This is a genomic window from Serratia quinivorans (genome assembly GCF_946227985.1).
Classification (GTDB): Bacteria; Pseudomonadota; Gammaproteobacteria; order Enterobacterales; family Enterobacteriaceae; genus Serratia; species Serratia quinivorans_A.
The window spans coordinates 1-56,986 of record NZ_CAMKGL010000015.1 but is presented as its reverse complement, the minus strand read 5'-3'; the positions used below and the strand labels follow the sequence as shown (position 1 = coordinate 56,986).

The following is a 56,986-nucleotide window of genomic DNA, read 5'->3' as shown; positions in this document are numbered from 1 at the left end:
GACGACCACCAGGCCATAGCCCTGTAACCAGTCGGCCAGCAATACGCGGCCATCGGCGATGGCTTTGACTTCGCTGCCTTCTCTGGCTTCGATTACCATGCCTTTCCAGCGTAACTCGCCTTGCAACTGTTCGCCAAAGCCGTGCAGTGTGCGGCCGCGCACTGGCCATATTGCCTGGCCGTTTGGCCGACCGAGACCGCCGGTACGGGCCATCAGCGAACGATCGGCTTCGCTTGGCTTATAGCTGGTGCCGGTTTTCTTCGCCTGCTGTTCTTTGACGCGAACCTGCTCGCGCACCTTGGCGGCTTCACGCGCTTCACGTTCCGCACGGGCGCGGGCTTCACGTTCGGCCCGGGCAATTTTGTCGCGCATGCGGGTTTCGTTCTGACGCAGTTCTACCAGACGCTGTTGGTCTTTTTCCAGCGAGGCCTCCAGTGCGGTCAATGTTTTCTTGCGCGCTCCGCGGGCCTGCTCCAGCTTCTGTTGCTGCGTTTGTTGCTCGCCCAGCAGCGATTTCTGTTGGCCTTGTTTGGCGACCAGCGTGGTTTTTTGCTTGGCCAGTTCGGCGCGGGTTTGTTTCAGCTCTTCAATCGTTTGCTGGCGCGCTTCGTTCAGATAACCGAAGTAAGCCAAAATACGCTCGCTGCGCTGGCTCTCTTCACCGCTGAGCACCAACTGGACGGCGCTGTGCTGGCCTTGCCTAAAGGCGGCATCGAGCTGTTTGGCCAGGATTTTCTGCTGGGTAGACTGCTGCTTTTGCAGCGTGGCGATTGAGGCGTTCAGGCCGGAGATATCTTTCCCCAACTGGCTCAATGTGCTCTGGGTATCACGCAGCAGGCGGCTGGCCTGGGCGATGGTTTTTTCTTGCTGCTTAAGCTGATCCTGCAGTGAGCTGCGCTGTTGCTGCTGCTGTTTAACCGCCTTTTCTTTCTCGGCGATGCTTTGCTGGATGTCTTTGAGCTGGGATTTGTTGTCCTCCGCGGCCTGGCTGGCTAACGGCAACAACAAGACGCCAGCGTAAAATACGCTGGCGCACATGGTGGTCAACTTCCTTGGCGCGGTGCGTTCAGGCAGCGGTTGGCTGCCTGCGTTTGCGCTTCGGGTTACCCTTGATAGTGCAAAAAACGCCTTTTCCCTCATGGAGAAGGATTATTCCACGATGAACAGCGGCTTACCAGTCATCTCTTGCGGGATTTCCATTCCCATCAGCGTCAGCATGGTTGGCGCGATGTCCGAAAGCTTGCCACCATTGACTGCGTTGGCAGGCTTGCCGACGTAAATCAGCGGTACCGGCAGGCTGGTGTGAGCGGTATGCGCCTGGCCGGTAGCCGGATCGCGCATTTGTTCGGCGTTGCCGTGATCGGCGGTGATCAGCAACTGCCCGTCAACGGCCTTAACCGCCTCGACCACCTGAGCGATGCAGTTATCCAGCGTTTCAACGGCTTTCACTGCCGCGTCGTAGACACCGGTATGGCCCACCATGTCACCATTCGGATAGTTGCAGATAATGGCGTCGTATTTACCGCTGCCAATGGCGGCCAGGAGTTTGCCGGTCAACTCGGCTGCGCTCATTTCCGGCTGCAGATCGTAGGTAGCGACCTTCGGTGAGTTGATCAGCACGCGATCTTCTCCGGTGAACGGCTCTTCAACGCCGCCGTTATAGAAGAAGGTGACGTGAGCGTATTTTTCGGTTTCCGAAATGCGTAGCTGGGTCTTGTCGTGTTTCATCAGCCACTCACCGAAGGTATTGCTCAGCGATGCGGGCGGATAGGCGCAAGGGGTTTTGATATCGGCGGCATACTCGGTCAACATCACGAAATCGCCAAAATTGATGACTTGGGCGCGAGGGAAGCCGTCGAAATCGGCATTAACAAAGGCGCGGACGATCTGGCGTGCGCGATCGGCACGGAAGTTCATGAAGATCAGTGCGTCGCCATCATGTAATTCGGCAGAGGCTTCACCGGCGGCTTGCAGCACGGTCGGCTTGACGAATTCGTCGTTTTCACCGCGCTCGTAAGCGGCCTGCAGGGCACCCACGGCGTTATCGGTGAGGTAATCGCCCTTGGCCTGGGTCAGCAGGTCGTAGGCCAGTTGAACGCGGTCCCAACGGTTGTCGCGGTCCATGGCGTAATAACGGCCAATCAGCGACGCGATGCGCCCGGTGCCCAGTTTGGCAAAGGCATCGCTAAAGCGTTGCAGAGAGGCTTCTGCGCTGCGCGGCGGGGTATCGCGACCGTCCAGGAAGGCGTGCAGGTAAACGGCTTTGGCGCCCCGTTGCGAAGCCAGTTCAATCATCGCCAGAATATGGTCTTCGTGGCTGTGGACGCCGCCCGGTGACAGCAGGCCCATGATATGTACCGCTTTGCCTGCCTGCACGGCCTTATCGACCGCTGCCGTCAGCGTTGGGTTGGCGAAGAAATCGCCTTCTTTGATCTCTTTATCCAGTCGGGTCAGGTCCTGATAAACGATACGCCCGGCACCCAGGTTGACGTGGCCGACTTCCGAGTTACCCATCTGGCCGTCAGGCAGACCGACATCCAGCCCGGAGGCGGCGATCAGCGTGTGGGGTTGCTGTTGCCACAGACGGTCCATTACCGGCGTTTTGGCGTTCAGAATGGCGTTGTCCTGTTGCTCCTCGCGGTGGCCGTAACCGTCCAGGATCACCAGTACCATCGGCTTTTTGTTACTCGACATTGCGTTAACCTCGTTATGAACTTTTAAGTTGTGAATAGCCATCAACTCATGGTCGGGCGGATGGCTATTCACTCTCAAAACCGCCTGATTTTACAACGCGACCGCTTAAAAAGAGCCCAGAGAGATCAAAGTTGCGGTGAACAGGGGCGGCTTTTATGCTGTGGCACAGTGAATTTCTCAGCGTAGCCCGCAGTTTCTGCAATAGCGCTTGCTTATTGGCTGTATTTGCTGCACTCGGCAGGTATACTCTGGAACCTTGAGTTATTTTTTCCCTTAACTAACGGGAGTTGTTACACCCCATGCTGCAAGAAATTATGCAATTCGTTAGCAAGCATCCCATACTGAGCCTGGCCTGGATCGCCCTGCTGGTTGCGGTGATCGTCATGACGTTCAAGAGCAGTTTCTCCAAGGTGAAAGAGATCACCCGTGGTGAAGCCACCCGCCTGATTAATAAAGAAGATGCCGTTGTGGTTGATACCCGCAGCCGTGATGATTTCCGCCGAGGCCACCTGGCCAACGCCATCAACCTGACCGCCAGCGAAATCAAAAGCGGCAGTCTGGGCGAGCTGGAAAAACACAAGGCTCAGCCGATCATCGTGGTTTGTGCCAACGGCACCACCTCCCGCGAGCCGGCAGAGAACCTCAGCAAGGCCGGTTTTGAAAACGTAGTTACGCTAAAAGACGGTATTGCCGGCTGGAGCGGGGAAAACCTGCCGTTAGTGCGCGGTAAGTAATTCTTTAACGTATTTGAGGTGGTAATCCATGGCTAACATTGATATCTACACCAAAGCGACCTGTCCGTTCTGTCATCGCGCCAAAGCGCTGCTGAACAGCAAGGGAGCCGCGTTTAACGAAATCGCCATTGATGGTGATAATGAAAAACGCGAAGCGATGATTGCGCGCAGTGGGCGCACCACCGTGCCTCAGATTTTCATCGACGGCCAACATATCGGTGGCTGTGATGATTTATATGAACTCGATGCTCGTGGTGGTCTGGATCCGCTGCTTTAAGCGGATGACTGCCGGTTACTGAGTATCAATAAGGACGTTTAACCAAGGGTATTACACACATGTCAGAACAAAACAGCACAGAGATGGCTTTCCAGATCCAGCGTATTTACACCAAGGATATCTCCTTCGAAGCGCCAAAGGCTCCGCAGGTTTTCCAGCAGGAATGGCAGCCAGAAGTTAAACTGGATCTAGATACCGCTTCCAGCCAGTTGGCTGATGAAGTGTATGAAGTTGTACTGCGCGTAACCGTGACGGCCTCTCTGGGCGAAGAAACTGCGTTCCTGTGTGAAGTGCAGCAGGCGGGTATCTTCTCCGTAGCGGGCATCGACGGTACGCAGCTGGCGCATTGCCTGGGTGCATACTGCCCGAACATTCTGTTCCCGTATGCGCGCGAGTGCATCACCAGCCTGGTTTCTCGCGGTACATTCCCGCAGCTGAACCTGGCACCGGTTAACTTTGACGCGCTGTTCATGAACTACCTGCAGCAGCAGTCAGAAGGCGAAGGTGCCGCACCACATCAGGATGCCTGATGAACACCGTCAATGCTTCAATGACTGTAATCGGTGCCGGCTCGTACGGCACCGCATTAGCTATTACGCTGGCGCGTAACGGCCACTCCGTGGTGCTGTGGGGCCACAATCCCGAGCAAATCCAAAAGATGCAGCGCGATCGCTGCAACCAGGCGTTTCTTCCCGATGTAGCTTTCCCCGATACCCTGTTGCTCGAAGCCGATCTGGCGCGCGCGCTGGCTGCCAGCCGCGATGTGCTGGTGGTGGTGCCAAGCCATGTGTTCGGTGACGTGCTGCGCCAGTTGAAACCGCATCTGCGTCCGGATGCCCGCATTGTGTGGGCCACCAAAGGGCTGGAAGCGGAAACCGGCAGGCTGTTGCAGGACGTGGCGCGCGAAGCGCTGGGCGAGGCTATTCCGCTGGCGGTGGTATCAGGGCCGACGTTTGCCAAAGAGCTGGCCGCCGGGCTGCCGACCGCGATTGCGTTGGCTTCTACCGATGCGCAGTTTGCCGAAGATCTGCAGCAGTTGCTGCACTGCGGCAAAAGTTTCCGCGTGTACAGCAACCCCGATTTCATTGGCGTTCAGCTGGGCGGGGCGGTGAAGAACGTGATTGCCATCGGTGCCGGGATGTCTGACGGTATCGGTTTTGGTGCCAATGCGCGTACGGCACTGATTACCCGAGGCCTGACGGAAATGACCCGTCTCGGTTCTGCGCTGGGTGCTGATCCATCGACCTTTATGGGCATGGCCGGGTTGGGCGATCTGGTGTTAACCTGCACCGATAATCAATCGCGCAACCGCCGTTTCGGTATTATGCTGGGACAGGGCAAAGGCGTACAAGAAGCGCAGGATAGCATCGGTCAGGTGGTCGAAGGTTATCGCAATACCAAAGAGGTATTGGCGCTGGCGCAACGCTATGGCGTGGAAATGCCGATTACCGAACAGATTTATCAGGTGCTGTATTGCCATAAAAATGCCCGGGAAGCTGCGCTGAGCCTGCTGGGGCGTACCAGAAAAGACGAAAAGCACAGCGCATAACCTAGATACCCTGCAGCTTGAAAGATGACGGGTATAAAAACGATATGCGGGGCGGCATGCTGACCCGGCAATTGAATTGGGCTGCCTGACTGCGATGCGGTGAGGCAGCCTGTTTTGCAAGGTGGAGAGGAACCTGATGTCGTCAGAAGAGTTAGAGCAGGTCTGGAATAGCATCAAATCAGAGGCGAGAGAGCTGGCTGAGTGTGAACCGATGCTGGCTAGCTTTTATCATGCGACGTTGCTCAAGCACGACAACCTGGGTGGTGCGCTCAGCTATATTCTGGCAAACAAGTTGGCTAACCCGATTATGCCCGCTATCGCGGTGCGTGAAGTGGTGGAAGACGCTTACCTGGCCGATCAGCAAATGATCGCTTCGGCGGCTCGCGACATCCTGGCGGTGCGCCTGCGCGACCCTGCAGTAGACAAGTACTCGACGCCGCTGTTGTACCTGAAAGGTTTCCATGCGCTGCAGGCATACCGTATCGGCCACTGGCTGTGGTTGCAGGGGCGGCAGGCGCTGGCGATCTATCTGCAAAACCAGATTTCAGTCGCTTTTGGTGTGGATATCCATCCGGCTGCGACTATTGGCTGCGGCATCATGCTCGACCACGCCACCGGCATTGTCATCGGTGAAACCGCGGTAGTAGAAAATAATGTCTCTATTCTGCAATCGGTCACCCTTGGTGGTACCGGAAAGACCAGCGGCGATCGTCATCCGAAGATCCGCGAAGGCGTAATGATTGGTGCCGGGGCTAAAATTCTCGGCAATATCGAAGTGGGTAAAGGCGCGAAAATCGGTGCCGGTTCGGTGGTTCTGCAATCGGTGCCACCCCATACTACGGCTGCCGGTGTGCCGGCGCGCATTGTCGGTCGACCGGAAAGCGATACGCCCTCGATGGATATGGATCAGTATTTCAACGGTACCAACCACGGCTTTGAGTACGGCGACGGCATTTAAGCCGGGGTTTATCATCAAATTCAGGGGAGCTTCGGCTCCCCTGATGCTTTCTGATGCGGCGTTAACCCTGTTTCGGGAAGTTGGTGATGTCGGTGACGACGTCGTCGATCGCCGCTTTCACATCCTCTGCGGTTACCGGCGTGCTGTCGTTGCTAACGGTTTTGCCATAGGTTTTACGCACGACTTCCATCACTGTTTTACCGGTGTCCTGATCGATCAACTCACCTTCAATATAAAGCGTGGTGTTTTGAGTTCTGTGGCCACTGGCAGCCATGGTGCCGGCAACCACCGCGGCTACGGGAACGACCTCATAGAATTTCATGTCTTCATCTTCAGCGGAGACGGCGGTAATGGCGAGTTTGGCCACCAGAACACGCGAACCGGCCGGACTTTTCAGGATGTTAAAACGATCCTGAAGCGCAGCTTTTATCCGCTGGGCGGAATAGGCTTTGATTTTATTCAGCGTATCCTGGCTCACACGTGTGGTCGGTTTTTCCGCTGGAAAGTAGACGACCGGCTGGAAATACAGGCCGCGGTAGTTGGATTCTTTGTAGCTTGGGTCGATCCAACGCAGCGTTTTATGGCCGCTTGGCGACGTCGTTTCTTGCAATTTGCTGTAGTCAGACAGGAACCCCGAGTACTGCTTTGTAGTGGTCACTTTGGACGAACAGCCCGCCAGTAACAAACTCACTGCCAATGCCGCCATGGCAACGCTCAAGCGTTGTTTTTTCATACGATTTCCTATGATGAGTACCGATAACCTTACAAAACATAGCTCATTATCTTCTGCCGCAGCGAATGTTTTGGCGCTGCGTGTGCCATGTTACAGGGCGGCCTATCAGGATCGTGATGTACAGCTTGTTTTTATCTGCAAAGCGCGTGATCAGGACTTGATCAGCGCGCCCGCATAGTCCAGTTGTCGCCAGGCTTCATACACCACCACGGCTACGGCGTTAGACAGGTTCATGCTGCGGCTTTGCGCCTGCATGGGAATACGGATTTTCTGCTGGGCAGGCAGCGCCTCGAGGATCTCGGCGGGCAGACCGCGGGTTTCGGGTCCAAACAGCAGGTAATCACCGGCCTGATAGCTGACCGCGCTATGTGCTGGAGTGCCTTTGGTGGTCAGGGCAAACAGCCGCTGCGGATTTTCACTGGCGATAAAAGCGGCGTAGTTGGCATGACGTCGTATGCTGGCGAATTCATGATAGTCCAGACCGGCGCGGCGCAGGCGTTTGTCATCCCACGGGAAGCCCATCGGTTCTATCAGGTGCAGTTGAAAGCCGGTATTGGCGCACAGGCGGATGATATTACCGGTATTGGGTGGAATTTCAGGTTCGAATAAAACAATGTTCAACATGTAAAAAGCCCCTCATGACGAGGGGCGCAGAATAGCAAAATCTTACCGGCCTGTCCTAGGCGATCAGCGCTGATGCAGTGGTAGCCACAAGACCAACCGCAGGCCACCGAGCGGACTGTCTTCCGCTTTTACCCAGCCGCGATGCTGGTTGACCGCCGCCTCTACGATCGCCAGGCCCAAGCCAGTGCCACCGGAGGCGCGATCGCGTGCTTCGTCGGTGCGATAAAACGGTCGGAAAATTTGTTCGCGATCTTCCGTACTGACGCCCGGGCCGTCATCGTCGACCACAATAGTGATACCCTGGTTATCCGCGCTGAACGCCACGGCGATCCTGGTGTTTGAGTAGCGCAGAGCGTTACGCACAATGTTTTCCAGTGCGCTGTCCAGCGCGCCGGCGTTGCCGAACAGCGTCCATGGACCGGGAGGCGCGGTGACTTCCAAATGCTTGCCCATTTGCTCGGCTTCAAAACCAGCGTCATCCAGTACATTGGCCCAGAGTTCATTGGCCAGCAGCCGCTCACGGACCAACTCGCTTTTCTGCTGTCCGCGTGACAGCACCAACAGATCGTTAATCATCGAGTCCAGACGCTGCGCCTCGGTTTCGATGCGCTCCAACTCTCGTCCTTCACCGTGGCGACGACGCATTAACGCGGTAGCCAGCTGCAGACGGGTTAGCGGGGTGCGCAGTTCATGCGAGATGTCGGAGATCAGCCGCTGCTGAGCGGTCATCATGCGTTCCAGCGAACTGACCATTTGGTTGAAGCTGGCACCGGTCGCCAGAAATTCTTGCGGCCCGGCTTCCAGCTCAGGATGCTGTTTCAGGTTGCCACGGGCGACATCATCGGCCGCGTTTTTCAGCTTACGAGCCGGTTTCGCCAGACTCCAGGCCAGCCATAGCAGCAATGGGGCGCTGATCAACATGGTGACGATAAGCAGCAGCAGCGGCCGGTCGAACATCAGGTTGATGAAGTCGGATTGTGGGCTGTTGGCGGGACGAATGAGATACAACTGGTAGTTGTCTTCACCATCGCGCACTGAGAAGGGGCCGACCAGCTCGACGCGGCCGTATTTTTTCTTCTTCGGGTGGTCGGAATTATCAGATTGGCCGATAAAATTACGCACCAACTGCATTTCGTTGCGTTGCATGTTGCCAATCACCCGGCCTTCGCTGGTGACCAGGATCAGGCGCTGCCCTGGCGGGGCCCATTTTTCAATGGCGCGGAATAAACGCCGCCACCACATCAGGTCGTTGGCCGGATCGTTTTGCAACTCGGCCTCGACATGTTGCTCCAGCATCAGCCCTTGCCGCTGCTCGCTGTCGAGCAGCGAGGTCATTTGGCGGGAGTCGAGCTTGGGCACCATCAACACCAGCATCAGCACCAGGGCTAATGTGAACCAAAAAATGGCGAAGATGCGTGCCGTCAAACTGTTGATCATGTTGCAGATACCATTAAGTAACCCCGCCCCCGCAAGGTTTTGAACCACGGGTGGCCGTCTTTGCGGTTGGGCAGTTTACGTCGTAAGTTAGAGATGTGCATATCGATGGCGCGATCAAACGGCGTCAGACGTTTGCCCAGCACTTCCTGGCTCAGCAGTTCACGAGAGACGACCTGGCCGAGATGCTGTGCCAGCAGGTACAACAGGGTAAATTCAGTGCCAGTAAGATCCAGCGTTTGGCCATCGAAACTGGCTTCCTGGCGGCCCGGATTGAGTTGCAAACCGTCAACGTCCAGCGTGGGTGCGCCGGTATCGACATTTTGCTGCTGCTCGCTCCAGTTGGATCGACGTAGAATCGCACGAATACGGGCTACCAGTTCACGATCGTTAAAAGGTTTTGGCAAGTAGTCATCGGCACCCAGTTCCAGACCCAGTACGCGGTCCAATTCGCTGCCACGAGCGGTCAGCATAATGACCGGGGTCTGGTGGTGCTGACGCAGCTCTTTTAACGTATCAATACCGTTTTTCTTCGGCATCATGATATCGAGCAACAGCAGATCAATGGAGCTGTCCAGAAGCGACAACGCCTGTTCACCATCGTAGGCCACGACGATAGTAAAACCTTCCATTTCAAGAAGTTCTTTTAACAGCGAGGTCAGCTCGCGGTCGTCGTCAACTAACAGAATTTTGTTCATTGTATTTTTTCCTCCTGACGCAAAATACGTCATCAACTGTTGGCATTCCATGACTTTACGTAGTTTTACATGCACTGACGCATGTTTGCAGGTGCAGCAGTACACTGCTCCTCGTTGATTCGCAAAGTGAGAAAGCACGAGGAGTTAAAATGCGTAAGGTGACCGCATTAGTTATGGCATCAATGCTGGCAATAGGTTCTACCGCTGCGTTTGCTGCTGACACTACATCGGAAACTGTACCGACTCCCGGCAACAACTCGATGACCCGAGCACCAGGTCAGCACCACATGTTTGACGGTGTCAGCCTGACTGAACAGCAGCGTCAGCAAATGCGAGATTTAATGCGCCAGGCCCGCCACGATCTGCCTGGTGTCAATGTAGCTGAAATGGAAGCCATGCATAAGCTGGTGACCGCAGACAAATTTGATGAAGCCGCCGTGTATGCCCAGGCGGAACAGATGGCTCAGCAACAGGTTAAGCGCCAGGTCGAAATGGCCAGAGTACGCAACCAAATGTATAACCTGCTGACGCCACAGCAAAAAAGTGTTTTAGACCAGAAACATCAGCAGCGCATGCAGCAGGTGGAGCAACAAATTTCTGGTTTGCAGCAAACTTCTGCCCAGAAGTTAAGTATGACTGAGTAGTCCCTGTTTTTCCTTGCCATAGACACCATCCCTGTCTTCCCCCGCCATGATGGCGGGGTTTTTTTTGTCTATCATTCCGCTATATTGGCCCTCTCAACGTTTAACCAGGATGGGTTATGGAACCGCAATATGCGCGTCTGGTGAAATCCGCCGCGTTAGCTGCCACCCTGTTGGCCTCCATACTATTACTGATCAAAATTGTCGCCTGGTACCACACCGGTTCGGTGAGCCTGCTGGCCGCGTTGGTGGATTCCCTGGTGGATATCGCCGCGTCGCTGACAAACTTGCTGGTGGTGCGTTATTCGCTGCAGCCGGCTGACGAGGAACACACCTTCGGGCATGGTAAGGCCGAGTCGCTGGCCGCATTGGCGCAGAGCATGTTTATTTCCGGCTCGGCACTGTTTCTGTTCCTGACCGGCTTCCAGCATCTGTACTCCCCGGAAACGCTGCGCGATCCCGGTGTTGGTATTGCCGTGACGGTGGTGGCGTTGTTCAGCACCTTGCTGTTGGTTACCTATCAGCGTTGGGTGGTAAGAAAAACCCGTAGTCAGGCAGTACGAGCAGATATGCTGCATTATCAGTCAGATGTCATGATGAATGGTGCTATTCTTATAGCGCTTGCGCTAAGCTGGTACGGTTTTCAACGGGCGGATGCGCTGTTTGCATTGGCCATTGGCGTCTACATTCTTTATAGCGCGCTGCGGATGGGCAATGAAGCTGTGCAATCGCTGCTGGACAGGGCATTGCCGGATGATGAACGTCAGGCGATCATTGATGTGATTTCCTCCTGGCCAGGAGTGAAAGGCGCGCACGATCTGCGGACCCGCCAGTCCGGCCCGACGCGTTTTATCCAGTTGCATCTGGAGATGGACGACGCGCTGCCGCTGATGCAGGCGCATCTTCTGGCCGAACAGGTGGAACAGGCACTGTTGCATCGTTTCCCCGGGGCGGATGTTCTCATCCACCAGGATCCCTGTTCCGTAGTGCCAGAGGGCCGACAGGGGCGTTGGGAGCTATAATCAATACAGGGCCTGTAAGATTGGTGCAACGGGTGAATGGCGGAGTTAGCTCAGCGTGCCATGGCGGTTTTTTACCGCAATATTGCGTGACTTGAATCAATTCAGCTGGGTGTTTTTGTTATAATATCCAGCAATAAGCCGTAAAGCTGATTTTCTACAGCCGGAGAGATTCCAGGACAATCGGCGAATACAGAATTCTTAAGAAATTGCATCTACAGTTCAGAGGTAGTCATGATCAAGAAAATCGGTGTACTGACAAGTGGCGGTGATTCGCCGGGTATGAACGCTGCGATCCGTGGCGTTGTGCGTGCTGCACTTTCAGAAGGTCTGGAAGTTTTTGGTATTTACGATGGCTACCTTGGCTTGTACGAAGATCGCATGGAAAAATTGGATCGCTACAGCGTGTCCGATATGATCAATCGCGGCGGCACCTTCCTTGGTTCAGCCCGTTTCCCGGAGTTCAGAGATGACAGCGTACGTGCCAAGGCGATTGAAAATCTGCAAAACCGCGGCATTGATGCGCTGGTGGTAATTGGTGGTGACGGTTCCTATATGGGGGCTAAACGCCTGACGGAAGAGGGTTTCCCTTGTATTGGCTTGCCGGGCACTATCGATAACGACGTGGCCGGTACCGACTATACAATCGGTTTCTTCACCGCGCTTGAAACCGTGGTGGAAGCGATTGACCGCTTGCGCGATACCTCCTCTTCACATCAGCGTATTTCTATCGTTGAAGTGATGGGGCGTTATTGTGGCGATCTGACGCTGGCGGCGGCGATTGCCGGCGGTTGCGAGTTCATCGTGTTGCCTGAAATTGAGTTCAACCGCGAAGATCTGGTGTGTGAAATCAAAGCCGGCATCGACAAGGGTAAAAAACACGCGATTGTGGCAATCACCGAGCATATCTGCGATATCGATGAGCTGGCACGCCATATCGAGCAAGAAACCAAGCGTGAAACCCGCGCTACCGTGTTGGGGCATATTCAGCGCGGCGGCTCTCCGGTAGCTTACGACCGTATTCTGGCTTCCCGCATGGGGGCTTACGCCATCGAACTGTTGTTGCAGGGCTACGGCGGCCGCTGTGTCGGTATCCAAAACGAGAAGATGGTTCACCACGACATCATCGATGCGATCGAAAACATGAAGCGTCCATTCAAGGGCGACTGGCTGGAAACGGCGAAAAAGCTGTACTGATCCCGTTTTAATTCAGTCAACAGAAGCCTCCGCATGCGGAGGCTTTTTTATGCCTGCTGCGGTTATATTCCAGAATCGTCTAGCCCAACATTTTTTATTCTTTAATTGATAGCCAAGTTTCTGGCAGGCTCTGATGCTAAATCAACCGATTGAGGTTGCGATTATTTTTCCTGGGGGAGCGAGTCGATGCGTATGCGTAAATGGGGTGTAGGTCTGACAATAATGCTGCTGGCGTCCGGCGCCATGGCGAAAGATATCCAATTGCTGAACGTTTCATACGACCCGACGCGCGAATTCTATCAGGAATACAACACCGCATTCGGTAAATACTGGCAGCAACAGACCGGCGATAAAGTCACGGTGCGTCAGTCGCATGGCGGCTCCGGCAAGCAGGCGACTTCGGTGATTAATGGCATTGAGGCAGACGTGGTGACACTGGCACTGGCCTATGACGTAGACGCTATCGCCGAGCGCGGGCGCATTGATAAAGAGTGGATCAAACGTCTGCCGGACAATTCGGCGCCTTATACCTCGACCATTGTGTTCCTGGTGCGCAAAGGCAACCCAAAACAAATTCATGACTGGGCGGATTTGATCAAACCGGGCGTCTCGGTAATCACTCCGAACCCGAAAACCTCTGGCGGCGCGCGTTGGAACTATCTGGCGGCCTGGGGTTACGCGCTGCATCAGAACAATAACGATCAGGCCAAGGCGAAAGACTTCGTTAAAAACCTGTACAAGAACGTCGAAGTACTGGATTCCGGTGCGCGCGGTTCAACCAATACCTTCGTTGAACGCGGTATCGGTGATGTGCTGATCGCTTGGGAAAATGAAGCGCTGCTGGCGGAAAAAGAGCTGGGCAAGGACAAGTTTGAGATTATCACTCCAAGCGAATCGATTCTGGCTGAACCGACCGTGTCGGTGGTGGATAAAGTGGTTGATAAACGCGGGACCCGTGATGTGGCTACGGCTTACCTGAAGTATCTGTATACGCCGGAAGGGCAGACCATCGCGGCGAAAAACTATTACCGTCCGCGCGATGCGGCGGTGGCGGCCAAGTTTACCGACCAGTTCCCGAAACTTAAGCTTTTCACCGTGGATGATACCTTTGGCGGCTGGACTCAGGCGCAGAAGGTGCACTTTGCCACCGGCGGCGTGTTTGACGAAATAAGCAAACGTTGATGCTCAATTGGCACCAATAAAAAACCCCGGCTTGCCGGGGTTTTGTTATTTATAAGCCGGGTGAAATCAGGCTTTTTTAGCGGCAGCAGCGGCTTTGACGATCACAGCGAAAGCATCGGCTTTCAGTGATGCGCCGCCAACCAGCGCGCCGTCGATGTCCGGCTGAGTGAACAGCTCGGCAGCATTTTTGTCATTCACGGAGCCGCCGTACTGGATGATCACTTCTGCAGCCACGGCTGCGTCCTGCTTGGCGATGTGATCGCGGATAAATTTGTGTACTGCCTGTGCTTGCGCAGGGGTAGCAGACTTACCGGTACCGATAGCCCAAATTGGCTCATAGGCGATAACCGCGCCTTTAAAGGCTTCTGCACCCTGGGTTTTCAGTACGGCGTCGATCTGACGTGCGCAAACTTCTTCGGTTTTACCCGCTTCGTTTTCAGCGTCAGTTTCACCGATGCACAGCACTGGGATCAGACCGGCAGTTTTCAGCACGGCAAATTTCTCGGCGATCGCAGCGTCAGTTTCTTTGTGGTAAGTGCGACGCTCGGAGTGGCCGATGATGATGTATTGCGCACCAATATCTTTCAGCATGTCGGCGGAAACTTCACCGGTGAATGCGCCGGACAGGTTTACGTCTACGTTTTGGGCGCCCAGAGCGATGCGGCTGCCGGCCAGTGCGTGCTTGGCCTGGTCCAGGTACATGACCGGTGGTGCGATAGCGACGCCACAACCGTCAACGCTGCTCAGTTCATTGCGCAGCGCGGCGATCAGTTCGTTAACCATGTGAGTGCTGCCGTTAAGCTTCCAGTTACCCATAACTAATGGATGACGCATGTTTTTTCCTCCAACAAGGGAACGCGAGAGTCGAAATAACCACTGCCGGACCGGCAGTTTACCTGCCCAACAGTATAGAGATGATTAAGCGCGAAGGCTTTGCTTTTCGTCATTAAATGACCGCCTGTTACGGCTCGGATAGCGTCAGCTTAACCGGTTCAACAGCGAAAGTTACCCCTTTATCGCCGTTGTCCGCTACCACATAACGGATCGCACCGACCTGCTGTTGGTAAAAGCGTGACCCTTTGCCTTTCTCCAGCAGGTTGGCCACTTTGCTCAGGCTTTTTTCCACCGTCAGCGCCGGTTCAAACTGGCGCATCAGTGCGGCCATATAGTTGATGGCAATGGTGCGGGCAGCCTTTTCTTCGCTGCTTTGCTGCAGCGGCAGATGGGTAATTTGCAGCGTTTTGATTTTGCCGGTGCCCTTTTCCAGCGCAGTGGAGGCGTAGAGATTTTCATTCAGCTTGCTGGCGGCACGCGTCAGCAGTGGCGTATCGTCCTCTGCGGTTGCGATGGCGCGAAATTCGCCAATCGGCAGCGTCGGGTTGTCGCGGTTATATTTTTCGCGGAATTTTACCACCGTCAGATCAAACGTCGGCGCGCCGGCCTGCAGGTATGGCGCTGTGGGTGATGTACTGACTGTGGCATCCGGCGGATCGGCCCAGGCGCTGCTGATACTCAGCAACAGGCAGGCGATAGCGATGGTTTTTCTCAGCATGGTATAACACGGCATCAAGAACAAAGATGGCTCCGATTAAAGCGATAACCGAGGGGGATTGTCAAAGATCCCGCGCCATTATCAGCTTGCTGACAGGAAAGCTGTGCGTTACTCCGCGTAATGCAGGGCAGAAATCTTCGCCCGGCAGTGCCTATGTTACACTGCACGGCAGAATATGGGCAGGCTAACAACGCAGGATTCAATGACAATACAACAGTGGTGCTTTTCGTTTAAGGGCCGAATTGGGCGGCGTGATTTTTGGATTTGGATGGTGCTGTGGCTGGTGCTGATGGTTGTGGCTTTTTCTCTTGCCAGTCGTGAGCTGGTGGATATTCAGACCATCGCATTCTTTATCGTGGGCTTGCTATGGCCGACGGCGGCGGTGCTGGTGAAACGGCTGCATGATCGTAATAAAGCCGGTTGGTGGGCATTATTGCTGATCCTGGCGTGGTTGCTGGCGGCGGGTAACTGGCAAATGCTGGCACCGCTCTGGCAATGGGGCGTCGGGCGTTTTATCCCGACGCTGATCATTGTGATGATGATGATCGATTTGGGCGCCTTTGTCGGCACGCCCAATACCAACCGTTTTGGCCCGCCGGCCGAGCCGGTGAAGTTCAGCGGACAATGAGGCCGGAAGCTACCAGTATTGCTCGCTGGTGATATGGCCAGGCTTGCGGCGCAGGTGTTTGCGCATCTGCCGCTGATCCTTCAACGTTTGCTGGGTATCCCGCACCATTTGCGGGTTACCACATAACATTACATGGTCGGTTTCCGCGTTGAGGGGGAATCCTACCGCCGCTTCCAACCGGCCATCCTCGATCAGCGCCGGTACACGGCCGGTCAGCGAGCCGGTGACCTCTTCGCGGCTGACAATAGTCTGAATACGCAGTTTGCCGTTGTAACGCTGCTGTAATTGCTGCATTAGCGGCAGGTAGCTGAGATCGCGCGCAAAGCGGGTGGCATGCACCAGCACCAGATTTTTAAAGCGTTCCAGGTCTTTACCTTCCTGCAGCATCGACAGGTAAGGGCCGATAGCGGTGCCGGTCGCCAACATCCACAGGGTGTCGCATTCAGGCACTTCCTCCAGCACGAAAAATCCGGCGGCTTCTTTGGTCACCATCACTTCGGAACCCGGCCGCAGCTGATTGAGGCGTGGGCTCAGTTTGCCTTCCGGCACGGTGACCAGGTAAAACTCCAGGTTCGGATCGCTGGGGGCATTGACGTAGGAATAGGCGCGTTGCACGCGTTCGCCGTCAATTTCCAGCGCCAGTTTGGCAAATTGCCCGGCGATAAAGGGAGCAATGGGGGCATGGACGGTGATGCTGAACAACCCGTCGGTCCATTGCGTGACTTGCGTAACCTTGCCATTAACCCAGTCAGCCATACTCTAAAGCTCCAATGGTCGAATCAAATAAGCGCAATGTCGTGAGCCGGAAATAGCGTGCGCGGTACGCTCTATGCGATAACCCTGGCCAAACAAACGGTTAAACAGTTGCAGCTCCGAGTTGCACAGGCTGCTGCAGGCGGTGGCCGCCACGCCGATGGGGCAGTGGTTTTCCACCAGCAGCATGCCTTGCGGATGCTCTAACAGTTCGGCCATGTAGCCATCATGCTGCCGCAGGCGCACCAATCGGGCGAGTTTGGCCTGATGGCAGTCTTCCCCAGACAGTTCTTCAGCATAGCGTTGATAAAGTTTGTCTTCGCGCGCGCTGAGCAACTGCTCCACCCCATCGGTGCCAAACAACTGATGGGCAGATCCCAACAGCTCTGTCGCCAGCCGATCGTGGCCATTGGCAAACTGGGCGTGGCCCTGACAGGTCAGTGACCAGTAGCGTGTGGGGCGACCTACCTTGGTTCGCGCTTCCTCGTAACCCACCAACTCACGTTTTTCCAGAGATTGCAGATGCTGACGGATACCCATGGGGGTGATGTCCAGACGCTCAGCCAGCATTTTGGCGGAATGCGGCCCCAAGGTTTTTAACTGCAATAAAATCAGCTCTGTTGTCTTCATAAACCCAATCCCTATGGCGTTATTTTATTTCAAGATGATGAAAATAATTATCGATTAAATGCTAAAGCCAAACTATTGAAAGTTTGCCATTTTTAACCCATAAGCAGTAGACGTACAGTTTAATTTACGAGGCTGGTTGGCTTTGCTGCCACTGTGACGGAGATCAATATCTGTCTGAAACTCGCTAAAAAAATCAAATTTGTTAGCTTATGCCGCCATAGAGGGCTGCTCGCCGTTCTGGCTGATTTTGGGGCCATACCGGGACGCTGTGACGAGTTAATACGTTAACGAAGATAATGAGAAAAATTGAAAACTTTCACCTGTTGGTGATGCTTACCCTGTTAGTGGCCGTCGGTCAGATGGCACAAACCATTTATGTCCCCGTGATTGCTGATATTGCCAAGGATCTGTCGGTGCGCTCCGGTGCCGTGCAGCGCGTGATGGCGGCTTATCTGATGACCTACGGCTTCTCGCAGTTGATTTACGGCCCGCTGTCGGACCGTATTGGCCGTCGGCCGGTGATCCTGGCCGGGATGATGATCTTCATGATGGGTGCGCTTGGCGCGCTGTTGTCCACGAACCTGACGATGCTGGTTGCCGCCAGTGCCATTCAGGGGATGGGGACCGGTGTGGCGGGGGTGATGGCGCGAACCATGCCGCGTGACCTGTATGCCGGTACTTCGTTGCGCTATGCCAACAGCCTGCTCAACATGGGCATTCTGGTCAGCCCGTTGCTGGCACCAATCATCGGTGGGGCATTGGCGATGATATTTGGCTGGCGCGCCTGTTATGCCTTCCTGTTGGTGCTGTGCGCCGGTGTAGCCTTCGCCATGTTCCGCTGGCTGCCGGAAACCCGACCGCAGCAGACTGAAAAGCGGCGCATGCTGGCAAGCTTCCGCAAGCTGTTGGCGGACAGTACTTTTAGCTGTTATCTGGTGATGCTGATCGGTGCTCTGGCAGGGATCGCGGTATTTGAAGCTAGCTGCGGCGTGCTGATGGGCGGCGTATTGGGCCTTAGCGGACTGACCGTCAGTATCCTGTTTATTCTGCCCATCCCGGCGGCGTTCTTTGGTGCCTGGTATGCCGGTCGTGACGGCAAAAGCTTCCACAGTCTGGTGTGGCATTCGGTGATCAGTTGCCTGTTGGCCGGCCTGATGATGTGGATCCCCGGGTGGTTTGGCGTGATGAACATCTGGACGCTGATTGTGCCGGCTGCGCTGTTCTTCTTTGGTGCCGGGATGCTATTCCCGCTGGCCACTACCGGGGCGATGGAGCCGTTTCCCTATCTGGCCGGTGCGGCTGGCGCATTGGTTGGGGGCATGCAAAACATGGGCTCCGGCCTGGCGACCTGGCTTTCTGCCATGCTGCCGCAGACCGGGCAGTTCAGCCTCGGCCTGTTGATGTTTGCCATGGCACTACTGATTCTGCTGTGCTGGTGGCCGTTATCGCACCGGATGCAGCATCAGGGACATACCGTATAAAACGAACAGGGCGCCTTCGGCGCCCTGATTATTTACAGCAGGAATTCGTGCAGCGCCGGGTCTTTACGATCCAGATAGTGGGTCGAGCGTATGCGGCGGATAGTGCGTGATTTGCCGCGGATCAGCAGAGTTTCCGTGGTGGCCATATTGCCCTGACGGCTAATGCCTTCCAACAAATCGCCCTTGGTGATGCCGGTAGCGGAGAAAATCACGTTGTCGTTGCGCGCCATATCATCCAGCAGCAATACCCTGCCGGCTTCAATTCCCATCTCTTTGCAGCGCGCCAGTTCTTCCTCGCCGATGCGTCGATTCTCGGCGCTGTCGCCCTTCACCTGGTGGCGTGGTAACAAACGTGCTTGCATATCGCCATCCAGTGCGCGGATCACCGCAGCGGAAATGACCCCTTCAGGCGCGCCGCCGATACCGTACATCACGTCGACTTCACTGTCGGGCATACAGGTCAGGATCGAGGCCGCCACGTCGCCGTCGGGGATAGCGAAGACGCGCACCCCGAGTTGCTGCATCTGGGCAATCACGCCGTCGTGACGCGGCTTGGCCAGAATGACCACCGTCAACTGACTCAGCGGTTTGCCCAGACATACCGCCACCTTGTTCAGGTTCTCGGCCAGCGGCAGGTTAAGGTCGATAGCGCCGCGTGCTGCCGGGCCCACCACCAGTTTTTCCATATACATATCAGGGGCGTGCAGGAAGGTGCCGCGATCGCCCACCGCCAATACTGCCAACGCATTGGGCTGGCCCATGGCGGTCATGCGGGTGCCTTCGATCGGGTCGACGGCGATATCCACCGCGTCGCCCTGGCCGCTGCCGACCTGTTCGCCGATATACAGCATTGGCGCTTCATCAATTTCGCCTTCGCCGATCACGATGCGGCCATCGATATCCACCTTATTGAGCATAATGCGCATTGCGTTGACCGCAGCACCATCGGCAGCGTTCTTATCGCCGCGTCCCAACCATTTGTAGCCCGCCAGCGCGGCGGCTTCGGTAACACGGGAAAATTCGATGGCTAATTCACGTTTCATGGCAAAACCTGTCTATGAGAAAGGGAGAAAATATCGACAAAGTTTATCACAGCGGGCGATGGTGGGGCGGGGCAAAAAAAACGCGCCACCCGGAGGCAGCGCGTGATGGGGTTAACCTGACGCAAACAGCGTTAGTCGTGCTCTTCCCAAGCTTGCGCGCGGGCGACCGCTTTTTTCCAGCCGCTGTAACGGAAGTTACGCTCGGTAGTTTCAATGCTTGGACGGAACTCACGCTCGATGACCGCCTTGCTCTTCACTTCATCCAGGTCATTCCAGTAGCCGATAGCCAGGCCGGCGAGGAATGCCGCACCCAGCGCAGTCGACTCACGGACTTCAGGACGCTCTACACGGGTGCCGAGGATGTCAGACTGGAACTGCATCAGGAAGTTGTTGGCGACCGCGCCACCGTCCACACGCAGCGATTGCAGACGGGTGTTGGAGTCAGCCTGCATGGCATCCAGCACGTCGCGCGTTTGGTAGGCAATGGATTCCAGCGTTGCACGGATGATGTGGTTGCTGTTCGCGCCACGGGTCAGACCGAAGATCGCGCCACGGGCATACGGGTCCCAGTAAGGCGCACCCAGACCGGTAAAGGCAGGCACCACATACACGCCGTTGCTGTCTTTCACCTTGGTGGCGAAGTATTCGGAATCGGCTGCATCGCTGATCAGTTTCAGCTCATCGCGCAGCCACTGAATAGATGCGCCGCCGATGAAGACTGCGCCTTCCAGCGCGTAGTTCACTTCGCCGCGTGGGCCGCAGGCGATAGTGGTCAGCAGGCCATGGCTGGAACGTACCGCTTCTTTGCCGGTGTTCATCAGCAAGAAGCAGCCGGTGCCGTAGGTGTTTTTCGCCATGCCCGGTTGAACGCACAGTTGGCCGTACAGTGCCGCCTGCTGGTCACCGGCGATACCGGCGATAGGAATACGCGTACCGCCTTTACCACCGATGTTGGTCTGGCCGTACACCTCTGAGGATGGACGGACTTTCGGCAGCATGGCGCGAGGGATATCCAGCGCTTCCAGCATGCGCTCATCCCAGTCCAGCTCATGGATATTGAACATCATGGTGCGCGAGGCATTGGTGTAATCGGTCACATGCACCCGCCCTTGGGTCATTTTCCACACCAGCCAGGTGTCGACGGTACCGAACAACAGCTCGCCACGCTTGGCGCGTTCACGGGCACCTTCAACGTTATCGAGGATCCATTTTACCTTGGTGCCGGAGAAGTACGGGTCAACTACCAGACCGGTGTTGTGGCGGATGTACTCTTCCATGCCATCGCGTTTGAGTTTTTCACAGATATCGGCGGTACGGCGGCATTGCCAGACGATAGCGTTATAGATCGGTTTGCCGGTCTCTTTTTCCCAGACGATGGTGGTTTCGCGCTGGTTAGTGATGCCGATACCGGCGATTTGATCGGAGTTGATGTCGGCTTTGGCCAGCACTTCCACCAGCGTGGAGCTCTGTGATGACCAGATCTCCATTGGGTCATGCTCAACCCAGCCGGCTTTCGGGTAAATCTGCGTGAATTCACGCTGCGACACCGCAACAATATTGGCATCGTGGTCCAGCACTACGGCACGTGAACTGGTCGTTCCCTGGTCGAGAGCGACAATGTATTTTTTTTCTACAGTCATGATTTTAGTCCTGCTGTTGTTAACCGTTTTAAAACTGTGCCAATCACGCTTTACGCTGCTGAGCCTTGGCGGCGGGTTTTTCTTCTTCTACGCAAACGTCACACGGCAGATTGCGGCCAATGAGCATGCGGTAGCCGAAGGCACCCAGGCAGGCACCGATGATTGGGCCAAAGATTGGCACCAGGAAGTACGGGATATCACGTGCACCGGTGAAGGCCACTTTGCCCCAGCCGGCCAGATAAGCGAACATTTTCGGACCGAAGTCACGGGCCGGGTTCAGCGCAAAGCCGGTCAATGGTCCCATAGAGGCGCCGATCACGGCAATCAGAATACCGATTAACAGCGGTGCCAGCGGACCACGTGGAATGCCGTTGCCGTCGTCGGTCAGCGCCAGGATCAGGCACATCAGGATCGCGGTAATCACCGTTTCAACCAGGAAAGCCTGGCCCACGGAGATGTGTGCATTAGGGTAGGTGGAGAAGATGCCGGCCAGGGCCAGGCTTTCGTCGCTGCCACGCACCATATGGTTGGCCGCTTCAAAATCGAAGAACAGATTGTAATACAACCCGTAGACCAGTGCTGCTGCGCAGAAGGCTCCAGCGATCTGCGCGACGATGTAAGGCAGTACTTTGCGTCCGTCAAAGCAGGCGAACAGCCACAGTGCGATGGTGACTGCCGGGTTGAGATGCGCACCAGAGATGGCAGCGGTCAGATAGATGGCCATGGCAACGCCCAGGCCCCAAATGATACTGATTTCCCACTGGCCGAAGCTGGCGCCAGCCAGTTTCAACGCGGCAACGCAGCCTACGCCAAAAAATATCAACAGGCCGGTGCCGAGAAACTCGGCGATACATTGGCCTTTTAGGGTCGGACTGGTGGTTTGGCTCATAATGTTGTTGTCCTGCAAAACGGCGGTTATGGGTTTATAGGCTCTGGGTGTGTATCGATCTGGCCTATGGGTACAGTTTTTTTCATCTCGTCCAATTATTAATTGAGGACGTGATGTAAATTTATCGTTAACGAACATAAACGAGAAATAGCGAAATCAAAATGTGTGTGCTTCGTCATAAAATTGAGCGAATTCGCGTCGTTTTGTGTTCTTTCTGCTCCATAAAACTGTGATCTGACCAGTGATTTGGCCATCATTCGTTAACAAACCAATTTATGCACGGTGGGTATTTTCAGTTTTTGCTGATGGTCGCGGCAGGAAAATTGCAACAGACTGCGCGTTGAGCCGGATGTTGCTAGACAGTCGGGGACAGGCTACTTACAATCGTTTTTATCGAAAGAAGCGTTTTATCGAGACAGGCGCGTTATTTTCAATAAAAGCGTGTGTCACTTGGCGCGATGCATATTCGCAGCAGTTGCAACCAAAGTTGCGGCCGTTACCTATAGATGTACGCCTTGCTATCATGAGGGGACTGAAGAATGTCATTTGAAGTATTTGAGAAATTGGAATCAAAAGTTCAGCAGGCGATCGATACCATCACCCTGCTGCAGATGGAAATTGAAGAGCTGAAAGACAAAAACAACACTCTTTCACAGGAAGTTCAGGCTGCCTCCGGCAACCACGAATCGTTGGTTCGCGAGAACCAGCAACTGAAAGAAGAGCAGCACGTATGGCAAGACCGTCTGCGTGCGCTGTTGGGCAAAATGGAAGAAGTCTGATTCCGTATTGCACGATCGAAAAGGGCGCCTAAGGCGCCCTTTTTCCTATCTGAAGATTACTCGATATCGAGTGGATCCTCAGAGAGGATAATACCGGTATTGTCGGCATACAGATGATCGCCGGAGAAGAAGGTCACACCGCCGAAGTTAACGCGGATGTCGCTTTCGCCAATGCTTTCACTGGCGGCGCCGACCGGAATGGCCGCCATTGCCTGAATGCCGATGTCCATCTCTTCCAGATCGTCGACCTGGCGAACCGCGCCGTAAACCACGATGCCTTCCCACTCGTTCTGGGTGGCCAGACGTGCCAGTTCTGCGTTGATCAGGGCACGACGTACCGAGCCGCCACCGTCAATCACCAGGACGCGACCGCGGCCGTTTTCTTCAAGCAGCTCGAATAACAGACCGTTATCCTCAAAGCATTTCACCGTAGTGATTTGCCCGCCAAATGAAGTACGCCCGCCAAAATTGGAGAATAGAGGCTCAACTACGTTCACCTCTTCGTGATAGATGTCGCAAAGTTCGGAAGTATCGTATTTCATAGGATTTTACGTCTGTTTGCCGCTGGAATAACCAGTATATCCCTTTATTCGCCCTGTTGGCAAAATCATCAGTTCGATGGCTAACTGAGCACCACGCCGATAGCGAACAATATATTGGCCAGTAACGCCGCCTTGACCATATGCTCAAGCATCGGCCGCATACCGGCTGGCGTAGGGTCACGCAACACGCGCAAGCCATGGCGTACCAGCAACGGGATAGCCAATACAAACAGCCAGCCCCACAGGCTATGCAGGTTGAGTAACGTGAACAGCGTAAAGCACGCCACCGCGCCGATCAGCAGCAACAGATGGTAATAACGCGCCTTCTGCGGCCCGAGCCGGACTGCCAGGGTATTCTTGCCGTTGGCGCGATCGCTTTCGATATCGCGCAGATTATTGATATTGAGCACGGCCGCTGCCAGCAGGCCACAGGCGGTGGCCGGCAGCATTACGATGCTGTCAAAGGTGTGGGTTTGCAGGTAGAAGGTGCCCGCCACGCTCAGCCAGCCGAAGAACACCAGCACCGAGATATCGCCCAGTCCCAGATAGCCGTAAGGTTTGTTGCCGACGGTATAGGTAATGGCGGCAACGATAGAAAGCCCGCCCAATACCAGGAAACCCACCACATCGCTGGGCTGTTCACAGGCCACGGCGATCAGTGAACTGCCGGCGATGGCGATCAGTACCACCGTCACCACCAACGCCCGTTTCATCTGTGCCTGGGTGATCATGCCTTTTTGCATACCACGCAGCGGCCCGATGCGGTCTTCTTTGTCGCTGCCTTTTATTGCATCGCCATAGTCGTTCGCCAGGTTGGAGAGAATTTGCAGCAGGCCGGCAGTCAGCAATGCCAACAGCGCCACGCCGGGTTTCAGGCTACCTTGCCAGGCGGCAATGGCGGAACCGACGACGATCGAGGCAAAGGCCAGCGGCAGGGTGCGTGGTCGTAAACTTTCAAGCCAGGCTCTGGCCGGGGAGATACTAGTTGATGAGCTCATTTTTCGCTTCAGAGTTAGTGGCTGTGTCCGTTAGAAATAATTGTGGGAGGCAAAATGCCTCCCACAGATGACTGACTGGACATGATTGAGCGATTATAGGATAAAACGACTCAAATCTTCATCCGCTACCAGTTCATCCAGATGATTACCTACGTAATCCGCATCAATTGTAATGGATTGACCGTTAATTTCACTCGCATCATAGGAAATATCTTCCATCAGGCGCTCAAGCACGGTGTGTAAACGACGTGCGCCGATGTTTTCGGTGCTTTCGTTAACCTGCCATGCGGCTTCGGCGATGCGGCGGATACCTTCGGCGGTGAACTCGATATTGACGCCTTCGGTGCCCATCAGCGCTTTATACTGCTCGGTCAGCGAAGCGCTTGGCTCGGTCAGAATACGCTCGAAGTCTTCGGTGGTCAGCGCCTGCAACTCAACGCGGATCGGCAGACGGCCCTGCAGTTCCGGGATCAGATCCGAAGGGCTGGCGGTCTGGAATGCGCCGGAAGCGATAAACAGAATGTGATCGGTTCTCACCATCCCGTGTTTGGTGGAAACGGTACAGCCTTCCACCAGCGGCAGCAGGTCGCGCTGCACACCTTCGCGAGAAACGTCAGGGCCGGAGCTTTGGCCGCCGCGCTTACAGATTTTGTCGATCTCGTCGATAAACACGATGCCGTGCTGCTCAACGGCTTCGATCGCCTGTTCTTTCAACTCTTCCGGGTTCACCAGCTTGGCAGCTTCTTCTTCCACCAGCAGTTTGAAGGCTTCTTTGATCTTCAGCTTGCGTGGTTTCTGCTTTTGGCCGCCGAGGTTCTGGAACATTGACTGCAACTGGTTGGTCATTTCTTCCATGCCGGGAGGAGCCATGATTTCTACGCCCATCGGTGCGGCAGCCAGATCGATCTCAATTTCCTTGTCGTCCAACTGGCCTTCACGCAATTTCTTACGGAATGCCTGGCGTGCCGAGGACGGCTCCTGATGCTCTTCTGCCTGGCCCCAGTTGTTCTTGGCCGGTGGGATCAACACATCAAGGATACGTTCTTCCGCCAGTTCTTCGGCGCGGGTACGGTTCTTGTCGATGGATTGCAGACGCACCATTTTGATCGCAGCATCGGTCAGATCGCGGATAATAGAATCCACTTCTTTCCCAACGTAGCCCACTTCGGTGAACTTGGTGGCTTCAACCTTGATGAAAGGCGCGTTGGCGAGTTTCGCCAGACGGCGGGCGATTTCGGTTTTACCGACGCCGGTCGGGCCGATCATCAGAATGTTCTTTGGGGTGACTTCATGGCGCAGCATCTCGTTGAGCTGCATCCGGCGCCAGCGGTTACGCAGGGCGATGGCAACGGCACGTTTGGCTTTGTTCTGGCCAATGATGTAGCTGTCCAGTTCGCTGACGATCTCGCGCGGGGTCATTTCAGACATAGTATTCGATCCTTACGCTTTGGAAGGCAATTCTTCAATGGTGTGGAAATGGTTGGTGTAAATACAGATGTCACCGGCGATGTTGAGAGATTTATCAACAATTTCGCGGGCGCTCAGCTCGGTATTTTCCAACATCGCGCGGGCGGCTGCCTGGGCGTACGGACCGCCGGAGCCAATCGCAATCAAATCATTTTCAGGCTGGATCACGTCACCGTTGCCGGTGATAATCAGCGAAGAGTTTTCATCCGCTACTGCCAGCAGCGCTTCGAGCTTGCGCAGCATGCGGTCGGTACGCCAGTCTTTCGCTAATTCAACGGCTGCTTTCACCAGGTGACCCTGGTGCATTTCCAGCTTGCGCTCGAACAGCTCAAACAGCGTGAAGGCATCCGCGGTGCCACCGGCAAAACCGGCAATCACTTTGTCGTTATACAGGCGACGCACTTTCTTGACGTTGCCCTTCATTACCGTATTGCCCAAGGTAGCCTGGCCATCGCCACCGATCACTACCTGGCCGTTACGGCGTACGCTTACAATTGTTGTCACGAGCAGACCCTCGTTGAAGACGGAAAGAAGCCCTCGCAGTATCTGCTTGCGCAGACACTACGAGGCATTTGAGAGTATAGATGGGGGGGGATTGAAGCTTTTCAACCCCCAACGGAGAGGGGAATGCAACTTGACATGCCTACGCCCTTCAGGCGCGACAGGGTTTTGTCCGCAGCCGCCCGGCTGCTGTATGGGCCGAGCACCACACGATTCCAGCCACCGCCGGCGGTGATACGGCTTTCAATGCCTTCAAACGCCAGGCGCGCGCGCACGGATTCTGCCTGATCGGTTGCGCGGAACGAGCCACACTGCACCATCCACTTTTGCTTCGACTCTGGCTTGGTTTCCTGCTTGGCCGTTTCCTGTGTCACTTCCGGTTTGGTTTCAGGTTTCGGCTGCGGTTTCGGCTCTGGATGCTTAACCTGCACCGGCGGCTGCGTTACCGGCTGCGGCTTGGGTTGTGGCTTCGGCTGAGTCGGCTGCTGTACCGGTGCTGTTGTCGTGCCGTTGTTAAACGGGTTACGCGGTTGAGTCACCGGAGGTTGCTGCACTTGTTGCTGCTGAATCTGCTGCTGTTGCACCTGCTGCTGACGGCTACGTGCTGCAGCCTGTGAAGGGTCGTTATACGGCACTTCATTGAGCTGTGTCGGACGTTGTTGCATATCCGCCTGCATTTGATCCAGCAGTTGGCGCTGTTCTGCAGTGAGCTGAGTCTTGGCGTTGGCTTCACCGCCTGCCGTAGGTTCGGTCGGGGTTTGCACGCCAATCTGGCGATTTTCCAGCTCTTTGATGTAGCGCCAGCGTTCCTCCGGTTTCGGCGGCAAGCCGTTACCCGGACGAGTGCTGTGCACAGGCAGCAGCGGCGCGTCATCCGGCTTGTTGTGCGTAATGAAATAGAGGCCACCGATAAAGACAACCAGAAGTGCGACGGCCAACGCCAACACGGTTTTGGATACCTTCGGAGAACTGCGTTTTTTACGGCTGGGGGTTTTACGCTTGGCTCCTGCTGCGCGCCCACGGCTTACATAGTCTTTTTGTGCCACTATTATTCCGCTGTGTCCTGATGAGGGGATAAGTCCGTCATGTTACTGAACCCTAAAATATTTGACTAGCGTTTAGGAGCAGCGGTGCTGCCTCTGATAATCAATTCACTGTCCAATAGCCGAGAGCCGCTTGCCACGGTCTGCCCGTGTAGCTGCTCCAACAGCAATAACATTGCCTGCTGGCCAATTTGGTAGCGCGGTTGAGCCACTGTGGTTAACGGTGGATCGCAATACTGCGCCAATTTGATGTCGTCAAAGCCGATAATAGAAAGGTCCTGCGGTACCCGCAGCCCCATCTTTTTCGCCTGCGACAGCACGCCGATTGCCATTACGTCACTGTGACAGAACACTGCCGTCGGTGGTTTTGGCTGTGCCATCAACGTTGCCAGCGCCTGAGCGCCAGCTTCGTAGGTGAAATCACCCCGGGTAATATAGCTGCTTTCGACGTTAATGCCATTACGACGTAGCGCCTGAATGTAACCTTGCAGGCGATAATGGCTGAGCGGCATCTGCTCCGGCCCGGCGACACAGGCGATTTGCTGGTGGCCGAGCTGATGTAAATAATGTACGGCTTCGAAGGCGGCGGTCAGGTTATCGATGTGCACCGTCGGCAGTTCCAGCTCCGGAGCAAACTCGTTGGCCATTACCATCGGCGGCAGGTTGCGCTGCTCTTCCTTGCTGGCATCGAACGGCAGGTTGGAGCCGAGCAGCAGCATGCCATCGATTTGTTTGGTGATGATCAGGTTGACGAAGGTGCGTTCCTGCTGGTTCTGCTGAGCACAGTCACCAATCAGCACCAGGTAGCCCTGTTGTGCGGCGGTTTGCTCGATCCCCTGGATCACATCGGCGAAAAACGGATCGCAAATGTCGGGGACGATCACCAGGATAGTCCGGGATTCGTTACGCTTGATATTGCGTGAGAGGGCATGAGGAGAATAGCCCACGGCCAGCACGGCCTGTTCCACTTTCTGACGCGTCGGCGTTGACACCTTTTCCGGGTTCATCAGCGCACGTGACACGGTTGCCGTTGAAACGCCCGCCATTTCGGCAACGTCTTTCATGGTTGCCATGGATAATTCTTTCTTGTGTTCCAACGCCTTTCTCCTTGCGTTAGCCCCATGCCAACGCGACGACTTCAGTTTGCTCACAAATTCTGGCGTGCGGTGGTGTTGTTATCATTTAGCGCCATCCGCGCTCAAACATTCCGTCACTGTCCTGCAGGAGGTGACAAAATTGCCTTCGCAGTTATTCTAAACAGAATACGTCCTGCCTTTGTTACCTAATTTGCATAAAAAGTGTGACCTGGGAAGGTTTTTTAGCGTTCGCTCGCAATTTCAAGGGTAAACGTTTGCATTGGATGAACTGAATCGGACTTTTCTGGGTTCAGCTGTCTATCGGATCGATGTCCAGCGTCCATTTCACCTTGCGTGCCTGTGGCAGGGTACTGACCAGTGGCAGGGAACTTTTCATTAACTGCTGAAGTACCCGCCGGGAAGGGTGTTGCAGCAGCAGTTGCCAGCGGAAACGACCGCCGCGTTTCGACTGCAGCGCCGGGACCGGCCCCATCACCCATAGCGAGTCGTCTTTCAGCGGGCTGGCTTCCAGCAGATTGCGCAGTTGCTGCAGGAATTGGGGGGCCTGCTGGTTATCGTGATCTTCCGAACGCACGATGATATGGCTGGTATAGGGCGGCAGGAACACGCTGTTGCGTTCCGCCAACGTCTGTTTGGCAAAGGCGTCGTAACCCTGTTGCAGCAGAATTTGCAGCAGTGGGTGTTCCGGATGGTGGGTCTGCAACAAGACCTCGCCGGGCTTACCGGCACGGCCGGCGCGACCGGAGACCTGGGTATACAGCTGGGCAAAGCGCTCGGCGGAACGGAAGTCGGCCGAGAACAGAGCGCCGTCGACATCCAGCAGTGCTACCAGCGTCACATCCGGGAAGTGGTGGCCCTTGGCCAGCATCTGGGTGCCGATCAAAATGCGCGAACCGCCGCGGTGAATATCCGCCAGATGCTGTTCCAGTGAGCCTTTGCGGCTGGTGGTGTCGCGATCGATACGGGTGATCGGCGTTTCCGGGAACAGCGGTGCCAGTTCGTGTTCCAACTGTTCGGTACCGACGCCGACTGACACCAGATGAGTCGAGCCGCACTGCGGGCACTGGTGGGGGACCGGACGCTGGCTGTCACAGTGGTGGCAGCGCAGTTGACGATGATTCTGGTGGAAGGTGTAGTAATGATCGCAGCGCTGGCACTCGGCGATCCAGCCGCACTCGTGGCACAACAGCGCCGGTGCGTAGCCGCGCCGGTTAAGAAACAGCATCACCTGATTACCGGCCTTCAAATGGTGCTGCATGCTTTTCAGCAACGGCTGCGACAGGCCGACCTTCAGCGGCAGGCCTTTCAGATCGATCAGATGCTGTGTCGCCGGTTTGGCATTACCTGCACGCTGGGTGAGTTTGAGCTGGCGATATTTACCCAGTTGCACATTGTGCAGCGTTTCCAGTGCCGGGGTGGCGGTGCCCATGACCATTGGGATGTTTTCCTCGCGGGCACGGAACACTGCCAGATCGCGGGCGTGGTAGCGCCAGCCTTCCTGCTGTTTATAAGAACTGTCGTGTTCTTCGTCGATGATGATCACGCCCAGGCGTGAAAACGGCGTAAACAGCGCCGAGCGGGTGCCGATAACTATTGCCGCCTCGCCGCTGCGGGCGCGTAGCCAGACTGCCAGCCGTTCACTGTCGTTAAGCCCGGAGTGCAGCACTTCCACCGGGGCGTTGAAACGTTCGCGAAAACGGGCAATGGTCTGCGGCGTCAGGCCGATTTCCGGCACCAGTACCAATGCCTGTTTGCCCTTCGCCAGGATGTTTTCCAGTACGCTGAGATAGACCTCGGTCTTGCCGGAACCCGTAACCCCGGCCAGCAACCAGGTGGCGAACTGCTCGTCTTCGCTGCGAATGGCACCCACGGCGGTTGCCTGTTCGGTGTTCAACCGCAGCCGTTCACCCAGCACTTCAAAACCGGGCCGCCAGTCCTGCGTCGCTACCGTCTGAGAGCGTAAATCGATCAGCCCCTTGGCGCGCAATGCCTGCAAGGCGCTCTCGGTTAATTCCAGTTCACTGACCTGATGGCGATAGACCGGACGTTGCAGCAACGCGGCCAGCGCTTGCTGCTGCTTGGGGGCGCGTTTCAGGCTTTCCGGCAGCGTAGCGCGGCCCTGTTCGGTAGCGAACCACTGCCACAGCGGCGCCGTTTCTGCCGGTTTTCCCTGACGCAGCAGGATAGGCAATGCGTGGAACAGCACTTCACCGATTGGGTAATGGTAGTAGTCGCTGGCCCAGCGCAGAATGCGCCACAGGCTGGGTGAGAACAGCGAGGCGCTGTCGAGAACGCTGTCGATGGGTTTAAGCTTGTCCAGCGGCAATTCGCTGGTTTCGCTGCAGCCGGTGACGATGCCGATCGCCCGTTGCTTGCCCCAGGGCACACCTACGCGCGCGCCGACCGCCGGCTGCAGGCCTTGCGGCAGCAGATAGTCGAAGGTGCGGGCGAGGGGGACCGGCAAAGCAACGTGAACAACAGGCATGGGGTCATCCAGAGTGAAAAAAATAGTCCATCAGTTTACACTGCGCATCGGCAAATGTACGGTTGCGATTGCGCGGCATTTTAAATTTCTGTATGATTTGCCGCCTTTGGTATAATTCGATACCAAATTCTTTATCAACCACGTGTGGTGTCTGGCGAAACAGGGCTGGATAGCGACACGGCCTTAACTGAGGTTTCCCATGAAACAAGGTATCCACCCAAAATACGAAGAAGTTACTGCTAACTGCTCTTGCGGTAACGTGATCAAAATCCGCTCTACAGTGGGCCACGATCTGAACCTGGACGTTTGTGGCGAATGCCACCCGTTCTACACTGGCAAGCAGCGTGATGTTGCTACCGGTGGCCGCGTTGACCGCTTCAACAAGCGTTTCAGCGTGCCAGGCGCTAAGAAATAAGATTTCTTATCGTCAGATGAAAAAGGCGCCTTCGGCGCCTTTTTTCGTTTCTAACCGTCTGCAAGCAAGTGCAGACCGGCACTTAGTATTCCCAGGTATCGGGATCCACACCCAATTCACGCATCAGCAGTTTCGCGGCTTCCGGGATTTCATCGCTGCGTTCTTTGCGCAGGTCTTCGTCGTTCGGCAGCGGCTGACCGGTAAAGGCGTGCAGAAATGCTTCGCACAGCAATTCGCTGTTGGTGGCATGGCGCAGGTTATTCACCTGGCGACGCGTCCGTTCATCGGTAAGGATTTTCAGGACCTTCAGCGGAATGGATACCGTGATTTTTTTTACTTGCTCGCTTTTTTTACCGTGTTCAGCGTAAGGGCTGACATACTCGCCGTTCCACTCAGCCATGGGACACCTTAAAATTGTCAGAAAAATTACAAAATTCTAAAAACCGGCCAATTATGCCCGATCTTCACTGTTCTCACTAAATAAATGTCAATTTTACGCGACCAAGGTCACTGAATGCGGACGATCAATAGGTGTCGCCTATGCATTCCGGGTTAACATCGTATCGTCATCTAAAACTGGCATAATTTTAGCGGGTATTAGGCTTTTGCTCAATCTATACGCAAAGAAGTTTAGATGTCCAGATGTATTGACGTCTATCCTCACTGCGATTAATCTTTAGGCCTCATTCATCCCAATCCCGAGAGCCGAGAGACCCTATGACGCGTAAACCTGCCACGATTGCCGTACGTAGCGGCCTGAACGATGACGAACAGTACGGCTGCGTTGTCCCGCCGATCCACCTTTCCAGCACCTATAATTTCACCGACTTCAACCAGCCGCGTGCTCATGACTACTCACGTCGCGGTAACCCGACGCGTGACGTGGTCCAGCGTGCGTTGGCGGAACTGGAAGGGGGGGCCGGTGCGGTGATGACCAGCAGCGGGATGTCGGCGATCCACCTGGTGACCACGGTATTCCTGCAACCCGGCGATCTGCTGGTGGCACCGCATGATTGCTATGGTGGCAGCTACCGCTTGTTCGACAGCCTGAGCAAGCGTGGCGCTTACCGCGTGCTGTTTGTCGATCAGGGGAATGAAGAAGCGCTGCAGCAGGCGTTGGCGCAAAAGCCCAAGCTGGTGCTGATTGAAAGCCCCAGCAATCCGCTGCTGCGTGTGGTGGACATTGCGGCGATTTGCGCTGCGGCACATGCCGTGGGGGCCTTGACGGTGGTGGACAACACCTTCCTCAGCCCGGCGCTACAGCAGCCGATTGGGCTGGGTGCCGATTTGGTGGTGCATTCCTGTACCAAATACCTCAATGGCCATTCCGACGTGGTGGCCGGCGCGGTGATTGCCAAAGACCAAGATCTGGCGGTGGAATTGGCGTGGTGGGCGAATAATATTGGCGTGACCGGTGGCGCGTTCGACAGCTATTTGTTGCTGCGCGGCATGCGCACGCTGTCGCCACGTATCAAGGCGGCGCAACAAAACGCCGATGCGATTGTCAGTTATTTACAGCAGCAACCCTTGGTGAAAAAGCTGTATCATCCTTCTCTGCCTCAGAACCCTGGGCACGAGATTGCACGTCGTCAGCAACGCGGCTTTGGCGCGATGCTCAGCTTTGAACTGGACGGTGATGAAGCGCTACTGCGCCGTTTTCTGTCTGCCCTTGAGCTGTTTACTCTGGCAGAATCCTTGGGCGGCGTAGAAAGCCTGATCTCGCATGCAGCGACCATGACCCACGCAGGTATGGCGGCAGAAGCCCGTGCGGCGGCCGGTATTTCCGAGAGCCTGCTGCGTATCTCCGTGGGTATTGAAGACAGTGAAGATTTGATTGCCGATCTGGAACGAGCCTTCCAGGCGGCGGCAACGAGGTAAGCATGAATGCAATTGCGGTAGCAGGGCCGGTGAGCGGGCGTCAACTGCACAAGTTTGGCGGCAGCAGCCTGGCGGACGTGAAGTGTTATCTGCGGGTGGCCGGGATCATGGCCGAATACAGCCAACCGGGTGACATGATGGTGGTATCGGCTGCCGGTAGCACCACCAACCAACTGATTAGCTGGCTGAAGCTCAGTCAAAGCGATCGTCTTTCTGCGCATCAGGTTCAGCAGACGCTGCGTCGCTATCACAGCGAATTGATTGGCGGTCTGCTCCCACCGGAAACTGCCGAGCCGTTGATCGCCGAATTTATTCAGGATCTGGAGCGTCTGGCGGTATTGCTGGACGAGAAGCTCGACGACGCCGTATATGCCGAGGTCGTTGGGCACGGTGAGATTTGGTCGGCGCGGCTGATGGCGGCGGTACTGAACAAGCTGGATATGCAGGCCGCCTGGCTGGATGCGCGTGACTTCCTGCGGGCGGAACGTGCCGCTCAACCTCAGGTTGACGAAGGCCGCTCTTATCCGTTGCTGCAACAGTTGCTGGCTCAGCACCCGGGCAAACGCCTGGTGGTGACCGGCTTTATTTCACGCAATGACGCCGGTGAAACCGTGCTGTTGGGGCGTAACGGCAGTGACTATTCCGCTACCCAGGTCGGCGCGCTGGCCGGTGCGGAGCGCGTGACCATTTGGAGCGATGTGGCCGGGGTGTACAGCGCCGATCCACGCAAGGTAAAAGATGCCTGCCTGCTGCCGCTGCTGCGTCTGGATGAAGCCAGTGAACTGGCGCGCCTGGCGGCACCGGTGCTGCATACTCGTACTCTGCAGCCGGTGTCCGGCAGTGATATCGATCTGCAACTGCGCTGTAGCTATCAGCCGGAACAAGGCTCAACGCGTATCGAACGCGTGCTGGCCTCCGGCACCGGCGCGAAGATTGTCACCAGCCATGACGACGTGTGTTTGATTGAACTGAACGTTGCCAGCCAGCATGACTTCACACTGGCGCAGAAAGAGCTGGATTTGGTACTCAAGCGCGCGCAAATCAAACCGCTGGCGATCGGCATTCACCCTGACCGTAATCTGGTTCAATTGTGCTACACCTCGGAAGTGGTGAATAGCGTGCTGCGTACCTTGCAGGAAGCGGCATTACCGGGTGAACTGCGGCTGCGTGAAGGCCTGGCGCTGGTGGCGCTGGTGGGCGCGGGCGTTTGCAAGAATCCGCTGCACAGCCACCGTTTCTATCAACAGTTGAAAGACCAGCCGGTAGAATTTATCTGGCAGGCCGAAGACGGCATCAGCCTGGTCGCGGTACTGCGTCAGGGGCCGACTGCATTGCTGATCCAGGGCCTGCACCAGACCCTGTTCCGCGCCGAAAAAAGCATTGGTCTGGTGCTGTTCGGTAAAGGCAACATCGGCGCACGCTGGCTGGAGCTGTTTGCCCGCGAGCAGAAAAATATTTCCGCCCGCAGCGGCTTTGAGTTCAGCCTGGCGGGCGTGGTGGACAGCCGCCGCAGCCTGCTCAATTACGACGGGCTGGACGCCAGCCGCGCCCTGGCGTTCTTTGAGGACGAAGCACAGGAACTGGACGAAGAGTCACTGTTCCTGTGGATGCGTGCGCATCCGTTCGACGATCTGGTGGTGCTTGACGTGACCGCCAGTGAAGAACTGGCCGAACAGTATCTGGATTTCGCCAGCTATGGCTTCCATGTGATCAGCGCCAACAAGCTGGCGGGCGCATCTTGCAGCGATAATTATCGCCAAATTCGTGATGCCTTTGCCAAAACCGGCCGTCACTGGCTGTATAACGCGACCGTCGGTGCCGGCTTGCCAGTCAACCATACGGTGCGTGACCTGCGCGACAGCGGCGACAGCATTCTGGCGATCAGCGGTATCTTCTCCGGTACGCTTTCCTGGCTGTTCCTGCAGTTCGACGGCACGGTACCGTTCACCGAGCTGGTGGATCAGGCCTGGCAGCAGGGGCTGACCGAACCGGATCCGCGGGTCGATCTCTCCGGCCAGGACGTGATGCGCAAGCTGGTGATCCTGGCGCGCGAAGCGGGCTACGACATTGAACCGAATCAGGTGCGAGTCGAATCGCTGGTGCCTGCGGGGGCTGAACAGGGCTCCGTCGATCAGTTCTTCGAAAACGGTGATGCGTTGAACCAGCAGATGCTGCAACGTTTTGAAGCCGCCAGTGAAATGGGGCTGGTGCTGCGCCACGTGGCGCGTTTCGATGCCAATGGCAAGGCGCGTGTTGGTGTGGAAGCGGTACGGCCTGAACACCCGCTGGCATCGTTGCTGCCGTGCGATAACGTGTTCGCTATCGAAAGCCGCTGGTACCGCGACAACCCACTGGTGATCCGCGGGCCGGGTGCCGGACGCGACGTCACTGCCGGTGCGATCCAGTCAGACCTTAACCGTCTGGCGCAACTGCTTTAATTGTCTTGGGGGCGCGGATCCGCCGCGCCCTTCGTTTTTCCTGCCATAATTCTTCTTATTCTGAACGTGAAGTTCTTTCTCTTTAGGGGTGAGGATTAATCATCTTATTCCCCTCAGTTTCCTGTTGACTCTTTAGTCAACATACGGCATTTTCTATCTAGACGTCTAAACGTATAGACGCTTAATAAGATAAAGCAAAACAGTGATCGATAAGAGGCGGACAGGGTATGAGTTTTTTTCACGCAAACCAGCGGGAAGCGCTGAATCAGAGTCTGGCAGAGTTAAACGGTCAGATTAACGTATCATTCGAGTTCTTCCCGCCGCGCACCAGCGAGATGGAAGACACCCTGTGGCAGTCCATCGATCGTCTGAGCAGCCTGAAACCTAAATTTGTCTCTGTGACCTATGGTGCCAACTCCGGCGAGCGCGATCGTACCCACAGCATTATCAAAGGAATTAAGGAGCGTACCGGTCTGGAGGCAGCACCGCACCTGACCTGTATCGACGCCAGCCCGGCTCAGCTGCGCGAGATTGCCACCGACTACTGGAACAGCGGTATCCGTCATATCGTGGCGCTGCGTGGCGACCTGCCACCGGGCGGCGGTAAGCCCGATATGTATGCCACCGATTTGGTGGCCTTGTTGAAAGACGTTGGCGATTTCGATATCTCGGTGGCGGCCTACCCTGAAGTGCACCCGGAAGCCAAAAGTCCGCAGGCGGATCTGATTAACCTGAAGCGTAAAATCGATGCCGGTGCCAACCGCGCGATTACCCAGTTCTTCTTTGATGTGGAAAGCTATCTGCGTTTTCGTGATCGCTGCGTGGCGACCGGTATTGACGTGGAAATCGTACCGGGCATTCTGCCGGTGTCCAATTTCAAGCAGTTACAGCGTTTTGCCACCATGACTAACGTGCGTGTGCCGAGCTGGATGACCAGCATGTTTGAAGGGCTGGACGACGATGCCGAAACCCGAAAAATGGTCGGTGCCAATATCGCGATGGATATGGTGAAAATCCTCAGCCGCGAAGGAGTGAAAGACTTCCACTTTTATACGCTGAACCGCGCCGAGATGAGTTACGCCATTTGCCATACGTTGGGCGTGCGTCCGGTGGCCGTGGCCTGACTTGACTGATGAATTAAGACAAAGGCGCTGTGTAATGACAGCGCCTTTTTGTTGGATAAAAACACGGCCCCTGCGAACAGGAGCCGTGTTTTACAACGCTCAACCTAGCCGGTGTTGCGCATCCCGGCGGCTACGCCGGCAATGGTCACCATCAGCGCCTGCTCAACGCGGGCATCTGGCTGTTCCTGTTGACGCGAACGGTGCAGCAGTTCGGCCTGCAGCACGTTCAGCGGATCGGTATACACGTTACGCAGCGCAATGGATTCGGCGATCCATGGCAGGTCTTCCATCAGGTGTGCGTCATTGGCGATGGTCAACACCACCTTGATGTCGCTTGCCAACTGGTCGCGCAATTGCTGGCCCAGTGGCCACAGCGATTTGTCGACCAGACGCTGATCGTAGTATTCCGCCAGCCACAGGTCGGCCTTGGCGAACACCATTTCCAGCATCGCGATGCGGGTGGAGAAGAATGGCCAGTCGCGGCACATGGCTTCCAGTTGGTCCTGCTTACCGGCCTTCACCGCTTCTTGCAAACCGGCGCCGGCACCCAGCCAGGCCGGCAGCATCAGGCGATTCTGCGTCCAGGCGAAGATCCATGGAATGGCGCGCAGGCTCTCAACGCCGCCGTTTGGCTTGCGTTTGGCCGGGCGTGAACCCAACGGCAGCTTGCCCAGCTCCAGTTCCGGCGTCGCGGCGCGGAAGTACGGCACGAATTCCGGATTTTCACGCACGTAACCACGATACATTTTACATGAAGTGTCTGACAGGTCATCCATCAGCGCACGCCACTCTTTTTTCGGCTCCGGCGGCGGCAACAGGTTGGCTTCCAGGATCGCACCGGTGTACAGCGCCAGGCTGCTGATGGTGACTTCCGGCAGACCAAATTTGAAGCGGATCATCTCGCCCTGTTCGGTCACGCGCAGGCCGCCTTTCAGGCTGCCCGGCGGTTGCGACAGCAGTGCCGCATGCGCCGGGGCGCCACCACGGCCAATCGAGCCGCCGCGACCGTGGAACAACGTCAGCGCCACGCCGGCTTTTTCACAGGTTTTGATCAGGGCGTCTTGCGCGCGGTACTGCGCCCAGGAGGCGGCCATCACCCCGGCGTCTTTCGCCGAGTCGGAATAGCCAATCATCACCATTTGTTTGCCCTGGATAAAGCCGCGGTACCAGTCAATATTCAGCAACTGGGTCATCACGTCGTCGGCGTTGTTCAGGTCGTCGAGGGTTTCGAACAGCGGGGCTACCGGCAGTGCGAACGGGCAACCGGCTTCTTTCAGCAACAGGTGAACCGCCAGCACGTCAGAAGGCGTACGTGCCATGGAGATCACGTAGGCGGCAATTGAACCCTGTGGCGCTTCGGCAATTACCCGACAGGTTTCCAGCACTTCCTGGGTGTCGGCACTCGGCTCCCATTTTAGCGGCACCAGCGGGCGTTTGGAGTTTAGTTCGCGGATCAGGAACGCCTGCTTGTCGGCTTCCGACCAGCTTTCGTAATCGCCCAGCCCCAGATAACGGGTCAGCTCGGCGATGGCTTCGGTGTGGCGGGTACTTTCCTGACGTACGTCGATACGTACCAGCGGCACACCAAAGCAGCGCACGCGGCGCAGGGTATCGAGCAACTGGCCATTGGCGATGATGCTCATGCCACAGGCCTGCAGCGACTGGTAACAGGCGAACAGCGGTTCCCACAGCTGTTCGTTATTCACCAGCAGGTCGTGTGGTTTGAGTACGCGCTCACCCTTCAGGCGACCTTCCAGATAAGCCTGAGAGCTCATCAACTGGCTGCGCAGTTGCTTCATGATCTCACGATACGGTTCTTGCACCTCATCGCCACCGGCCCGTGCGCGCAGTTCCGGAGTACATTCAGTCATCGACAGCTCGGAGACCAGCACCTGAATATCGCGGGTGAACAGGTCGCAGGCCTTCCAACGGCTGAGCAGCAGCACATGACGGGTGATTTCAGCCGTCACGTTAGGGTTGCCGTCGCGGTCACCGCCCATCCAGGAGGTGAAGCGGACGGGTACCGCTTCCGCCGGCAGGCTGTAATCGATGGAGTTTTCCAGCTGTTCGTTGAATTCGCGCAGGAAGGCAGGCACCCCTTCCCACAGGCTGTTTTCCACCACCGCAAAGCCCCATTTGGCTTCGTCGATCGGGGAGGGACGATGTTTGCGGATCTCGTCGGTATGCCATGACTGGGCGACCAATTGGCGCAGGCGACGCATGATCTTGTTGCGTTCGTAGTCGGCCAGATCGTTATGGTCGAGTTGGCTGAGGCAGGTGTTGACCTCAACCAGCTTGTGGATCAGGGTGCGACGGGTGATTTCCGTCGGGTGCGCGGTCAGCACCAGTTCGATGGAGAGCTGGGATACCGCATTTTGCAGCTCTTTGGTGCTGAGCTTTTTGTCTTTCAGCCGGGTGAACAACTGCGCCAGCGCTTCCGGGTTGCTGGCGGCTTCGCCATTGGGTGAAATGCTGTGGTACTGCTCGGCGACGTTGGTCAGATTGAGAAACTGGCTGAAGGCGCGTGCGACCGGCAGCAGTTCGTCGTTAGACAGGTTTTGCAAGGTAGAAAGCAGCTCCTGGCGATGCGCTTCGTTACCTGCACGTGAAGATTTGGAAAGCTTACGGATAGTTTCAACGCGATCGAGAATATGCTCGCCCAGCGCTTCTTTGATGGTATCGCCGAGCAATTTGCCGAGCATACTGACATTACTTCGCATTGCCGAATATTGTTCGTTCATATAACCCCTGACCCAGTTCTGTATTTACCCTTCATTTTTCAAGTCGCAGTGGCGTTGGCTTCGCGCTTTCACACCGGTCACTTGGTTAATCCAAGCTCCCGGGGATTCAAGCGTTCGCCGCCTGGCTACAACTTGAAATCTATTGGGTAGATGATTTTTATCTTGTAAGTAAATTTCACGTGTCAGGCAAATAGCACCTGTTTCATCTCGCCACGTTCCTGTCCAATGGCCAATTGACACTATTTTTAGCAAAAAAACATCAAAATCGGCGCATTTTCTGAAATTTAATTACGGCGCGCCGGTTATCAGTCTGGCTTATTTCATTGGTTTGCTACTTCTTAAGAGGTAGGTCAATGATATGTCATTAACCCTACCTTGTATCAGGCTTTTTGGCGACAGAAGTGGCTGACCAACTCACCCAGCAGCTTGCGTGTCGGTTCGATAAAGCCGGTATCTATGTATTCATCCGGTTGATGCGCCTGGTCGATAGAGCCGGGACCCAACACCAGCGTCGGGCAGACCTGCTGGACGAAGGGGGCCTCAGTGCAATAGTTGACCACCTGCGTGCGGGTGCCCAGCAGTTTCTCAATCACCGCCACCATATGGTGATCGGTCGGGCACTCATAACCCGGTACCGAGGCATGCAGTTCCTCAATACTCAGGCGGCCCGGCCAGCGCTGGCTTATCGGTTCGAGGGTTTGCTGCATCAGTTCGTTGATGTTGTCGAGCGTCATGCCCGGCAACGGGCGGATATCCAGATGCAGTTCGCAGCAGGCGCAGATACGGTTGGCCGCATCGCCACCGCTGATATGACCGAAGTTCATGGTTGGGTAGGGCACGGCAAAGGCCGGGTTGTTAAAGCGCTCTTGCAGCGTTTTGCGCAACTCCATCAGGCGGCCAATGGTTTCATGCATCAGGTCGATAGCGTTCACGCCGCGCGCCGGATCGCTCGAGTGGCCGGATTGGCCGACAATGCGAATGGCGTTGGCTATATGGCCTTTATGCGCGCGCACCGGCTGCAGCGAGGTTGGCTCACCGATAATGGCGAAGTCCGGACGGATGCTGGTCGAGGCGGCAAAATAACGTGCACCGGCCATCGTCGTTTCTTCATCTGCGGTGGCCAGAATGTATAAAGGCTTGGTCAGTTGGCTGGCGTCGATGTCGCGCACCGCATCCAGAATAAAGGCAAAGAAGCCTTTCATATCCGCAGTGCCCAGACCGTACAGCTTATTGTCGTGTTCGGTCAGAGTGAAAGGGTCACGCGTCCAGCGGCCTTCATCATAAGGCACGGTGTCGGTGTGACCCGCCAGCAGCAGGCCGCCACTGCCTTCACCGATACTGGCCAGCAGGTTGAATTTGTTGCGGCTATCCGGCACCGGCTGCACGTCGACGCTAAAGCCCAAATCGGCAAACCAGCCGGCCAGCAAGTTGATTAACGCTTCATTACTCTGATCGAGGGCGCCATCGGTGGCGCTGATCGACGGAATGGCGATCAACGCCCGGTACAGCTCAATAAATGGAGGTAATTTCATCTTCACTGTTGACAGCCTTTGGTTAGGTTGGTATCAATATTCATGCATTTATTGTGAATAAAAATACAATAAGCTGGAGCGTAAGGGAACCCGATTCCCGGATGATTATAAAAACATCAACGCTCGACCTCGTGGGTGAACGGCAAAACAACGCTGGTGAGCCTGGAAACCTGTGTCGAATACGACCAAACGCAAGTCTAGAAGGTGAAAGGCCCCATGTTGAATACGCTGATTGTCGGTGCCAGCGGTTATGCCGGAGCAGAGCTCACGGCGTACCTTAATCGTCACCCACACATGAACATAACCGCTTTAGCGGTTTCAGCGCAAAGTGCAGATGCAGGAAAATTGCTTTCCGATTTGCACCCCCAGTTAAAAGGCATTGTCGATCTCCCCTTGCAACCGCTGGTTGACGTAGCCGCCGCCGCTGTTGGCATCGACGTGGTGTTCCTGGCGACGGCACACGAGGTCAGCCACGATATCGCGCCGGCGTTCCTGGCCGCAGGTTGCGTGGTGTTCGATCTGTCCGGCGCATTCCGCGTGAAAGATGCCGCCTTCTACAGCCAATATTACGGTTTTGAACATCAGCATGCCGACTTGCTGGAGCAGGCGGTATATGGCCTGGCGGAATGGCAGTGCGACAAAATCAAACAGGCTCAGCTGATCGCCGTACCGGGCTGTTATCCGACGGCGGCGCAGCTGGCGCTGAAACCGTTGATCGACCAGGAGTTGCTGAACCTTGATCAGTGGCCGGTGATCAACGCGACCAGCGGCGTCAGCGGTGCAGGCCGCAAGGCCAGCGTTACCACCAGTTTCTGTGAGGTGAGCCTGCAGCCGTACGGTATTTTCAACCACCGTCACCATCCGGAAATCGTCGCGCATTTGGGCGTGCCGGTCATCTTCACGCCACATTTGGGTAACTTCCCGCGTGGTATTCTCGAAACCATTACCTGTCGCCTGAAAGCCGGCGTGACCGCGCAGGACGTGGCTGCCGTTTATCACGCCGCCTATGACGACAAACCGCTGGTGCGGCTGTACGACCAGGGCGTACCGGCGTTGAAGTCAGTCGTCGGGCTGCCGTTCTGCGACATCGGCTTTGCCGTACAGGGTGAACATCTGATCGCCGTGGCGGCGGAAGACAACCTGTTGAAAGGCGCTGCCGCTCAGGCGGTGCAATGCCTGAATATCCGTTTTGGGTTCCCTGAAACCCAGTCATTACTTTAATAAATCACCAGCGTGGGATGTATACAGCGATGAACCCGTTAATTATCAAGTTAGGTGGCGTGTTATTAGACAGTGAAGAGGCGCTGGAGCGTCTGTTTACCGCGCTGGACAGCTACCGCCAGCAGCATCAGCGCCCGTTGGTGATCGTTCACGGCGGCGGTTGCCTGGTAGATGAGCTGATGAAAAAGCTTTCCCTGCCGGTGGTGAAGAAGAATGGTCTGCGGGTAACCCCGGCCGATCAGATTGACATTATTACCGGCGCGCTGGCCGGCACCGCCAACAAAACCTTGCTGGCGTGGGCGATCAAGCACCAGATTAACGCGGTCGGCCTGAGTCTGGCGGACGGTGGCAGCGTCACCGTCACCCCTCTGGACCCGGCGCTGGGCCACGTGGGCAATGCGCAACCGGGCTCCCCGCTGCTGCTCAATACCCTGCTGGGTGCCGGTTACCTGCCGGTGATCAGTTCCATCGGCATTACCGCCGATGGGCAGTTAATGAATGTGAACGCCGATCAGGCGGCGACGGCCCTGGCCGCTACCCTGGGTGCGGATTTGATCCTGCTGTCGGATGTCAGTGGCATTCTCGATGGAAAAGGACAACGCATCGCTGAAATGACGGCGCAAAAAGCGGAACAACTGATTGCCCAGGGCATCATCACTGATGGTATGGTGGTGAAGGTGAATGCGGCGCTCGATGCGGCCCGCACCCTCGGTCGCCCGGTAGATATCGCCAGTTGGCGCCATGCCGATCAGCTTCCTGCACTGTTTAACGGCGTGTCAATTGGCACCCGGATCCTCGCTTAAATTTAGAATTAAAAAGGAAAAGACCATGCAAAACCAAGGCATCAAAAAAATCGTTCTGGCGTACTCTGGCGGTCTGGATACTTCGGCCATCATTCCCTGGCTGAAAGAAAACTACGGTGGCTGCGAAGTGGTAGCCTTCGTGGCGGATATCGGCCAGGAGCGCGGCGATCTGGAAGGTGTGGAGCAAAAAGCCCTGCAATCCGGTGCCTCTGAGTGCCACGTGGTTGATCTGCGTGAAGAATTCATCCGTGATTACGTTTATCCGGTACTGCAGACCGGCGCTCTGTATGAAGGCAGCTACCTGCTGGGCACCTCCATGGCGCGCCCGATTATCGCTAAAGCACAGGTTGAACTGGCGCTGAAAGTTGGCGCTGACGCGCTGTGTCACGGCGCAACCGGTAAAGGGAATGACCAGGTGCGTTTCGAAACCACCTATACCGCACTGGCCCCACATCTGAAAGTGGTTGCCCCTTGGCGTGAGTGGAACCTGCGTTCCCGTGAAGCGCTGCTGGACTACCTGAAAGAGCGTAATATCCCGACCACCGCGTCGCTGGAAAAAATCTATAGCCGTGACGAGAATGCTTGGCATATCTCTACCGAAGGCGGCGTGCTGGAAAGCCCGTGGAACGCACCGAACAAAGACTGTTGGGTCTGGACTGTAGATCCGCAGGAAGCGCCGGATCAGCCCGAGCAAGTGACCATCACCGTAGAGAAAGGGTGTGTAGTGGCGGTTAACGGTGAAGCGCTGAGCCCGTACAAATGTCTGGAAACCCTGAACGTGCTGGGTGCCCGGCACGGCGTGGGCCGTATCGATATCGTAGAAAACCGTTTGGTGGGCATCAAATCCCGCGGCTGCTACGAAACCCCGGGCGGCACCATTATGGTGGCGGCTCTGCGTGGCGTAGAACAACTGGTTCTGGATCGCGACAGCTTCAAATGGCGTGAGCAACTGGGCCTGGAAATGTCTTACGTGGTATACGATGGCCGTTGGTTTGCTCCGCTGCGTCGTTCACTGCAGGCCTCCGCCGAAGCGCTGGCCGAAGAAGTTAACGGTGAAGTGGTGTTGCAGCTGTATAAAGGCCAGGTGACGGCGATTCAGAAGAAATCCGCCAACAGCCTGTACTCCGAAGAGTTCGCGACCTTCGGCGAAGACGAAGTTTACGATCATAGCCACGCGGGCGGTTTTATCCGTCTGTTCTCACTCTCTTCACGCATTCGCGCGCTGAACGAGATAAAGAACAAGTAACTTATTCATTATTCGGCGTGACTTGATAGGGGCGCAGCGTGCTGCGCCTTTTCGTATAAAATTTATACCCTAAATACTTCAAGCTGCAGGAAGGCGGCAAGAGCGAGAGTCCCGATGAGCTTACAGGGGTAAGTGATTCGGGTGAGCGTTCGCAGCCAACACACCTGCAGCTTGAAGTATGACGGGTACAGGAGTAACGGTATGGCACTTTGGGGCGGACGGTTCAGTCAGGCGGCAGATCAGCGGTTCAAACAATTAAACGATTCTCTGCGCTTCGATTATCGCCTGGCGGAACAGGACATTGTGGGTTCGGTGGCCTGGTCGAAAGCGCTGGTCACCGTCAACGTATTGACGGCAACCGAGCAGCAGCAGCTTGAGCAGGCGTTGAATGGGCTGTTGGCAGAAGTGCAGGCCGATCCGCAGGCGATTGTCAGCAGCGATGCAGAAGATATTCATAGCTGGGTGGAGCAGAAGCTGATCGACCAAGTCGGCGATCTGGGCAAAAAACTGCACACCGGCCGTAGTCGTAACGATCAGGTCGCGACCGATCTGAAATTGTGGTGTAAACAGCAGATCGGCGATTTGCATCAGGCCATTGTGCAACTGCAACAGGCGCTGGTGGAAACTGCCGAAGCCAATCAGGACGCAGTGATGCCGGGTTATACCCACCTGCAGCGTGCGCAGCCGGTGACCTTTGCCCACTGGTGCTTGGCCTATGTGGAAATGCTGGCGCGTGACGAAAGCCGTCTGCAGGACACGCTGAAGCGCCTGGATGTCAGCCCGTTGGGCAGCGGTGCGCTGGCTGGTACCGCCTATCCGATCGACCGTGAACAACTGGCCGGTTGGTTGGGCTTTGCTTCGGCCACCCGCAACAGCCTGGACAGCGTTTCCGACCGGGACCACGTGCTGGAGCTGTTATCCAATGCTTCTATCAGCATGGTGCACCTGTCGCGCTTTGCCGAAGACCTGATTTTCTTCAACAGTGGTGAAGCTGCATTTGTCGATCTGTCTGACCGTGTGACTTCCGGCTCATCGCTGATGCCGCAAAAGAAAAACCCGGATGCGCTGGAGCTGATCCGTGGCAAATGTGGCCGCGTGCAGGGTGCATTGACCGGTATGATGATGACGTTGAAAGGCCTGCCGTTGGCATATAACAAAGACATGCAGGAAGACAAGGAAGGGCTGTTCGACGCGCTTGATACCTGGATGGATTGCCTACAGATGGCGGCGCTGGTGCTGGATGGTATCCAGGTGAAACGTCCGCGTTGTAAAGAAGCGGCGGAGCAGGGTTACGCCAACTCGACCGAACTGGCGGACTATCTGGTCGCCAAAGGCGTGCCGTTCCGTGAGGCGCACCATATTGTTGGTGAGGCGGTAGTAGAAGCCATTCGTCAGGGCAAGGCGCTGGAAGCCCTGCCGTTGACTGATTTGCAGAAATTCAGCGCAGTGATTGGCGAAGATGTGTACCCGATCCTGGCACTGCAATCCTGCCTGGATAAGCGTTCAGCCAAAGGCGGCGTTTCTCCTCAGCAGGTCGCCAGCGCGATCGCCGCAGCGAAACAGCGTTTGGCTTAAAATAGCTTACTCAATATATAAGGGCGCAGTTCATGGTTTTGAACTGCGCCCTTTGTTTTTAGAAGGATTACTCGCCCGGGCAGCGCTGGCAGCGTTCGGCCTCGGCCTCACCCAGTTTAAGTTTGGCCTGCAGATCGCGCAGCGCGGTGCGCAGGCCTTCTTCGATCACCGGATGGTAGAACGGCATATCCAGCATCTGATTGATGGTCATTTGCTGCTGATGCGCCCAGGCCAGCAGATGGGCGATATGCTCAACCTCCGGGCCCATCATCTCTGCACCGAGGAAACGTCCGGTGCCCTGTTCGCCGTAGACGTGAAGAATGCCTTTATTACGTAGCATCACGCGTGAGCGTCCCTGATTCTCGAACGATACCTCACCGATTTCAAAACAGCCACAGGCGCTGAATTTCTCGCTCAGTTCACGGAAGGTGGAGCCAACCATGGCAATCTGAGGATCGGAGAATACCACCGAGATTGCGCTGCGTCGCAGGCCAGGGCTGACTTCCGGGAAGCTGCCGGCGTTGCTCCCGGCAATACGCGCCTGATCGCTGGCTTCGTGCAGCAACGGCAGTTGGTTGCTGGCGTCACCGGCGATAAAGATATGTGGCACGCTGGTTTGCATCGTCAGGCGATCGGCCAGCGGCACTCCCCGGGCATCCAGTCGCAGGCCGGTATTTTCCAGGCCCAGATTATCGACGTTCGGTCGGCGACCGGTGGCGGCCAGTACGTAATCCACCATGATTTCCTGCGGCTTGCCGTGTAAATCCTGATAGCGGATAAACACTTTGTCGCCTTCGCGCTGCATCATCTCCACTTTCACATCGGCATCAAGATAGAACTCTTCGCCCAGGGTTTTAGCGGCGTAGTTGCGCACCGTGCCGTCAGTCAACGGGCCGACGGCGCCGCCAACGCCAAACACTTTGGTCTCAACCCCGAGACGATGCAGCGCCTGACCCAGTTCCAGGCCAATCACGCCTGGCCCGAATACCGCCACCGACTGCGGTAAATCATCCCAGTTGAAGACGTCGTCATTGACGATCAGTCGGTCACCCAGTGCATTCCAGGGCGCGGGCCAGCTTGGGCGGGAGCCGGTGGCGATAACAATGCGCTGTGCCACGATGCGCGTATGTTCATCCACCTGCAGGGTGTTGTCGTCGATAAAACGGGCGTAGCCGCTCATTTTGTCGGCCGCCGGGATCTCGCCGACACCTTCCAATACAAAGCCGACGAAGCGGTCGCGTTCGCGTTTGACGCGCTCCATGACTTCACGACCCTTAATGGTGGTTTTGCCCGCGGGATACACGCCAAAGCCCGGCGCACGCTCGATTTGATGCACCGCCTCGGCGGCGGCGATCAGTAATTTGGATGGCATGCAGCCAACGCGCGCGCAGGTGGTGCCGTAGGCCCCGCCCTCAATCATGACTACACTGGGGGTCGAAAGCTTGGCAGCGCGATAGGCGCCCAGACCGGCGGTGCCGCCACCGATAACGGCGACGTCAACATTCAACTGTTTCATATCCGCTCCTGAAAGCTAAAAAAAGGGCGGGCCGGAGCCCGCCAAAGTTCACGTTGGCTTCGTTATTATTGATTAATCAGGCTGACAGGAAGGTTTCCAGGTCATCGCTACCACCAATATGACGGCCGCCGATGAACACCTGCGGTACCGTGGCACGGCCGCTGACGGCGCGCAGGCTGACGGTAGTCGCGTCCTGACCCAGTACGATCTCTTCATACTGGATGCCACGTTCCTGCAGCATTTGTTTGGCTTTGGCGCAGAATGGGCAGCCCGGCTTGGTAAACAGTGAAACCGACTCCTGCACTTTGAATTCTGGTGCCAGGTATTTCAGCATGGTGTCGGCGTCAGACACTTCAAATGGGTCGCCCGGCTTGTTGGGTTCGACGAACATTTTCTCTACTACGCCGTTACGCACCAGCATCGAGTAACGCCATGAACGTGGGCCGAAGCCCAAATCGGCTTTCTCGACCAGCATATTCATGCCTTTGGTGAATTCACCGTTGCCGTCTGGCACGAAGGTGATGTTTTCAGCATGTTGATCGGCTTTCCAGGCGTTCATCACGAAGGTGTCGTTCACAGAAACGCACAGGATGCTGTCAACGCCGTGCTGTTTGAATACGCTGGACAGCTCGTTGTAACGCGGCAGGTGGCTGGAAGAACAGGTCGGAGTAAAGGCACCTGGCAGCGAAAACACGATGACGGTTTTATCTTTAAACAGGTCGTTGGTCGTCACATCGAGCCATTGGTCACCCTGACGGGTATGGAAGGTTACCTGAGGAACTTTTTTGCCTTCTTGACTGGTAAACATGAATTAACCCCTTAATTAGGAAAAATAATTTTTAGCTTTCAGCGCTATGCCGCTTTGTTGGGACACATTATTGCCGCCGGGGCTTGATAGATCTAATCGCTCATTGCTATCTTATCTATCGCCATGAGCTATCGTGGTCTGGAGGGAAACAATGAATATTCGTGATTTAGAGTACCTGGTCGCCTTGGCCGAGCACCGGCATTTCCGCCGTGCCGCCGATTCATGCCATGTTAGCCAACCCACCCTCAGTGGGCAGATCCGCAAGCTGGAAGACGAACTGGGTGTGATGTTGCTCGAACGCACCAGCCGCAAGGTGTTATTTACCCAGGCGGGGCTGTTGCTGGTGGAGCAGGCGCGTACCGTGCTGCGCGAAGTCAAAGTTCTGAAAGAGATGGCCAGCCAACAGGGTGAAGCCATGTCCGGGCCGTTGCATATCGGCCTGATCCCGACCGTCGGGCCTTATTTGCTGCCGCAGATCATCCCTACGCTGCATAAAACCTTTCCCAAGCTGGAAATGTACCTGCATGAGGCGCAAACCCAACAGCTGCTGGCGCAACTCGACAGCGGTAAACTGGACTGCGCGATCCTGGCGTTGGTGAAGGAAACCGAAGCCTTTATCGAAGTCCCATTGTTTGATGAGCCAATGAAGCTGGCGGTGTACTCCGATCACCCATGGTCACAGCGTGACCGCGTGGCGATGCCGGATTTGGCAGGGGAAAAACTGCTGATGCTGGAAGATGGTCACTGCTTGCGCGATCAGGCAATGGGCTTTTGCTTTCAGGCCGGTGCCGACGAGGATACCCATTTCCGGGCGACCAGCCTGGAAACGCTGCGCAATATGGTTGCGGCGGGCAGTGGTATTACGTTGTTGCCTTCATTGGCGGTACCGCCACAGCGCGAGCGTGACGGCGTGTGTTATCTGGACTGTTATAAACCTGAACCCAAGCGCACCATTGCGCTGGTGTACCGCCCCGGCTCCCCATTGCGCAGTCGTTATGAGCAATTGGCCGAGGCGATCCGCGAGCACATGCAAAACTACCTGGGTACCACGCTAAAACAGGCGGTTTAAGCCGTTCAGCGCTGCCACTCGGTAGGCTTCGGCCATGGTCGGATAGTTGAAGGTAGTATTAACGAAATACTCGATAGTATTGCCTTCACCTTTCTGTTCCATGATCGCTTGGCCGATGTGAATGATCTCCGCCGCACGCTCACCGAAGCAGTGTATCCCAAGGATCTGCAGGGTGTCGCGATGGAACAGGATCTTCAGGCTGCCGACGTTCATCCCGGCAATCTGCGCACGCGCCAGATGCTTGAACTGGGCGCGGCCCACTTCATACGGCACCTTCATCGCCGTCAGTTCCTGTTCGGTTTTACCGACGGAGCTGATTTCCGGAATGGTATAAATACCGGTCGGGATGTCTTCAATCAGATGTCCGCTGGCTTCACCAGAGGCAATCGCCTGCGCGGCAATGCGGCCCTGATCGTAAGCGGCAGATGCCAGGCTCGGATAACCAATCACGTCACCCACGGCATAAATGTGCGACAGCGCAGTCTGGTACATGCTGTTCACTTTCAGCAGGCCACGGCTGTCTGACTCCAGACCGACGTTCTCCAGCCCCAGTGAGTCGGTGTTACCGGTCCGGCCGTTGGCATACAGCAGGCAGTCCGCTTTTACTTTCTTGCCTGATTTCAGGTGAACAATCACGCCGTCGTCGGTGCCTTCGATCTTCTCGAACTCTTCGTTGTGACGGATCACCACGCCGTTGTTCCAGAAGTGGTAAGACAGTGAGTCTGACATTTCCTGGTCGAGGAATGCCAGCAGGCGATCGCGGGTGTTGATCAGATCGACCTTCACGTTCAGACCACGGAAGATAGACGCATACTCACAGCCGATGACCCCGGCGCCGTATATGATCACGTGGCGCGGCTCGTGGTTTAATTCGAGAATGGAGTCGCTGTTATAAATGCGCGGATGGTTAAAATCGACGCTCGACGGGTTGTAAGGGCGCGAACCGCAGGCGATGACGATATGATCGGCACGGATGGTGTCCTGGGTGCCGTCCATATAACTGACGCTGACGGTGTTGGCGTCAATAAAGCGCGCATCGCCGGCGAACAGCTTGCATTGGTTACGCTCATAGAATCCCTGGCGCATCCGGGTTTGCTGGTTAATCACGTTATCGGCGTGGCGTAAAATATCAGGGAATGTCGCGCTGAGCGTGCGTGAATTGTTATAAAGCGGGTTCTGGTTGAATTCGATAATGCGGCTAACGGCGTGGCGGAGGGCTTTGGACGGGATGGTACCCCAGTGGGTACATCCGCCGCCTACGTTATTGTACCGTTCGATAACGGCCACGCGGGCGCCCTGTTTCACCAACCCCATAGCGGCACCTTCACCACCAGGGCCCGAGCCAATGACTATGGCATCAAATTGATAGTGCTGTTGCATAGGGGAGAGACCTGTCTTATACAAAATTACAACGGTATCTTAACATCATAGCGCTGAGTGCCCAATCACCATTAGGCTTTTTGAGGCAAAGCACAAATGGTGCAGGCGGAAACTGTGATAGGGCGCGTTAGTATAAATGCTGTTGCAATAAAATTTGCTATATTGCCGGGTCTACGGCGTTAGACTGACAAAATGGATCTTATCTGGATATGCATATGGGCGTCAGAGCACAACAAAAAGAACGGACTCGTCGTTCCCTCATTGAGGCAGCCTTCAGCCAGCTAAGCGCCGAACGCAGCTTTGCCAGCCTGAGCCTGCGCGAAGTCTCGCGTGAAGCGGGCATCGCTCCGACGTCATTCTACCGTCACTTCCGGGACGTGGATGAGCTGGGATTAACCATGGTTGATGAAAGTGGTCTGATGCTGCGGCAACTGATGCGCCAGGCACGCCAGCGTATTGCCAAGGGCGGCAGCGTGATCCGCACCTCTGTCTCCACCTTTATGGAGTTTATCGGCAATAACCCCAACGCCTTCCGCCTGCTGCTGCGTGAACGCTCCGGTACCTCGTCGGCCTTCCGTGCGGCGGTAGCGCGTGAGATCCAACATTTTATCGCCGAACTGGCGGATTACCTCGAGCTGGAAAACCATATGCCGCGCAGTTTCACCGAAGCGCAGGCGGAAGCCATGGTGACCATAGTATTCAGCGCCGGTGCTGAAGCGCTGGATATCGATATCGAACAACGGCGTCGTCTTGAGGAACGTTTAGTGCTGCAACTGCGGATGATTTCCAAAGGTGCTTATTATTGGTATCGCCGCCAGCAAGAAAAAGCTTCTGTATCCCACGTATAAAAGGTAGAAAGCGATGGAAAAACCAAGCCGTGAGAATGGCACCTTACTGCTGGCGTTGATTGCCGGCCTGTCGATCAACGGTTCGTTCGCCGCGCTGTTCAGCTCGGTGGTGCCGTTTTCGATTTTCCCTATCCTGACTTTGGTGTTGGCGGTTTACTGCTTGCATCAGCGTTATCTGCACCGTGCGATGCCGGACGGCATGCCCAAGCTGGCCGCAGCGACCTTCCTGCTGGGGGTGTTGTTGTACAGTGCGATTGTTCGTGCCGAATACCCGCAGATTGGCTCTAACTTCCTGCCGGCGATCATTTCTGTGGCGTTGGTGTTCTGGATTGGTATCAAGCTGAAGGCGCGCAAGACGCCGGATGAGAATACGGCGGCCTAAAAGCAGGGGCGCAGCAATAATGGCGCCCCTGTCAGATTAGACGCGTTTTTCCAACAGCACACCGCATTCCATATGATGGGTGTACGGGAACTGATCGAACAGTGCCAGGCGGCTGATGCTGTGGGTTTGCTGCAAGGTCTCCAGATTGGCGCACAGCGTTTCCGGGTTGCATGAAATATACAAAATACGCGGATAGGCTTGCACCATTTTCACCGTTTCATCGTCCAGCCCACTGCGTGGCGGATCGACGAAAATGGTTTCGCAGTTATAGCTGCTTAAATCGATACCCTTCAACCGATTAAACTCACGCACGCCGTTCATGGCCTGGGTGAAATCTTCCGCTGCCATACGGATAATCTGCACGTTATCGATCTGGTTGGCCGCAATATTGTACTGTGCCGCAGCGACCGAAGGTTTGGCGATTTCGGTAGCCAGAACCCGCTCGAAGTTACGCGCCAATGCCAAAGAGAAGTTACCGTTACCGCAATACAACTCCAGCAAATCGCCTTTAGAACCGGTGGTTACGTCCAGCGCCCATTCCAGCATCTGTATATTCAGCGCCGCATTCGGCTGGGTGAAGCTGTTTTCCACCTGGCGATAGATCATGTCGCGGCCGGCAACCGGCAGCACTTCGTCTACATAATCCTGATCCAGCATGATTTTCATTTTAGACGCGCGGCCAATCAGCTGCAGGTCAAAGCCTTGTGCGCGCAGGCTGTCGCGCAGCTTTTCTGCCTGCTGTTGCCATTCGTCGTCAAGCTTGCGGTGATACAGCAGTGAGGCAATGATTTTGCCGCTGCGGGTCGACAGGTAGTCAATTTGGAACAGCTTGCGGCGCAGAATCGGCTCTGGCTTGATGGCGGCGATCAGGGCGCTCATCAGGCGGTTAATCAACTCACTGGCGGCAGGGAACTTATCGACGCGAATGCGTTGTTTGGTCTGCTGATCAAACATGATGTGGTACATCTCGTCTTCATCATGCCAGATGCGGAATTCGGCGCGCATACGGTAGTGGCTTACCGGCGAGCGGAACACTTCCGGCTCGGGTGCCGTGAACGGTGACATCAGCGTTTTCAGCCGGGCAGTTTTCTCCGCCAGTTGGTCATCGTAACGTTCAATAGGCAAATTCTCGGGCGTCATGTTTCTTCTCGTCAGGCAAAATTGATCAGCGGGGATTGTAGGGAATCAGTCCGTGAAGTCCAGTTTTGTCGTGTTTATTATTTGTAACATTGATAGCAGTCTAGACATCTATTTACATTGATCGTAGCATTGTCGTCCGGCCTCAAGCAGCGAGTGAAAAGGGAATCCGGTTCAAATCCGGAGCTGACGCGCAGCGGTAAGGGGAAGTCACGGCGATAGCGTTTTACGCAGACACTGTCCATTGCAGGATGGGAAGTCATCGCCCGGTGCAGGTAGCTCACGGGCCGCCCGCAACTCCCAAGCCCGAAGACCTGCCGGTGTTACGTCGCAATGTCCGTGGCCGTCGCGAATTACCGGCCATGATCCTGCGGCATCCGCCAATTAAGTTTGGATGCTTTTTCATGACAATTACAAAAAATACGCTGCTGGCGGTGGTTTCTTCCATCACGGCTTTTTCTGGATGGGCGCAAGATAACACCACAGCCAAGAACAGCGATGACCTCGTGGTTTCCGCCAATCGTTTTCCACAGCCCGTTTCTTCCGTGCTGGCACCCACCTCTGTCGTTACCCGCGATGATATTGACCGCTGGCAGGCAAAAAGCCTGACCGATGTGATGCGCCGCCTGCCGGGCGTAGATGTGTCGCAAAATGGTGGGCTCGGGCAAGCCAGTTCGCTGTTTATCCGCGGTACCAACTCCAGCCATGTACTGGTGTTGATTGACGGCATTCGTCTGAATCAAGCTGGCGTCAGTGGTTCTTCAGACCTCAGTCAAATTCCGATCTCGCTGGTGCAGAAAGTCGAGTTTATTCGTGGACCGCGTTCGGCTGTCTATGGTTCCGATGCCATCGGCGGTGTGATCAACATTATTACCACTCGTGAAAAAAACGGTACTACGCTTTCTGCCGGCATGGGTTCAAACGGCTATCAGGCCTATGACGCCTCCACTCAGCAACAGTTGGGCGACAGCACGGTTGCGACCCTCGCCGGTAACTACACCTATACCAAAGGCTATGACGTGGTGGCGAATCTGCCAGACAGCTTTGGTAACCCGGCGCAAACTGACCGCGACGGTTTCATGAGTAAATCTCTGTATGGCAGCATTGATCATAAGTTTAATGAGGCTTTCAGCGGATTCGTTCGCGGCTACGGTTATGACAACCGTACGGCTTATGATGGTAATTACAGCTATTCCGACCCGGCACATTCAGACGCACTGCCGGATACCCGTCAGCTCTATAGCCAAAGTTGGGATAGCGGCCTGCGTTACCAGGACGGTATTTATGCCACTCAGTTGATTGCCAGCTATAGCCACAGTAAGGACTATAACTACGATCCCAAGTATGGCCCTTATTCTGCTTCTGCAACTTTGGATGATTCCACACAGTACAATGTGCAGTGGGGTAATACGTTCCAGGTTGCCAATGGTAACATCAGTACGGGCGTTGATTGGCAGGATCAGAAAATTGAGCCAGGCACAGCTTATATTACCGACAGCAAGAGTCAGCGTAATACCGGGCTTTATCTGACGGCACAGCAACAGATCGATTCCTTTACTCTGGAAGGGGCGGTGCGGGGTGATGATAATTCGCAATATGGCTGGCATGGCACTTGGCAAACCAGTGCTGCGTGGGAGTTTGTTGAGGGTTATCGTGCAATTGCTTCCTACGGTACTGCGTTTAAAGCACCGAATCTGGGGCAACAATACGGCAGCTTTGGCGGCAACCCGGATTTGAAGCCAGAGGAAAGCAAACAGTGGGAAGGAGGCTTTGAAGGATTGACTGGGCCGGTTACCTGGCGTGTCACGGGTTACCGTAACGATATAGACAATCTTATTAGCTATGCATCCAGCGGTTCTGGTTCTGCTTATTACAACGTTAATCAGGCAACCATTAAAGGCGTTGAAGCTACGGCGTCCTTTGATACCGGGCCGTTGACCCACCAGATTGGCTATGATTATGTTGATCCACGCAATGCCAAAACCAACGAAGTTCTGCTCCGTCGGGCCAAGCAGCAGGTGAAATATGAGCTGGACTGGCAGGTCTATGATTTCGACTGGGCCGTGACCTACCATTATCTGGGGGAACGTTATGATGGCGACTACAGTGGTTACGCTACGCGCACGGTCAAACTCGGCGGTGTCAGCCTGTGGGATCTCGCAGTTTCGTATCCGGTCACATCTCATCTGACAGTTCGTGGTAGAATCGCCAACCTGTTTGATAAAGATTATGAGACGGCTTATGGCTACGCTACTCCAGGAAGAGAATACTACCTCACTGGAAGCTATACCTTCTAACACCACCGCGAAGACCCGTCCGACGGTGCTGGTATTTGATTCCGGCGTCGGCGGGTTATCGGTGTATCAAGAGGTTCGGCAACTGCTGCCGGACCTGCACTATATATACGCTTTCGATAATGTGGCGTTTCCCTACGGTGAGAAATCCGAAGAGTTTATTGTTGAACGCGTGCTGGAGATTGTCAGTGCGGTGCAGCAACGCCATCCTCTGGCGATAGTCATCATCGCTTGTAACACCGCCAGTACCGTATCCTTACCGGCCCTGCGTGAACGCTTTACCTTCCCGGTCGTGGGTGTGGTACCTGCCATCAAACCTGCCGCCCGTCTGACCGCCAATGGCGTCGTCGGCCTGCTGGCTACCCGCGGTACCGTCCAGCGCACTTATACCCATGAGTTGATTGCCCGCTTCGCCACCGATTGCAAGATCGAGCTATTGGGATCCTCAGAGCTGGTGGAATTGGCAGAAGCCAAACTGCATGGCGAAGCCGTACCGCTGCCAACGCTGAAGAAAATCCTGCATCCATGGCTGAGCATGCGTGAGCCGCCGGATACCGTAGTGCTTGGTTGCACCCACTTCCCTTTATTAGCAGAAGAGTTAATGCAGGTGTTGCCTGAGGGAACCCGGCTGATCGATTCCGGCGCGGCAATCGCCCGTCGTACCGCCTGGCTGATCTCGACACAGGAAAATCTGGTGTTTACGCAGGAAGATAATCTGGCGTATTGCATGGCGTTAAATGAAGACACTGACGCTTTATTGCCCGTTCTGCAGGGATATGGCTTTAAAACGTTGAAAAAACTGCCTATTTAAGACTGTTTTGGTTAAACATTCAACGGTCGGAAAAAATATTGAAATTAGGGGTTGCGGCGTTCTGAGAACTCCCTATAATGCGCCTCCACTGACCGGGAACAACGACTCCTCTAACGAGAACCAGTCGCCCAGCCAGGAAGAAGCAAGCCGGTGAAAACACCGTTTCTTAATAAGAAAAAAGCTTGACTCTTCAGCGGGAAAGCGTAATATGCACCTCCCGCGTTACCGAGAGTTATCTCAGTAACGAACGCTCTTTAACAATTTATCAGACAATCTGTGTGGGCACTCCACAAGACGATATCCAGAACTTTCGGGTTCGAAAAAATATCAAGTCTTGAAGAGTGACCAAGCAATAAGTCAGTCGGTTGATTCGTCAACGGTCTGATTATTACGAAAGTTAATTTTCGAGCATCGCTTCACGAGTTGAAGCAAATCAAGCTTTTAATTGAAGAGTTTGATCATGGCTCAGATTGAACGCTGGCGGCAGGCCTAACACATGC

52 protein-coding genes and 1 riboswitch (1 of these 53 cut by a window edge) are annotated in these 56,986 nt (G+C 55.6%); of the genes, 25 read left to right on the top strand and 27 right to left on the bottom strand.

Features of this window, described 5'->3' with window-relative positions; genetic code table 11:
- Together envC and gpmM are read right to left on the bottom strand one after the other, a co-directional pair.
- Positions 1-1,140 carry the 5' portion of a murein hydrolase activator EnvC gene (envC, locus tag OCH02_RS23870; RefSeq protein WP_261433274.1) on the bottom strand. It extends 195 nt beyond the left edge of the window, so only the first 1,140 of its 1,335 coding nucleotides appear in the window; it begins with the start codon at positions 1,138-1,140; its stop codon lies beyond the left edge, outside the window.
- A gap of 9 nt (positions 1,141-1,149) precedes the next feature.
- Positions 1,150-2,694, bottom strand: a complete 1,545-nt coding sequence (gene gpmM / locus OCH02_RS23865; protein WP_261433273.1) for a 2,3-bisphosphoglycerate-independent phosphoglycerate mutase — start codon at positions 2,692-2,694, stop codon at positions 1,150-1,152.
- Between the two features lie 299 nt (positions 2,695-2,993).
- Here gpmM and OCH02_RS23860 point away from each other — a divergent pair, with 299 nt between their 5' ends.
- From OCH02_RS23860 to cysE, 5 genes are all read left to right on the top strand, one after another.
- A complete protein-coding gene (locus tag OCH02_RS23860; RefSeq protein WP_012147491.1) occupies positions 2,994-3,428 on the top strand; it encodes a rhodanese-like domain-containing protein in 435 nt (144 codons plus the stop codon).
- 28 nt (positions 3,429-3,456) lie between these two features.
- Positions 3,457-3,705 carry a glutaredoxin 3 gene (gene grxC, locus OCH02_RS23855; protein WP_012147490.1) on the top strand — a complete coding sequence of 83 codons (249 nt, stop codon included), beginning with the start codon at positions 3,457-3,459 and terminating at the stop codon, positions 3,703-3,705.
- A gap of 59 nt (positions 3,706-3,764) precedes the next feature.
- Complete coding sequence (secB, locus tag OCH02_RS23850) at positions 3,765-4,235, top strand: protein-export chaperone SecB (protein ID WP_012147489.1); 471 nt, start codon at positions 3,765-3,767, stop codon at positions 4,233-4,235.
- Positions 4,235-5,254, top strand: a complete 1,020-nt coding sequence (gene gpsA, locus OCH02_RS23845) for an NAD(P)H-dependent glycerol-3-phosphate dehydrogenase (RefSeq protein WP_012147488.1) — start codon at positions 4,235-4,237, stop codon at positions 5,252-5,254. The genes secB and gpsA overlap by 1 nt, the downstream gene beginning before the upstream one ends.
- 136 nt (positions 5,255-5,390) lie before the next feature.
- Positions 5,391-6,212: a serine O-acetyltransferase gene (cysE, locus tag OCH02_RS23840; RefSeq protein ID WP_174355349.1), complete on the top strand. Its 822-nt coding sequence runs from the start codon at positions 5,391-5,393 to the stop codon at positions 6,210-6,212.
- Between the two features lie 61 nt (positions 6,213-6,273).
- Here cysE and OCH02_RS23835 read toward each other — a convergent pair whose 3' ends face one another.
- From OCH02_RS23835 to cpxR, 4 genes are all read right to left on the bottom strand, one after another.
- Positions 6,274-6,945, bottom strand: a complete 672-nt coding sequence (locus OCH02_RS23835) for a DUF3313 domain-containing protein (protein WP_261433272.1) — start codon at positions 6,943-6,945, stop codon at positions 6,274-6,276.
- A 150-nt stretch (positions 6,946-7,095) separates the two neighbouring features.
- Positions 7,096-7,569, bottom strand: coding sequence for a tRNA (uridine(34)/cytosine(34)/5-carboxymethylaminomethyluridine(34)-2'-O)-methyltransferase TrmL (gene trmL, locus OCH02_RS23830; RefSeq protein ID WP_261421716.1), 474 nt, complete (start codon positions 7,567-7,569; stop codon positions 7,096-7,098).
- 63 nt (positions 7,570-7,632) lie between these two features.
- Positions 7,633-9,006 (bottom strand): envelope stress sensor histidine kinase CpxA, encoded by a 1,374-nt coding sequence (cpxA, locus tag OCH02_RS23825; RefSeq protein ID WP_012147484.1) that lies wholly within the window; start codon positions 9,004-9,006, stop codon positions 7,633-7,635.
- Positions 9,003-9,701 carry an envelope stress response regulator transcription factor CpxR gene (gene cpxR / locus OCH02_RS23820; protein WP_004953234.1) on the bottom strand — a complete coding sequence of 233 codons (699 nt, stop codon included), beginning with the start codon at positions 9,699-9,701 and terminating at the stop codon, positions 9,003-9,005. The genes cpxA and cpxR overlap by 4 nt, the downstream gene beginning before the upstream one ends.
- A 149-nt stretch (positions 9,702-9,850) precedes the next feature.
- Between cpxR and cpxP the strand changes: the two genes are divergently transcribed.
- From cpxP to OCH02_RS23800, 4 genes are all read left to right on the top strand, one after another.
- A complete protein-coding gene (gene cpxP / locus OCH02_RS23815; protein ID WP_261433268.1) occupies positions 9,851-10,345 on the top strand; it encodes a cell-envelope stress modulator CpxP in 495 nt (164 codons plus the stop codon).
- 116 nt (positions 10,346-10,461) lie between these two features.
- Positions 10,462-11,364, top strand: a complete 903-nt coding sequence (gene fieF, locus OCH02_RS23810; RefSeq protein ID WP_261433267.1) for a CDF family cation-efflux transporter FieF — start codon at positions 10,462-10,464, stop codon at positions 11,362-11,364.
- Positions 11,365-11,595: 231 nt separating this feature from the next.
- Positions 11,596-12,558, top strand: coding sequence for a 6-phosphofructokinase (gene pfkA / locus OCH02_RS23805; protein WP_012147481.1), 963 nt, complete (start codon positions 11,596-11,598; stop codon positions 12,556-12,558).
- Between the two features lie 192 nt (positions 12,559-12,750).
- Positions 12,751-13,740: a sulfate ABC transporter substrate-binding protein gene (locus OCH02_RS23800; protein WP_261433335.1), complete on the top strand. Its 990-nt coding sequence runs from the start codon at positions 12,751-12,753 to the stop codon at positions 13,738-13,740.
- Positions 13,741-13,806: 66 nt separating this feature from the next.
- Here the strand turns inward: OCH02_RS23800 and tpiA are convergent, their stop codons facing one another.
- Both tpiA and OCH02_RS23790 read right to left on the bottom strand, forming a co-directional pair.
- The gene (gene tpiA, locus OCH02_RS23795) at positions 13,807-14,574 is read right to left on the bottom strand and encodes a triose-phosphate isomerase (protein WP_012147479.1); all 768 of its coding nucleotides are present in this window, start codon (positions 14,572-14,574) and stop codon (positions 13,807-13,809) included.
- A gap of 127 nt (positions 14,575-14,701) precedes the next feature.
- Positions 14,702-15,292 (bottom strand): YiiQ family protein, encoded by a 591-nt coding sequence (locus OCH02_RS23790; protein WP_261433265.1) that lies wholly within the window; start codon positions 15,290-15,292, stop codon positions 14,702-14,704.
- Between the two features lie 202 nt (positions 15,293-15,494).
- Between OCH02_RS23790 and OCH02_RS23785 the strand changes: the two genes are divergently transcribed.
- Entirely contained in the window at positions 15,495-15,920 is a 426-nt protein-coding gene (locus OCH02_RS23785) for a DUF805 domain-containing protein (protein WP_261433263.1), read from the top strand.
- Positions 15,921-15,929: 9 nt separating this feature from the next.
- On the opposite strand, the gene fpr is transcribed toward OCH02_RS23785, so the two are convergent.
- On the bottom strand, positions 15,930-16,676 hold the full coding sequence (gene fpr / locus OCH02_RS23780; protein WP_261433262.1) for a ferredoxin--NADP(+) reductase: 747 nt from the start codon (positions 16,674-16,676) through the stop codon (positions 15,930-15,932).
- Between the two features lie 3 nt (positions 16,677-16,679).
- Positions 16,680-17,303 (bottom strand): helix-turn-helix transcriptional regulator, encoded by a 624-nt coding sequence (locus tag OCH02_RS23775; protein ID WP_261433261.1) that lies wholly within the window; start codon positions 17,301-17,303, stop codon positions 16,680-16,682.
- A 296-nt stretch (positions 17,304-17,599) separates the two neighbouring features.
- Here OCH02_RS23775 and emrD point away from each other — a divergent pair, with 296 nt between their 5' ends.
- Positions 17,600-18,784 (top strand): multidrug efflux MFS transporter EmrD, encoded by a 1,185-nt coding sequence (emrD, locus tag OCH02_RS23770; protein ID WP_012147474.1) that lies wholly within the window; start codon positions 17,600-17,602, stop codon positions 18,782-18,784.
- 32 nt (positions 18,785-18,816) lie between these two features.
- On the opposite strand, the gene glpX is transcribed toward emrD, so the two are convergent.
- The 3 genes from glpX to OCH02_RS23755 form a co-directional block, all read right to left on the bottom strand.
- Positions 18,817-19,827 (bottom strand): class II fructose-bisphosphatase, encoded by a 1,011-nt coding sequence (gene glpX, locus OCH02_RS23765; protein ID WP_261433260.1) that lies wholly within the window; start codon positions 19,825-19,827, stop codon positions 18,817-18,819.
- Between the two features lie 131 nt (positions 19,828-19,958).
- On the bottom strand, positions 19,959-21,467 hold the full coding sequence (gene glpK, locus OCH02_RS23760; RefSeq protein WP_130382914.1) for a glycerol kinase GlpK: 1,509 nt from the start codon (positions 21,465-21,467) through the stop codon (positions 19,959-19,961).
- Between the two features lie 43 nt (positions 21,468-21,510).
- A complete protein-coding gene (locus tag OCH02_RS23755; protein ID WP_012147471.1) occupies positions 21,511-22,356 on the bottom strand; it encodes an MIP/aquaporin family protein in 846 nt (281 codons plus the stop codon).
- A 539-nt stretch (positions 22,357-22,895) separates the two neighbouring features.
- On the opposite strand from OCH02_RS23755, the gene zapB reads away from it, so the two are divergent.
- Entirely contained in the window at positions 22,896-23,135 is a 240-nt protein-coding gene (gene zapB / locus OCH02_RS23750) for a septal ring assembly protein ZapB (protein ID WP_012147470.1), read from the top strand.
- 56 nt (positions 23,136-23,191) lie between these two features.
- Here zapB and rraA read toward each other — a convergent pair whose 3' ends face one another.
- From rraA to priA, 7 genes are all read right to left on the bottom strand, one after another.
- Positions 23,192-23,677 (bottom strand): ribonuclease E activity regulator RraA, encoded by a 486-nt coding sequence (rraA, locus tag OCH02_RS23745; protein ID WP_012147469.1) that lies wholly within the window; start codon positions 23,675-23,677, stop codon positions 23,192-23,194.
- An 80-nt stretch (positions 23,678-23,757) separates the two neighbouring features.
- Positions 23,758-24,675: a 1,4-dihydroxy-2-naphthoate polyprenyltransferase gene (locus OCH02_RS23740; protein ID WP_261433259.1), complete on the bottom strand. Its 918-nt coding sequence runs from the start codon at positions 24,673-24,675 to the stop codon at positions 23,758-23,760.
- A 93-nt stretch (positions 24,676-24,768) separates the two neighbouring features.
- Positions 24,769-26,103 (bottom strand): HslU--HslV peptidase ATPase subunit, encoded by a 1,335-nt coding sequence (hslU, locus tag OCH02_RS23735; protein ID WP_261433258.1) that lies wholly within the window; start codon positions 26,101-26,103, stop codon positions 24,769-24,771.
- Between the two features lie 12 nt (positions 26,104-26,115).
- Positions 26,116-26,646: an ATP-dependent protease subunit HslV gene (hslV, locus tag OCH02_RS23730; protein ID WP_012147466.1), complete on the bottom strand. Its 531-nt coding sequence runs from the start codon at positions 26,644-26,646 to the stop codon at positions 26,116-26,118.
- Positions 26,647-26,747: 101 nt separating this feature from the next.
- Positions 26,748-27,689 (bottom strand): cell division protein FtsN, encoded by a 942-nt coding sequence (gene ftsN / locus OCH02_RS23725; RefSeq protein ID WP_261433257.1) that lies wholly within the window; start codon positions 27,687-27,689, stop codon positions 26,748-26,750.
- A 65-nt stretch (positions 27,690-27,754) separates the two neighbouring features.
- A complete protein-coding gene (cytR, locus tag OCH02_RS23720) occupies positions 27,755-28,783 on the bottom strand; it encodes a DNA-binding transcriptional regulator CytR (protein ID WP_135318502.1) in 1,029 nt (342 codons plus the stop codon).
- A 289-nt stretch (positions 28,784-29,072) separates the two neighbouring features.
- Positions 29,073-31,268 carry a primosomal protein N' gene (gene priA, locus OCH02_RS23715; protein WP_261433255.1) on the bottom strand — a complete coding sequence of 732 codons (2,196 nt, stop codon included), beginning with the start codon at positions 31,266-31,268 and terminating at the stop codon, positions 29,073-29,075.
- Between the two features lie 199 nt (positions 31,269-31,467).
- On the opposite strand from priA, the gene rpmE reads away from it, so the two are divergent.
- Positions 31,468-31,683 (top strand): 50S ribosomal protein L31, encoded by a 216-nt coding sequence (rpmE, locus tag OCH02_RS23710; protein WP_012147462.1) that lies wholly within the window; start codon positions 31,468-31,470, stop codon positions 31,681-31,683.
- Positions 31,684-31,765: 82 nt separating this feature from the next.
- Here the strand turns inward: rpmE and metJ are convergent, their stop codons facing one another.
- Positions 31,766-32,083: a met regulon transcriptional regulator MetJ gene (metJ, locus tag OCH02_RS23705; protein WP_012147461.1), complete on the bottom strand. Its 318-nt coding sequence runs from the start codon at positions 32,081-32,083 to the stop codon at positions 31,766-31,768.
- 317 nt (positions 32,084-32,400) lie between these two features.
- Between metJ and metB the strand changes: the two genes are divergently transcribed.
- The 3 genes from metB to metF all read left to right on the top strand — a co-directional run bounded on the left by metB (position 32,401) and on the right by metF (position 37,123).
- On the top strand, positions 32,401-33,561 hold the full coding sequence (metB, locus tag OCH02_RS23700; protein WP_261433253.1) for a cystathionine gamma-synthase: 1,161 nt from the start codon (positions 32,401-32,403) through the stop codon (positions 33,559-33,561).
- Between the two features lie 2 nt (positions 33,562-33,563).
- A complete protein-coding gene (locus tag OCH02_RS23695) occupies positions 33,564-35,999 on the top strand; it encodes a bifunctional aspartate kinase/homoserine dehydrogenase II (RefSeq protein ID WP_012147459.1) in 2,436 nt (811 codons plus the stop codon).
- Between the two features lie 227 nt (positions 36,000-36,226).
- On the top strand, positions 36,227-37,123 hold the full coding sequence (metF, locus tag OCH02_RS23690; protein WP_261433251.1) for a methylenetetrahydrofolate reductase: 897 nt from the start codon (positions 36,227-36,229) through the stop codon (positions 37,121-37,123).
- A gap of 104 nt (positions 37,124-37,227) precedes the next feature.
- Here metF and ppc read toward each other — a convergent pair whose 3' ends face one another.
- Both ppc and argE read right to left on the bottom strand, forming a co-directional pair.
- Positions 37,228-39,864, bottom strand: coding sequence for a phosphoenolpyruvate carboxylase (gene ppc / locus OCH02_RS23685; protein ID WP_012147457.1), 2,637 nt, complete (start codon positions 39,862-39,864; stop codon positions 37,228-37,230).
- 380 nt (positions 39,865-40,244) lie between these two features.
- Positions 40,245-41,396, bottom strand: a complete 1,152-nt coding sequence (gene argE, locus OCH02_RS23680) for an acetylornithine deacetylase (protein ID WP_261433250.1) — start codon at positions 41,394-41,396, stop codon at positions 40,245-40,247.
- Between the two features lie 216 nt (positions 41,397-41,612).
- Here argE and argC point away from each other — a divergent pair, with 216 nt between their 5' ends.
- The 4 genes from argC to argH all read left to right on the top strand — a co-directional run bounded on the left by argC (position 41,613) and on the right by argH (position 46,241).
- The gene (gene argC / locus OCH02_RS23675) at positions 41,613-42,617 is read left to right on the top strand and encodes an N-acetyl-gamma-glutamyl-phosphate reductase (protein WP_261433248.1); all 1,005 of its coding nucleotides are present in this window, start codon (positions 41,613-41,615) and stop codon (positions 42,615-42,617) included.
- 29 nt (positions 42,618-42,646) lie between these two features.
- Positions 42,647-43,420 carry an acetylglutamate kinase gene (argB, locus tag OCH02_RS23670; RefSeq protein ID WP_012147454.1) on the top strand — a complete coding sequence of 258 codons (774 nt, stop codon included), beginning with the start codon at positions 42,647-42,649 and terminating at the stop codon, positions 43,418-43,420.
- 25 nt (positions 43,421-43,445) lie between these two features.
- Positions 43,446-44,666 carry an argininosuccinate synthase gene (locus OCH02_RS23665; protein WP_261433246.1) on the top strand — a complete coding sequence of 407 codons (1,221 nt, stop codon included), beginning with the start codon at positions 43,446-43,448 and terminating at the stop codon, positions 44,664-44,666.
- Between the two features lie 201 nt (positions 44,667-44,867).
- Entirely contained in the window at positions 44,868-46,241 is a 1,374-nt protein-coding gene (gene argH, locus OCH02_RS23660; protein WP_261433245.1) for an argininosuccinate lyase, read from the top strand.
- Positions 46,242-46,308: 67 nt separating this feature from the next.
- Here argH and OCH02_RS23655 read toward each other — a convergent pair whose 3' ends face one another.
- Both OCH02_RS23655 and OCH02_RS23650 read right to left on the bottom strand, forming a co-directional pair.
- Entirely contained in the window at positions 46,309-47,757 is a 1,449-nt protein-coding gene (locus OCH02_RS23655) for a dihydrolipoyl dehydrogenase (protein WP_261433244.1), read from the bottom strand.
- 76 nt (positions 47,758-47,833) lie between these two features.
- The gene (locus OCH02_RS23650; RefSeq protein ID WP_261433243.1) at positions 47,834-48,565 is read right to left on the bottom strand and encodes a glutathione peroxidase; all 732 of its coding nucleotides are present in this window, start codon (positions 48,563-48,565) and stop codon (positions 47,834-47,836) included.
- Between the two features lie 151 nt (positions 48,566-48,716).
- Here OCH02_RS23650 and oxyR point away from each other — a divergent pair, with 151 nt between their 5' ends.
- Entirely contained in the window at positions 48,717-49,634 is a 918-nt protein-coding gene (gene oxyR / locus OCH02_RS23645) for a DNA-binding transcriptional regulator OxyR (protein ID WP_012147449.1), read from the top strand.
- On the opposite strand, the gene sthA is transcribed toward oxyR, so the two are convergent.
- Positions 49,617-51,014 (bottom strand): Si-specific NAD(P)(+) transhydrogenase, encoded by a 1,398-nt coding sequence (gene sthA / locus OCH02_RS23640; RefSeq protein ID WP_012147448.1) that lies wholly within the window; start codon positions 51,012-51,014, stop codon positions 49,617-49,619. The two genes, oxyR and sthA, sit on opposite strands and share 18 nt — an antisense overlap.
- A 215-nt stretch (positions 51,015-51,229) precedes the next feature.
- Between sthA and fabR the strand changes: the two genes are divergently transcribed.
- Together fabR and OCH02_RS23630 are read left to right on the top strand one after the other, a co-directional pair.
- Complete coding sequence (gene fabR, locus OCH02_RS23635; protein ID WP_085120094.1) at positions 51,230-51,862, top strand: HTH-type transcriptional repressor FabR; 633 nt, start codon at positions 51,230-51,232, stop codon at positions 51,860-51,862.
- Positions 51,863-51,875: 13 nt separating this feature from the next.
- Positions 51,876-52,244 (top strand): YijD family membrane protein, encoded by a 369-nt coding sequence (locus OCH02_RS23630; RefSeq protein WP_261433242.1) that lies wholly within the window; start codon positions 51,876-51,878, stop codon positions 52,242-52,244.
- A gap of 36 nt (positions 52,245-52,280) precedes the next feature.
- Here OCH02_RS23630 and trmA read toward each other — a convergent pair whose 3' ends face one another.
- Positions 52,281-53,384, bottom strand: a complete 1,104-nt coding sequence (trmA, locus tag OCH02_RS23625; protein ID WP_261433241.1) for a tRNA (uridine(54)-C5)-methyltransferase TrmA — start codon at positions 53,382-53,384, stop codon at positions 52,281-52,283.
- Between the two features lie 120 nt (positions 53,385-53,504).
- Positions 53,505-53,718: riboswitch (cobalamin riboswitch) on the top strand.
- 67 nt (positions 53,719-53,785) lie between these two features.
- Between trmA and btuB the strand changes: the two genes are divergently transcribed.
- Positions 53,786-55,678, top strand: a complete 1,893-nt coding sequence (gene btuB, locus OCH02_RS23620; RefSeq protein ID WP_261433332.1) for a TonB-dependent vitamin B12 receptor BtuB — start codon at positions 53,786-53,788, stop codon at positions 55,676-55,678.
- A complete protein-coding gene (murI, locus tag OCH02_RS23615; RefSeq protein ID WP_261433239.1) occupies positions 55,623-56,486 on the top strand; it encodes a glutamate racemase in 864 nt (287 codons plus the stop codon). Before btuB ends, murI begins: the two co-directional genes overlap by 56 nt.
- Positions 56,487-56,986: the final 500 nt, after the last annotated feature.

What these genes read in the sequence shown, in the direction of transcription:
- gpmM (WP_261433273.1), bottom strand. Translation starts at nt 2,694, where the DNA reads ATGTCGAGTAACAAAAAGCCGATGGTACTGGTGATCCTGGACGGTTAC.
- OCH02_RS23860 (WP_012147491.1), top strand. Translation starts at nt 2,994, where the DNA reads ATGCTGCAAGAAATTATGCAATTCGTTAGCAAGCATCCCATACTGAGC.
- grxC (WP_012147490.1), top strand. Translation starts at nt 3,457, where the DNA reads ATGGCTAACATTGATATCTACACCAAAGCGACCTGTCCGTTCTGTCAT.
- secB (WP_012147489.1), top strand. Translation starts at nt 3,765, where the DNA reads ATGTCAGAACAAAACAGCACAGAGATGGCTTTCCAGATCCAGCGTATT.
- gpsA (WP_012147488.1), top strand. Translation starts at nt 4,235, where the DNA reads ATGAACACCGTCAATGCTTCAATGACTGTAATCGGTGCCGGCTCGTAC.
- cysE (WP_174355349.1), top strand. Translation starts at nt 5,391, where the DNA reads ATGTCGTCAGAAGAGTTAGAGCAGGTCTGGAATAGCATCAAATCAGAG.
- OCH02_RS23835 (WP_261433272.1), bottom strand. Translation starts at nt 6,945, where the DNA reads ATGAAAAAACAACGCTTGAGCGTTGCCATGGCGGCATTGGCAGTGAGT.
- trmL (WP_261421716.1), bottom strand. Translation starts at nt 7,569, where the DNA reads ATGTTGAACATTGTTTTATTCGAACCTGAAATTCCACCCAATACCGGT.
- cpxA (WP_012147484.1), bottom strand. Translation starts at nt 9,006, where the DNA reads ATGATCAACAGTTTGACGGCACGCATCTTCGCCATTTTTTGGTTCACA.
- cpxR (WP_004953234.1), bottom strand. Translation starts at nt 9,701, where the DNA reads ATGAACAAAATTCTGTTAGTTGACGACGACCGCGAGCTGACCTCGCTG.
- cpxP (WP_261433268.1), top strand. Translation starts at nt 9,851, where the DNA reads ATGCGTAAGGTGACCGCATTAGTTATGGCATCAATGCTGGCAATAGGT.
- fieF (WP_261433267.1), top strand. Translation starts at nt 10,462, where the DNA reads ATGGAACCGCAATATGCGCGTCTGGTGAAATCCGCCGCGTTAGCTGCC.
- pfkA (WP_012147481.1), top strand. Translation starts at nt 11,596, where the DNA reads ATGATCAAGAAAATCGGTGTACTGACAAGTGGCGGTGATTCGCCGGGT.
- OCH02_RS23800 (WP_261433335.1), top strand. Translation starts at nt 12,751, where the DNA reads ATGCGTAAATGGGGTGTAGGTCTGACAATAATGCTGCTGGCGTCCGGC.
- tpiA (WP_012147479.1), bottom strand. Translation starts at nt 14,574, where the DNA reads ATGCGTCATCCATTAGTTATGGGTAACTGGAAGCTTAACGGCAGCACT.
- OCH02_RS23790 (WP_261433265.1), bottom strand. Translation starts at nt 15,292, where the DNA reads ATGCTGAGAAAAACCATCGCTATCGCCTGCCTGTTGCTGAGTATCAGC.
- OCH02_RS23785 (WP_261433263.1), top strand. Translation starts at nt 15,495, where the DNA reads ATGACAATACAACAGTGGTGCTTTTCGTTTAAGGGCCGAATTGGGCGG.
- fpr (WP_261433262.1), bottom strand. Translation starts at nt 16,676, where the DNA reads ATGGCTGACTGGGTTAATGGCAAGGTTACGCAAGTCACGCAATGGACC.
- OCH02_RS23775 (WP_261433261.1), bottom strand. Translation starts at nt 17,303, where the DNA reads ATGAAGACAACAGAGCTGATTTTATTGCAGTTAAAAACCTTGGGGCCG.
- emrD (WP_012147474.1), top strand. Translation starts at nt 17,600, where the DNA reads ATGAGAAAAATTGAAAACTTTCACCTGTTGGTGATGCTTACCCTGTTA.
- glpX (WP_261433260.1), bottom strand. Translation starts at nt 19,827, where the DNA reads ATGAAACGTGAATTAGCCATCGAATTTTCCCGTGTTACCGAAGCCGCC.
- glpK (WP_130382914.1), bottom strand. Translation starts at nt 21,467, where the DNA reads ATGACTGTAGAAAAAAAATACATTGTCGCTCTCGACCAGGGAACGACC.
- OCH02_RS23755 (WP_012147471.1), bottom strand. Translation starts at nt 22,356, where the DNA reads ATGAGCCAAACCACCAGTCCGACCCTAAAAGGCCAATGTATCGCCGAG.
- zapB (WP_012147470.1), top strand. Translation starts at nt 22,896, where the DNA reads ATGTCATTTGAAGTATTTGAGAAATTGGAATCAAAAGTTCAGCAGGCG.
- rraA (WP_012147469.1), bottom strand. Translation starts at nt 23,677, where the DNA reads ATGAAATACGATACTTCCGAACTTTGCGACATCTATCACGAAGAGGTG.
- OCH02_RS23740 (WP_261433259.1), bottom strand. Translation starts at nt 24,675, where the DNA reads ATGAGCTCATCAACTAGTATCTCCCCGGCCAGAGCCTGGCTTGAAAGT.
- hslU (WP_261433258.1), bottom strand. Translation starts at nt 26,103, where the DNA reads ATGTCTGAAATGACCCCGCGCGAGATCGTCAGCGAACTGGACAGCTAC.
- priA (WP_261433255.1), bottom strand. Translation starts at nt 31,268, where the DNA reads ATGCCTGTTGTTCACGTTGCTTTGCCGGTCCCCCTCGCCCGCACCTTC.
- rpmE (WP_012147462.1), top strand. Translation starts at nt 31,468, where the DNA reads ATGAAACAAGGTATCCACCCAAAATACGAAGAAGTTACTGCTAACTGC.
- metJ (WP_012147461.1), bottom strand. Translation starts at nt 32,083, where the DNA reads ATGGCTGAGTGGAACGGCGAGTATGTCAGCCCTTACGCTGAACACGGT.
- metB (WP_261433253.1), top strand. Translation starts at nt 32,401, where the DNA reads ATGACGCGTAAACCTGCCACGATTGCCGTACGTAGCGGCCTGAACGAT.
- OCH02_RS23695 (WP_012147459.1), top strand. Translation starts at nt 33,564, where the DNA reads ATGAATGCAATTGCGGTAGCAGGGCCGGTGAGCGGGCGTCAACTGCAC.
- metF (WP_261433251.1), top strand. Translation starts at nt 36,227, where the DNA reads ATGAGTTTTTTTCACGCAAACCAGCGGGAAGCGCTGAATCAGAGTCTG.
- ppc (WP_012147457.1), bottom strand. Translation starts at nt 39,864, where the DNA reads ATGAACGAACAATATTCGGCAATGCGAAGTAATGTCAGTATGCTCGGC.
- argE (WP_261433250.1), bottom strand. Translation starts at nt 41,396, where the DNA reads ATGAAATTACCTCCATTTATTGAGCTGTACCGGGCGTTGATCGCCATT.
- argC (WP_261433248.1), top strand. Translation starts at nt 41,613, where the DNA reads ATGTTGAATACGCTGATTGTCGGTGCCAGCGGTTATGCCGGAGCAGAG.
- argB (WP_012147454.1), top strand. Translation starts at nt 42,647, where the DNA reads ATGAACCCGTTAATTATCAAGTTAGGTGGCGTGTTATTAGACAGTGAA.
- OCH02_RS23665 (WP_261433246.1), top strand. Translation starts at nt 43,446, where the DNA reads ATGCAAAACCAAGGCATCAAAAAAATCGTTCTGGCGTACTCTGGCGGT.
- argH (WP_261433245.1), top strand. Translation starts at nt 44,868, where the DNA reads ATGGCACTTTGGGGCGGACGGTTCAGTCAGGCGGCAGATCAGCGGTTC.
- OCH02_RS23655 (WP_261433244.1), bottom strand. Translation starts at nt 47,757, where the DNA reads ATGAAACAGTTGAATGTTGACGTCGCCGTTATCGGTGGCGGCACCGCC.
- OCH02_RS23650 (WP_261433243.1), bottom strand. Translation starts at nt 48,565, where the DNA reads ATGTTTACCAGTCAAGAAGGCAAAAAAGTTCCTCAGGTAACCTTCCAT.
- oxyR (WP_012147449.1), top strand. Translation starts at nt 48,717, where the DNA reads ATGAATATTCGTGATTTAGAGTACCTGGTCGCCTTGGCCGAGCACCGG.
- sthA (WP_012147448.1), bottom strand. Translation starts at nt 51,014, where the DNA reads ATGCAACAGCACTATCAATTTGATGCCATAGTCATTGGCTCGGGCCCT.
- fabR (WP_085120094.1), top strand. Translation starts at nt 51,230, where the DNA reads ATGGGCGTCAGAGCACAACAAAAAGAACGGACTCGTCGTTCCCTCATT.
- OCH02_RS23630 (WP_261433242.1), top strand. Translation starts at nt 51,876, where the DNA reads ATGGAAAAACCAAGCCGTGAGAATGGCACCTTACTGCTGGCGTTGATT.
- trmA (WP_261433241.1), bottom strand. Translation starts at nt 53,384, where the DNA reads ATGACGCCCGAGAATTTGCCTATTGAACGTTACGATGACCAACTGGCG.
- btuB (WP_261433332.1), top strand. Translation starts at nt 53,786, where the DNA reads ATGACAATTACAAAAAATACGCTGCTGGCGGTGGTTTCTTCCATCACG.
- murI (WP_261433239.1), top strand. Translation starts at nt 55,623, where the DNA reads ATGGCTACGCTACTCCAGGAAGAGAATACTACCTCACTGGAAGCTATA.